Source organism: Bacillus songklensis (genome assembly GCF_042649685.1).
Classification (GTDB): Bacteria; Bacillota; Bacilli; order Bacillales; family Bacillaceae_H; genus Bacillus_BA; species Bacillus_BA songklensis.
The window spans coordinates 115,344-173,014 of sequence record NZ_JBHRZT010000052.1 but is presented as its reverse complement, the minus strand read 5'-3'; the positions used below and the strand labels follow the sequence as shown (position 1 = coordinate 173,014).

Sequence of the window (57,671 nt, the reverse complement as noted above, 5' to 3'; positions counted from 1 at the left end):
AAGCGTCAGCATGCGGTGATGAAAATTCGTAATGAAATTATTCGTGCAACGTATGAGTTCTTTAACGAAAACGGCTTTACAAAAGTAGATCCGCCCATTTTAACAGGAAGTGCTCCTGAAGGAACAACGGAGTTATTTCATACAAAATACTTTGATGAGGATGCATATCTTTCTCAAAGCGGTCAGCTTTACATGGAAGCGGCGGCCATGGCATTAGGGAAAGTATTTTCATTCGGTCCGACATTTCGTGCCGAAAAGTCGAAAACACGCCGCCATTTAATTGAATTTTGGATGATTGAGCCGGAAATGGCATTCTATGAGTTTGAGGATAACTTAAAAGTACAGGAGGAATATGTTTCTCATATTGTCCAATCTGTCGTGAAAAACTGCTCATTAGAATTAAAAACATTAGGACGTGACGTATCGAAGCTTGAAAATATTAAAGCTCCGTTCCCGCGTGTTACGTATGATGAAGCAATCAAATTTTTACATGAAAAAGGCTTTGAGGATATTCAGTGGGGTGACGATTTTGGTGCGCCGCATGAAACAGCTATTGCAGAAAGCTACGATAAGCCGGTCTTCATTACGCACTACCCAACATCACTAAAACCATTCTACATGCAACCACATCCTGAGCGTGCTGATGTTGTATTATGTGCAGACTTAATTGCACCAGAAGGCTATGGTGAAATTATCGGCGGTTCTGAACGTATCCATGATTACAATTTATTAAAACAACGCTTAGAAGATCATGGTTTATCATCAGACGCTTACAAATGGTATTTAGAGCTCCGTCAATACGGTTCTGTACCTCATTCCGGTTTTGGTTTAGGATTGGAGCGTACAGTGGCATGGATCAGCGGTGTTGAACACGTTCGTGAAACCATTCCGTTCCCCCGTCTGTTAAACCGTTTATATCCTTAATAAATAATGTCCCAATAACAATTTTAAAGTTATTGGGACATTGTCGTGAAAAGGAACCGTCGTTGAAATTCTTGATTTTAACAAATTTCATTAGACGGTTCATTTCATTTTAGGTTGGGAGAACATCATACGCCATGATATACTGAATTGTGAGGTGTTCAATTATGGATAAAGAAAGATTTATCGAGTGGATGGAGCAAGGGACGGTTTCCATTCCGAAATTATTAATGACCCATTATGCTAAACTGGGTTTAAATGAAATAGAGCTGATGACACTTCTTCATATTCATATGTCGCTCGAGGGCGGGAACTCTTTTCCGACCCCTGAGGAAATTTCTAGTCATATGAGCATCTCAACAGGGACATGCATGGAAGTATTAAGAAGTCTTCTGCAAAGGGGCTTTCTAGCGATTGAACAACAGCACCAAGCCTCTTTTATTACGGAACGTTATACATTAAAGCCATTATGGGAAAAATTGCTCCACAGTCTGTTTAAAGAGAGTCAGCAAGATAAACAGGAACAACAAGTACAGCTTGAAGTGAATTTGTATACAGTATTTGAAAAGGAATTCGGCCGCCCGCTTTCGCCATTTGAATGTGAAACATTAACGATGTGGCAAGACCAAGACCATCATGATGCCATGATTATTAAGGCTGCTTTGCGTGAAGCTGTCATGTCTGGCAAGCTTAATTTCCGTTACATTGATCGCATTTTATTCGAATGGAAAAAGAACGGGATCAAAACAATTGAACAAGCCAGAAGCTATGGACGCAAATTTCGCCAGCATCAACAAACAAAGAAAAACACGAGTGAAAAGACGGCCGCAAACTCTACCGTTCCATTCTTCAATTGGCTTGAACAGTAAAAATCAGTCTGAAAATAAGAGGGACGAGAGGAAAACAAACCTCTCGTTTTTTAATGTTTATATTTGTTATAATCATGAAGAATTATAAAGAGTAAGGTGAGATGAAGAATGCTAACATTAAAAGAGATTCGCCATTGCTTGGATACAATGGGAGAGATGTTTCCGGATGCTCATTGTGAACTGATTCACGACAATCCATTTGAATTGGTCATTGCTGTTTTGTTATCTGCACAATGTACCGATGCTCTCGTTAATAGGGTAACGAAAAATCTTTTTCAAAAGTATAAAAAACCTGAGGACTATCTGGCGGTAACAGAAGAAGAGCTGCAACAAGACATTCGTTCCATCGGTTTATATCGAAACAAAGCCAAAAACATTCGCAAGCTTTGTCAAATTTTACTGGACCAATATGGCGGTGAAGTACCGGCAAACAGAGATGAACTCACAAAACTCCCGGGGGTAGGGCGCAAAACAGCCAATGTGGTCGTGTCTGTAGCATTTGGCATCCCTGCCATTGCCGTGGATACACATGTAGAAAGGGTAAGTAAACGGTTAGGCTTTTGCCGCTGGAAAGACTCTGTCCTTGAGGTGGAAAAAACATTGATGCGAAAAGTGCCTCAAGATGAGTGGTCCATCACCCATCATCGCATGATTTTCTTTGGACGTTATCACTGTAAAGCGCAGTCCCCGCAGTGCCATGTATGTCCATTGCTGGAATTATGCCGGGAAGGGAAAAAAAGGATGAAGGAGAATCAGAGAAATGAATAAGAAGATTACGATTCCGGCTTCCTTCCAACATCCTCTTTTTTTTGAACAAGGTGAAATAGAGCTTGCGGAAAAACAAAGCTTTGAAGAAGTGTTAGGAGGCATCCCCTTTTTCTATGACTTCATGTTGGAAGCAGGAGAAGGGGAGATCACACAACCGTGGGAGGAGCAAGAAATATATGTCCCGAAACTGTTCAATTACTGGAAGGATAATAAAGACAGCATAGGGGAATATTTTAAAAAGCGCGACCGAATAGGGGCACTGCGGCCTATGATCCTTTCATTGGGACATTTTATCAGTGCTTTATTTTGGACAAACGGGACACGTGTCCAATCTCTTTTTCATTTGAAAGAAGAGATAAAGAAGCTGCAATATAAGCCGATCAATACAGAGGGGCGCGTCACCTTTTTACTTGAGCAGCCGAACCAATATCACTCTTACATCCAGCTGGGGGAGCTGTATCAAGAATTAACAAAGATTTATCATAAAATGTTGATCATGAAAAAAAGAGGGTGATGGAACAGCATGTTCTTCATGCTGTTCCATCACCCTCCTACATGAACCGTCATGAGAAATCCGGTAGAAATCAGGGTTTTTCTGACGGTTCATTTTAATTTGAAAATAGGATGGCTATTTTAGATTTTAGGTCAACCTGGCCCGTTATGATTAATTAACAGGCGCTGGATTTGCTCCTACATTGTCCAGAGGGTTAGGCTGATCGTTTTGTCCCTGGTCCGGTGCAGGAGGCTGCTGTGGTTCTTGTGGAGGCTGCTGTCCATCTGGAGTAGGGGAAGGGGTTATTTCGCCTCCATTATTTTCTTCATTACCTTCACCTGGTTTATTGCCGTTTTCTTTCCCTGTATCTTTTTCCTTGTCTTTCCCTTTATCTTTTTCCGGCTCTGGTTGCTGTCCTGGCGGTAACGTTTCGTTACCTTCATCTTGGTCTTCTCCATGATTTGCTTGATCGTCTTGGTCTATCCCTTGATCATCTTGGTCTGTCCCTTGATCATCTTCCGTTGGCTCTGTTGTCTGTCCTCCCGGAATCGTTACAGAAGTAGAAGAAGAACTGTTCGCACCTTCACCAAGAGCTGTGACGGTAAACGTGTAAGTCGATCCAGGATTTGGATTTGGAATCGTTACGGATGTATCATTCGTTGTGGCAATGACTTGTGAGCCGCCGCCGTCAATAGATAAAGATACCTGGAAGCTGACTTCATTACGTTTATCTTCTGGATAAGACCAATTTACGTAAATATGGTTCGTTGTTGAATCGAAATTGGCGGATAGGCCTCTTGGCTTGGAAATTTCTTTCTTTTTATAGCGTGTAGATACTTGTGTCGGTTTTTTGCCTTTTACAAAGTATTCAGTTGAAACAAGCTCGTCCGGTGTATACTTACTTGCTAATCGAAGCGGGTGTGAGCCCTTTTCAATTCTAGCCGTTACAACACTATCAGGGCGTTCAAAGTCACCGGATCGTTTTCCTTCGGAAACATGGGCCATAACCTTTTTGAAAATTTCCTTGGCCATTCCTTTTTCACGATCACTGTAAATGAAGTTCTTTGAGTTCGTTTGCTCATAACCTGTCCATACGGCTAACGTATATTTTGGCGTAAACCCTGCAAACCAAATATCCGGAACTCCGCCGCTTGGAATATCATATTTTAGTTTCGCTTCTTTTGAGAAGTTCGTTGTTCCAGTTTTACCTGCAATGTTTAATCCCGGAATGTCCGCGGAACGACCGGTGCCGCCAGGTTCAAGAACAGACTCCATCAAAGATGTTACCATGAAGGCTGTATAATCCTTCATTGCCACTTTTGGCTTCGGTGTTAAATCCATTTCTGTTCCGTCGGTAAATTTCACTTTTGTTACTGTATGAGGTTTATTGTAAACGCCATTGTTGCCAAATGCACTGTACGCGCCTGCAAGCTGCATCGGTGTGACACCATTTTCGAAACCACCGATGGAATAGGATTCTGGGATCTCTTTTTCCAACGGGATGCCTAAACCGACTGCAAAGTCACGCGCACGGTCAGCGCCGGCTTCCTGGAACGCTTTTAGCGCCGGAATGTTTCTTGATTCTGCCAATGCCTGGCGAGCGGTGATCCATCCTTTATGACGGTGGTCATAGTTGTTGATTGGTGTTCCGTTTGAATACGTATATGGCTCGTCATTGATTGGCTCAGCTGTAGACCATTTTAAATATTCGACTGCCGGACCGTAGTCTAAAATTGGCTTGATGGTAGAACCAGGTTGTCTCGGAAAGTCAGATGCAAAGCTTAAGCCGCGGGCCACACGATTGCGTCCACCGCCGACCGCTTGTACCTCACCGGTTTTCGTATCCAATAGGACAAATCCTGTTTGGAATTCATCGTTTGGCCAATTGATAATGTCGTCACTGTTTAGCAGCTTGTCGACATATTCCTGTGCGTCCGGATCGAGAGTCGTATGAATCTCTAGGCCCGCAGAGAATACATCCATATCTGTTTTCTTCTTGACTTCTTCAATGACTTCATCAACGAAAGCACTGTACTTTTCACCGTCTTCCTTTACATTTTTACGCAATGTAGATTGAACAGGAACTTGTTTGGCTTTATCGGCTTCTTCTTGTGTAATAAAGCCGTGTTGCGCCATTAAATTCAATACGGTGTTACGGCGTTTTGTCGCCTCTTCAGGGTTTTTATAAGGATTGTACGTACTTGGCGCTTTCGGCATTCCTGCGAGCATGGCTGCTTCATGCAATTCTAATTCATTTACTTTTTTTCCATAAAAATATTCAGCAGCTTTTGCTACACCGTGTGCTTGCTGGGCAAAGAAAATTTTATTCAAGTACATTTCTAAAATCTTCTGTTTTGAATATTTTTGCTCTAGTTGGAATGCCAACCACATTTCCTGAACTTTACGTTTGACCGTTTTATCAGGTGTTAAGAAAGAGTTTTTTACGACTTGCTGTGTAATCGTACTAGCTCCTTCAGATCCGAAGCCTTCCTTAAAGTTGGCAACGACGGCACCACCGATACGGTATAAATCAATGCCATGATGTTTATAAAAGCGGACATCTTCCGTTGCGATAAATGCGTCTTTCACCACTTGCGGAATCTCCTCGTATGTTACAAGGGTTCGTTTTTCGGCACCTAATTCGGCAATCAGATCACCATTTTTATCGTATACTTTTGATGAAACAGGGTCTTTTAATAAAGACTCATCAATTTTGGGGGCATCGCTTACGAAAGCGAAAAACGTGGCTCCCCCTGTCACCATGCCTACAATTCCGAGAAGAAGAACGGCAACGATAATTTTGCGGAACAATCCGCCTTTTCTCTTTTTCTCCTTCGGTTGTCTTTCTCTCCGTTTATTTTGAGGTTGTTGTTGTCTTCGTCGTTCTTCACGAGAAGTATAATTCTCTGGCATAAAACACTCCTACCTTTCAACAAGATGTAAGAGAATGATTCCGTAAACATATATATCATACTCTTAAAAGTACAATTTATCTATAATTTTGATGTAATCAATTCGAGGATGTAAGCCAAATTGGATGAAATGTCCCTGTTTTTCGACATCAGTTTTTGGGATAGACTTACGCCCGCCTGTTGTTATCTGATCCCAATACGGAAATAAAAATTTTGCTTCAAACAAGTATATTTCTTGTAAAGTGGAGAACATTAATATGACGAAGCAGATTCCGTTTTGTTTCACGACTTGTTTCATATGGTCGATTTGATGTTCATGAAAGTTTTGAAGCGGAAATGATGTTTTGTTTTTTGTTTCTTTCGCCTCGAAATCCAAATAACGCCCTTTGTAAACACCGTTATAGTCAGTAGTAGAGGCTTGCTTGAAATAAGCTTCTTTAATGACAGCTGCGCTCCGTTTCGGATAGTCTACATTTACGATTTGAACCGGTGTAGGCTTTTTATGAACGACTGCAATCCCATGTATTCGATAAAATTCATTCGTTTCATTTAAATCTTCTTCAAGCGTCATGCCGCGATTGCTGTAAATGCTCTTTTGGTGTGACATGCCCCCGTTTGTTTGTTTTGACTGGTATGTTTTTCCGTTAGGATAACGAATCACCGGCACCCACCTCCTTTTGTTGGCGGCTCATCAAAAATATATATTATATAATAGCAAAAATCATAAGGAAATAGACGGATAAAATGAAGTCAGAAAAAACTGACTTCGTAAGAAAATGAGTGTACAGACCCATTGTATAGATGGATTTTACCATTTTTACAAGAAAGTGACTGTCACAAGCAAGAGATGAAGAGAATCGTTTTTGAAGTATAGCCGCTTAGCAGCATAAAAATAACCTCAAAGAAAAACGGAGCAAGCTCGTTCATGCTCATAGGGAATTGGAACAGCCGACAAGAAGTCGCTCTTTGACTTCGTCGGAGGTCGTGAAATGACCGTAGAGCATAGCTTGCAAAGCTAGACAATTCCTTTGAAAAAGATTTGATTATGAAAGAAGGAAGTGAGCTAAGGTGGACTCAGTACATTCACATTTAACAACAGGTGAACAGGCTATCCTTCAAGAAATTAAACGTAACACGGAAAGCGCAAACCTTGATAATATTTCCCGCACAGAGGCCTACGCCAACTTTTACAGACGCCATCCGGAAATTAGATGGTCTTTTTTAGCAAGCATGGTATCAAGAAATGCCGGTTGGAATATGTGTGATTTAGAAGGACGGTGGATGCCGCTTACATTGGATGTATACACAAGAACGATGTTATTTTTTACATATGAACGGGCTAACTGGCTTATCTTTGCAGATGCTTATCCACAACTTTTGATTTATGAATACTCGAAGTTGAACGGCAGACCTTACTTTGATTTGCTTTCCCATTTCGGGGTTTCTTCTTTCATAAAAAAGGAATGGGCCCTGTTTTGGCAGGAAAAAAATAAAGAAAGGCTGTTAACGTCCCTTATCATTAATGAACAAAATATCATTCAAAAACCTGTTATCGATCATCCTTTTTACAAAAAGAAAGTGTTCCATTCATTTGTCTTTAAGCTTCAAGATTGGTTGCATTTCAGCTCTGTTATATTCCCAACTCTGCATGGGGAATTATACGGATGCTCTGTCCACGATTTCTGGAATAAGACAAAACGGATTGAACTAGGGAAAAAATTAAGCCAATTGCTTTTCGAACCGTCATTATATCCTCATTTTGTACAATTTTCAAATCAAACTACCCATACGGGATCCCGTCATGATTATGAACAATTTCTAGCCATGGATAAGAGGAGGGACACTCCCTTTTTACGGATGACATTTCCTGTTATCCATCACCATCAATCTGAGTCGAATGAGTGGAAAGCATCGAGCCGTCAGGTTAAGCGGTGGCTTGGGCCTGTTCCTTTTCCAAAAAAAATCAACATCACCAGATGGTATGAAAAAAAAAGAATGCAGTTGCGGTTGTTAATTCAGATGGAACAGTATGTACGTCACTTTTATTGAAGGCAGAAAGAAGAAAAAGGCCTTATCTAAATCCAGAAACGAATTCAAGAAAAAGGCCTTTTTCTTTCCACTGGTTTTATTAAGTTGAAGGACGATTCGGTCCGTTTAGTTTTTTATCCATGTATTCTTTTGTTTCTGTTGGCTGTTGATTTTGTTTGACCTGCGCCTTTTGTGCTGGATTGCTGTTTTTACGCATTTTACCACACCTCCTAGTCATTATTGTTCGCTGACATCCTCTTTTCATTCTTAACAGAAAATGTCGTGCAAAAAATTTTTTATGGCGTATCGTCACTTTCTTTGACGAAATGAAGCTAGTTTTGTCAATGCTGCAGGGAGAAGGAAAGGGGGGAAAGAATGAGTATATAACGAAATAAAAGGTGGAGGGGATTTTCATGAAAGAGCAATGGGTCGGGAAGATGGAAATGCTAAATTTATTGGATGCTGTTTTGGGGGAGCTCACAGCAGTAGAGAAAGAAATTTCCACTAAAGTTGATGAAATTGTCTCTTCATATGAACATAGCCAGAAAGAAGCCCTTCAGTCGATCGAACATGCCATCTTGGAAATTGAAAAAGTCGCGATGGAGCTGCAACAGGAGACGAACGGAAATGATTGGAAAAATCCTGCAGGAGAAGTGTTTCTTCGTACCGTTTAATCTTTTTCATGTTAAAATAGCTCCTTAGAGGTGACAAAAATGGGTGAATATAAGCAAGAATTGCGTTCGTTAACGAAAAAAATGAGGCAATACAATGAAGAAGCATTGTATCGATTAACAAATGACCATGAACAGGATGGCCATTATTTTTATGAGGAAGTCAAACCATATATGGATGCTTTCGATCAGGACGTGGCTGAATGGAGCAGGGTATGCGAACACTGGATCAAGGAAGCTAAGCCAAAATATATTCATAAGAAGCAAATTGAAACCGCAACAGAAAATCTTCACCAAGTGGTTTTGCAGTCTTTTTACGAGAGTTCACGGCGAGTAAGAGTAAAAGAAATGATTTCTGCCAATCGATATATCCTTGATTCTATTCTAGAGTTGTTACAATAAATGGATCAGAAGTTGTCACATAAGTTTTGAAATGACAGCAACGGTGTTTTTAAACAGAAATGAACCGTCTGGAAAATTCTCGATTTTACTCCATTTTTCATTCAGGTTCATTTCTAGGGGCTGACTTACAAACATGTTCTTTATGTTTGTAAGTCAGCCCCTTTTGGCTATTCCTTCACTACTTGAATGGTTACAGGGCGGCTGCCTTCGCTCGCAACCTGCTCAATATCGTACACGGCCTGCTCATGACGTTTTGCTTGAACTTGATGACCATGCTTTGGAATTTCCGGTTCATGGCCTTTTTTCATATGATTGAAATTTTTTCCGCGTCCCATTGAAATCAACCTCCATAAAATAATGTACCTACCTTTTTAATATGATGCATTTTTGCCATATTATCGCTGAGGGTTAATGGAAAACAAAATAAAAAAAAGGCGGTCCAATGGGAGAGAACTTCCTCATTGACCGCCTGCATTCTCATATAAAACTTATGCTTTTTCTTCAAGGATTGAAAAATAAGGTTTTTGAGCACCACTTAGCTCCAATTCGCGAACTAACTGCTTGTACTCCATAATTGAAATTTCACCTTTTAAATATTTCTGTTGTGCAAAGTCTAGTAGTTCATTTCCATTTTCTGGCTCATATTGCTTAATAGTAATAAAGTTATTATGAAGTTCGTTTATATTCATGGAAATCCCCCCTAATCCCCCAATTACTTTCATCTTAACATGGATTTAAGAATAAACATTTATTTGAAAAATTTAGACTTCCGACAAAATGTGACAAAATTGTGACGAATATTTGAAGGAGAGCCTCCATTCCCCAGCAGATGAGAAAGAGGATGGTCACGTTCCGATATTCCCTATGTACCGTCATCAAAAAATGACTTTTTCCGCATACACCTATTTTTTCATTCATCATACACTATAGGAGAAATGTAAGAGCAGGGAGGTAAATGATGATGCAGGCACCATATTACGGCCCTCATCGTATGAATTATCCGTATGCTTACCCATTTGCTTCATATCAACAGGCAGCTCCCATGCAGCCTTATTGGCCAATGCATACAAACAATCAACCAAGCATGGGGAATATGATGAACTTTCCACCTAATATGCAATTTATGCCGCCAATGCCGCCAATGCCGCCATCCATGTACCCGACACCATATCCAACCTCTTCATCAAAAACTCCTCAAGCACAGATGCCATCGATTATGTCACAATTCAAAGCATCTGATGGAAGTATCGACATAAACAAAATGATGAATACTGCCGGGCAAATGATGGGTGCTGTTAACCAATTGACCGGGATGGTGAAGGGACTCTCGGGGATCTTTAAAGCATGAGGATTTGAAGGGGGTAAGCCCCTTCTTTTTTAGTCATTGACCACATTCATTTCACGAAGTTATTATCTTTATAAGTTCCTTTTCCTGTAGTGATATTTATCACTACAGGAAAAGGAGTTATTGTGAACACTCGATGGCTTTGAAGACAGATCCAACGTTATTTGTTAGTCGGTTCTTCAGAATCCGTTTCCCCACCTGCAGGCTCTTCCGTACTCGTATCACCATTTGCAGGCTTTTCTGGATCCACTTTCCCATCAGCAGGTTCTTCTGTATTTATCTCTCCGCTTGTAGGTTCCTCCGTATTCGTATCACCATTTGCAGGCTTTTCTGGATCCACTTCCCCACCAGCGGGTTCTTCTGTATTTATCTCTCCGCTTGTAGGTTCCTCCGTATTCGTATCACCATTTGCAGGCTTTTCTGGATCCACTTCCCCACCAGCGGGTTCTTCTGTATTTATCTCTCCGTTAGTTGGCTCTTCTTGAGGATCCATGTTTTCCCTTGTGTCTTGACCATTGTTGCAGGCCGCAGCAAGCATGAGGGCAAGTACAGGAGTCGACAGTTTCAAAAGGGTTTTAAATACCATTTCTATTCCTCCTCATTATTTTTTAGTAATCCTTCCAGACATTTGATTACAGGGGATTTTCAACTCCCTTCCTTCAAAGATACAGTCATTATAAACAAGCTATCCTTAAAAATTTGTCGATAAGTCCAATATTTACCTATTTTTAAATGAACTGTTAACTTCCTTTAATAAAAGAAAAAATTTTTTCATTTATTACCTTATGTCTAAAGAAAACATCCCTTGTAGAGTCGTAGTATCGGTATAAGCCACCATCTATGCTTTTGGTGATAAATGGGGAACAGAGGATGAGGATCATAATGGTCATGGGACCCATGTGTGCGGAACTATTGCTGCGCTCGAAAATGATCAAGGAGTTGTCGGGGTAGCCCCTAAGGTGAAGCTATTATGAGTATTATAGCCAAGTGTTACCGTTGTATTACGATGAACTTTTAGAGTATGTATCCAATGTGATAAAAAAGGTGGAAGGATGAGATAAAAGGAGAAAATGCTTCCTTTGGACCATTGGACAAGTAAATGCTTGCCCTGTCACGGTTTGACGTGACATTTTTCAGGACGATCAATGCTTCTGTGACAAATTCATTTGCCCTTGCGCGTCTTTCGTTCTGAAAAAAATGGTCCGGTAACAACAAGGTTTGTGAAAACAGCCTTAAATTTAAAGGAGGGATTTATTCTCACTTTTATATTTTTCAGCCAATAGTTTGAATACCTGGTTATAGGTTAATCCCGATTGAGCGTTTAAACGCTTTACTTCTTCTATGTCTGTGTTGCTTTTTGGGATTTGAAAGGATGAATACTTCACAATCAGCACCTCGTGTAAGTTATTTAAAATATTGCTCGAACTTTTCATCACGCTTATGAGTATAATACGGATTCTCTTCTGTCGCATTTTCCGGGTCCAAATTGGTTTTGATTACAAGCGAAGGAGAAGAAGAAGGTTCAACATATAATCGTTTTCCCTTATCATGTTTATCGGTCATGTTATCACCTCCATACCTTTAAAATAAGTAGATTTGAAATAATTTATGTAATGCTTCATTTGATTCTAGCCGCTTCCTTTACTGGGAGTAATTATTAAGAAGGGAGGAAACATATTTTCTCTCAGATGACAAAAGATAATGATGCCAGCAAGTAAAAAGAAGCGTTTTCTGATTTCACAAAAAACGAACATGGAATTCGGAAAAGAGTTTACGGGTAAACCAACGAAAAAAGAAACAGGAAATAAACAAAAAATAAGCAGGTGACAACGATGACAAACCGTAATGACAACCGTGAACGGAAAAATAAATATCCAAATAACAAATCTCAATCGGAGTTTTCAAAAGAGTTTTCTATTCAAAATGATCCAACACCGGAAGAAAATCCAAAATACGGAAGCAAGTATCACAAAAACTAATCGTAAAGGGGTATGCCAAGAGAGGCATATCCCTTTTTATATGGACAAAATGGAAATCGAGTCTTCTTTTTCTATCCGCAACCCGAATGAAAACATATTAATAGCAAGTTGGACATAAGATGAGGGGATATATGTTTTAAACGATAAAAATAAGAGAATGAATCGTTGTTATGGATAAAGGAGTGTGATAAAAGATGATAAGATGCGGGAAATGAATTATAAAGCGAAGGTAGAAGGGCAGCCTGCAAATGGCGTGGCAAAACAATAAATGAAAAAACAGAGGCTGATTCAGTAAAGAGACAAAAAAGCAGCGTTAAATCAACGCTGCTTTTTTAGTGCGTGGGGAAATCTTACAATTAGAAGCGCAGTTCCTCTTGGTTACCATCACGAAAAATTTTTATGCAACGAGATCGTGGACTGATGCAACGGCGAGTGCCGCGAGTGGTGCGTCGGCGAGTAGTACGGCGGGTAGTGCGTCGGCGAGTAGTACGGCGGGTAGTGCGTCGGCGAGTAGTACGGCGGGTAGTGCGTCGGCGAGTAGTACGGCGGGTAGTACGTCGGCGAGTAGTACGGCGGGTAGTGCGTCGGCGAGTGCCGCGGGTAGTGCGTCGGCGAGTGCCGCGGGTAGTACGACGGCGAGTGCCGCGAGTACGGCAGCTAGATGTTGGTTCCTGGAACATGAAATCTGCTAATTCGCCGGAAAGTACATCTTCTGCAGCTCTTTTAATTTCATCCGCTTGAATATGCAATTAAAAAACCTCCTTCGTAATAGGGTGATATATCTTCTTTTACTTTAAGATACGTAAAGCATGTTCCCTTTGATATAAGACAAGTGTGTATTTTTTGAAAAAATAGGAAATTGACTATAGTGACAAATATACAGGGCTCTTCATAATCTTTAGTAAGATTGAAAGGTGGTTATGGAGAGTGGAAGAAAAAAGTCAAATCCCTATTTATCAACTCATAGTGCATCCCAAAAATTTGCATGAATTAAAAAGCGATATATGGACAGAAGAACCCATACCGGCCGTATTAAAGATCGGAAAAAAACGATATGATATCGATTTTTCATTTCGGGGTTCTCATACACGAAAAATGAAGAAAAAATCATATAATATTCAATTTATTTCTCCGCAAAAATTTTATGGAGCAAAAGAAATTCACTTGAATGCCGAATATAAAGATCCTTCGCTGCTTCGGAATAAATTATCACTTGATTTTTTTTCTATGCTTGGCGCGCTATCCCCCGTGTCCAGGTTTGTATTCATAACTATTAATGCTAAAAATCAAGGTGTTTATTTACAACTGGAATCTGTGGATGAGCAGTTTTTACAAAAGCGGCAACTGCCGAAAGGGTCTATCTTTTACGCTGTAGACGGAGATGCAAATTTTTCATTAATGAGCGACTTGGACAAGAAGGTAAAAAACTCTTTGCTGGCGGGGTACGAAGCAAAAGTATTACAAGAGGGGGACGATGCAAAGCTTGAAGAACTAATTTATAAAATCAACACGTTATCCAATCATGAATTCTCTTCAGAAATAAAAAAATATTTGGATGTGGAAAAATATCTCTGTTGGCTAATTGGTATCATATGTACACAAAATTACGATGGATTTGTGCATAATTATGCCCTTTATCGAAATAGCGAATCAGGACAATTTGAAATCATTCCATGGGATTATGATGCAACATGGGGAAGAGATGTGAACGGGCGAGTGATGGAGCACGATTATGTAAGAGTGGAGGGATTCAATACATTAACAGCACGTTTGTTAAATGTTCCTGATATCAGAAAAGGTTATGTACAAAAGTTTGAGAAAGTACTGCAGGAAGCTTTCGCAACAGAAATATTGCAGCCAATTGTGTATAAACATTATGAACAGATCAGACCGCATGTACTAAAAGATCCTTATATGACCGAAAAGGTTAAACAATTCGATGCAGAACCGGAATTTATATTGAAGTTTGTACAAAAAAGAGGTGACTACATTAAGGAATTCATAAGCAGCCTAGAATAGTTTAAGTTTATCGTCTAATAGGCAGTTGTTGATTTTGAAAGAATTAGGCATTTGTAGCGAGTCAATATGTTTCTATGATACGTATATATACAGTATAAATAGCCACTATGGATAAAAGACAAGGAGGAAACAATTTATGTCAACTTATGATGTGAACAAGCAGACACGCTCATCTGCCTATCATTCATTTTTTACGCCCCTAGTCGGGAAAGTAGTAACAGTTTATCGCGGGGGGCCAGAATCAAAAACAGGTATTTTACTTGATGTGAATTCAGACTATCTTACACTTGCGGCACAAGATAACAACAACAATAACAACAATAAGAACAACAACAATAACAACAATAAGAACAACAACAATAACAATAATCAAGATAACCAGCAGCAGCAATACACAATCGTGTATTACAATCTCAGACATGTGAAGAGCGTTACAGAGGATTCTATGTCAAATTCTACACAAAACTATGTGCAAAACTCCATGAATTCAGGAATTATTCCCTTATTTGTGAAAGATAAAAGTTTTGCAGGAGTGATGTCAAAATTAAAGAACAAAGCCGTCCAAATCAATCAGGGTGGTCCTGAAAAGAAACAAGGAACGCTGTTAGATGTATTAGGCTCCCAGTATATTGTACTTATGACAGAAGACGATGGTGTTGTTTATTTTAACATTCAACACATAAAGAGTATATGTGAGAGCAACCAAGGATCCAATAATGGCAACCAAGCATTTAATAATGGCAACCAAGCATTTAATAATGGCTATCAAGCATTTAATAATGACATGAATGATAATATGATGTTGAATCAAACTCCTGAATATATGAAAGCGAAAAGCTTCAGTCAATTGTTCAGAAATTTATCCCATAAGTGGGTATCTGTAAATACAGGAGGTCCAGAAGCAGTAGAGGGAATTCTGGTAGAAACTAAACCAGATAGCTTCACACTTGTTCAAAACCAGGAAGTGTTGCGCTTGCAACCGTTTCACGTAAAAAGCATATGCTTAGGGCCTAAAGGTGCTTTAAAGCAAAATCAGCAAAACGATCAGCAAGATGATCAGCAAGATGATCAGCAGCAAGATCAACAGCAAGATCAACAGGAAGCGATGGTAGGTATGCAAGCAACGGATGGGATGGACTCAAGGGGTTCAGGCGGCTCAAACGACTCAAGAAGATCAAGAAGATCAAGACACTCTAATAGAGACTATAGAGAAATTCCGCGTGAGCAAGTCTTAAAAACAAAGGATTATCGCTGGAAAGGGTAAGTCAAATCAGCTCCATATTTTCCTTAATTGGGGTGCTCTTTGCACCCTTTTTGTTAGCACGAAAGGAAGGAGGAAAATGTAATGTTACAAAGATATATTGGAAAATATGTAGAGATGGAGATTACGGGGAAAACCTTCTTTACAGGCAAATTAATAGATGTGGGATTAGACATTCTTGTTTTATATGATGGAACACAGTTCATGTATATACCATTGCTGCATGTGCATAGTGTTAAGGAGGCATATACAGACGAATTAGATTTAGAGAATCATGATCCACCACCTTTAGTGCATGAGTCAGAAAGCATTTCTTATCGAAAAACGCTGCAATATGCTAAGGGACGCTTTGTAGAAATTTACGTTACAGGAAATAAGTCTCTACACGGCTATGTGACAAGCGTCTTAAATGATTATTTTGTTTTTTACTCACCTGTATATAAAACGATTTTTATTTCTTTACACCATTTAAAATGGTTAACCCCATACAGCCATAACTCAACTCCTTACACACTAAGCAATGAAGATCTTCCTGTCAATCCTTCAAATATTCCATTATCGCGTACATTTGAAGAGCAATTGAAGAAAAATGAAGGACGGCTTGTTGTATTCGATTTAGGGGATCAGCCAAACAAAATTGGTCTGATCAAAAATATTTCAAATAATATTGTAGAGCTGGCAAATGCAAACGGGGAGACTGTGTTTTGGAAGCTAATGCATTTAAAATCCATTCACTTGCCATAATAAAAGGTCGATGAGTTTACACTCATTGACCTTTTTTGGCTACAGATGAAAAAATCGGTTCCAGTTTATTGCTATAGTTCGTAAGAGCCGCAATTATTAAATGTATACGAGCAATACCCAGTAATATAATACAATGAGGGTAAATATAACAGTGATTGGTATAATAGTCAGGGTCGTTTTTAAATAGTGACTCCATTTTACATGAACTTTTGCCTGGTGTAACATGTGCATCCAAATGAGTGTGGCTAATGTGCCAATTGGGAGTAGAAGAGCTCCTATATCGCTTCCGATAATCATAGCTAAGTAGATTGTTTTCATTACTGGTGCGTCAAGGTTCATTTCTGTTAACGTAATTGTTCCGATCATTAGGGCAGGATGATTATTGAATAAATTGGATAAAAAGGTTAACAGCCATCCCATAATCATTGTGGCACTAAATAAATCTTCGGCTAACAAAGGATTGAGCTGCTCAACTAGGAAAACTGTCAAGCCAATATTATTCAATCCATAAATGACAATATACATACAAACAGCAAAAACGAAAATGTGCCAAGGTGTCTTCTTTAAGATATCGAGCGGAGACACCTTTAAATAAATCCATCTCCAAAAAAGAAGAGATAAGGAACACGTTACGGCTACCAATGAGACAGAGATATGGAGAAAGGAAGCGACAAACAAGCTTAACCGGACCGCCATTACAAAGAGCAAGACGTTTCTCATCAATTTTGTTTGATGAGCACGATTACTGGCTTTTAATGGATGGTAATAAGGGTCATTTATTTTCTCATAAGAATCTTTTGATGCCGAAAGGGTTTTAGGAAGAGTCTTTCGATAATAAAGAAATAACAGGTAGGACATAAACGAAAGACCCGCCATTCCCGGAACAATCATGAGGGCTGTATGCTCATACAAGTCCATATCAATAATTTTCAGCGCGATTAAATTTACGATGTTGCTGACACCAATTGGGGCGCTCGAAGCGGTTGCGACCAGTGCACCGCTTAACAAGTAAGGGATTTGATGATGGGGTTTTAGTTTAAGGTTTTTTAATAATATAAGCAGGATGGGGGTTGTGATAAGAATACTTCCATCATTGTTAAAAAAAAGTGTCATGAAAAAACATAATAAATTTGTCAGCCAAAATAAACGAATTCCTGACCCTTTTGAAAAAAGAAAAAGTTTAGCCGACATCCATCTGAAAAATCCAATGCTTTCCAACACGATAGCCATGATAATAGTAGAAATAATCGTGATGGCAGCTCCACTTACTTTCAATCCGATTTCTATTAAATTGTCTATTGTAACCGTGCCGGAAATGAGAACAATCATTGCCCCCATAAAAGCGGCTGTCGCTTCATTCATGCCTTTTGGACGGATAAAGATAAGAGACATAGTGAAAAGAAAAGCAGTAATGGTTAATAAAACTGAGGGCTCCATATTTACGTTATCACCTCTTTAGTTGCTATTCATTCGCTGCCCCCTCGATTGTCTCTATTATGCTTTTATACTTTATGTATACGAGCCTCCAGGTAAAAACGTACTAAACGGGTTTACTATTTTATAGTAATTCCGCAATCATCTCTATCATACAAACGACTATAAAACATAATTTCGATTTTTGAGAAAATTCTTATTGACAAATAAAGGTTTCTTGATTAAAGTTTATAACAAGAAGCAAATGACCGATAATGAATTTAATATTTATATTGCTCTTATCCAGAGAGGCAGAGGGACTGGCCCTATGACGCCCGGCAACCATCAAATCAAATCATTTGATTTGAACGGTGCTAATTCCTGTAGAACGGTGATGTTCTAGCAGATGAGAGTTTCCGTTAGTGACATAACCGAAACGAACACTCTTCCATCTGCAGAAGGGTGTTTTTTTCATGAGTTGACGATTCATTCCGCATTGGAAATAAAAGACATTTGCTTTTTAACTTGAGGATCACCTTCAAAATATCTCTTTTCGAAAAATTCAAAACTTTTGGTGCAGAGAAAGAGCTGTTTCGTGGGTGGATGAAAAATGTTTTTGCGAGAGAAATTCTTACGACAAGGAGAGAACGAGAAATGCATATTGAGACATTGTTAGTTCGATCCGGGGTAGGGAAAGATCCTTCAACCGGATCCATTACCACCCCGATCTATCAATCATCAACTTTCCAGCATCCGCGTTTAGGAGAGAGCACCGGGTATGACTATTCACGAACAGCCAACCCGACAAGAACGGCTCTTGAAGATGCTATTGCGGTACTGGAAAGCGGAGCGGCAGGGTTTGCTTTTTCTTCAGGAATGGCAGCCATTGCAGCTGTTTTCAATTTATTTAAAAATGGCGATCATTTAATAGTGTCAGAAGATTTATATGGAGGAACCTATCGACTGTTAAGCGATATTTTACAAGACATAGGTGTAAGTGTCAGTTATGTAAATACAGCGAACATTGATGCAGTGAAGGAAGGAGTTCAATCAAATACAAAGGCAATCTTCATTGAAACGCCGACAAATCCGTTAATGCAAGTGACAGACATAGCGGCGATGGTGGAAATTTCTCAACAGCATCAATTACTTACCATTGTGGATAACACGTTTTTGTCTCCTTATTGTCAGCGGCCAATCGAGCTGGGAGCAGATATTGTGGTACATAGCGCCAGCAAATATATTGGAGGGCATAATGATGTGATTGCAGGTTTGGTTGTCACTCGATGTAGCGAGCTAGGAGAGAAAGTCAAATTTTATCAAAATGCAATCGGAGCCATTTTAGGACCGCAGGATAGCTGGTTGTTGCTGCGGGGAGTGAAGACCCTGGGCCTTCGAATGGAAAAACACCAGGAAAATGCCTTGAAAATTGCCCATTGGCTAGTGGAACAGCCTGATGTGGAACACGTATATTACCCAGGACTGGAAACGCATCCGGGTTATGAAATTATGAAAAAGCAATCAAGCGGATTTGGCGGCATGCTCTCCTTTTCCGTTCGGGATGAAAATCTTGTTCCATATTTATTGGAGAATTTGAAACTAATCACGTTTGCAGAAAGTTTAGGGGGAGTAGAGAGTTTAATTACGTTCCCGGCAAGACAAACACATGCGGATATTCCGGAAGAGATTCGCAATGCCATTGGGGTAACAAATCGCTTGCTGCGTTTTTCCGTTGGAATTGAACATGCAGATGATATCATTCAAGATTTAAAGGAGGTATTCGATGCTTACCGAAAATGAACGCAGTCTCCAATTTGGTACAAAGCTGATCCATGCTAAAACAGATATCGGCGAACATTACGGAGCGGTTTCAGTTCCGATTTATCAAGTGTCTACCTTTCATCAAGATGTAGAAGAAACCAACCGTTACGATTATTCTCGTTCCGGAAACCCAACCAGGGAAGCACTTGAACAAACAGTGGCACAGTTGGAAGGAGGAAACGCCGGGTTTGCCTTCTCTACCGGAATGGCTGCTATTTCCTCTGTGCTTTGTCTATTCCAAAGCGGTGATGAAATTATTGTTTCTCATGATATTTACGGAGGAACATACCGCGTATTAACGCAACTTTTCTCAAAGTTTGGCATCAAAACGGTGTTCGTTGATACAACAAAGGTCGAGGAAATTGAAAAAGCAGTAACATCCCAAACAAAGGCATTGTATATTGAAAGCCCGTCTAATCCGTTTTTAAATGTCACAGATATTCGAAAGGCTTCCGAGGCCGCAAAAAAACATGGTCTTATAACGATTGTTGATAATACATTTATGACACCGTACTTGCAGCAGCCATTGGCATTAGGAGCGGATATTGTCATTCACAGTGCGACAAAGTATATTGGAGGGCACAGCGATGTAGTGGCAGGAGTAGTCATCACTTCATCGGAGGCATTGGCAAAAGAAGTGAAATTCGTGCAAAATGCCTTTGGAGCCGTTTTAGGGCCCCAGGACAGCTGGTTATTGCTCCGTGGCCTTAAAACATTAAAGGTTCGGCTGGCACAGCAGCAACAAACAGCAGAAAAGCTGGCTTATTGGCTGAAAAATCACCCATTAGTAGAAAAAGTATATTATCCGGGGTTAACCGAACATCCTCACCATGAGCTGTCAAAGCGGCAAGCTTCGGGATTCGGAGCCATTATTTCCTTTAAAGTAAAGGACGAGCAGTTAGCTCATCACTTTTTAAAAACTGTTACTTTACCAGCTGTCGGTGTAAGCCTTGGAGGAGTAGAATCGATTTTGACACATCCGGCTACAATGTCCCATGCCAGTATACCGAAAGAAGCGAGAGAAGAAATAGGCATTACCGGTTCGCTTTTGCGTTTATCTGTTGGTTTAGAAGAAGCAGAGGATTTACAAGAAGACTTTGCACACGCTCTTGAAAGCGGCTTGTTGTCCAATACAGTGTTGAAATAAAGAAAAGATATGCGTAAATAAATTAGCATGGATGGTTTTTTATCCATGCTAATTTATTTACGTGGATTTAACTTCATCATAAATAAAATCGTATAAAGAAATAAGCTCTCTTTTCATATGATCCTCTATATTTGATTCTTCAATTCTCCTCTTGGCCAATTGAAGCTTTCTGTCAGCAGGCTGGCGTACACGAGGATGAGTCATTTCATCAAGCAAATCTTTTTTTATTGCTTCATATAAAATCTCTTTTTCGTGATAATTTTTCCCCTCATCGGTTTTAAGTTTTAATGAACGGTTTACCCATAGTTCACGGTAGGCATTTAAAAGTTGAAGATAATCCGTTTCCCGGTAAGTCATCGTAAAGCCTCCTTTTCCTTCACTATATCAATTGAAGGAAAAGGAGGCAACCATCATCCATATGAGAAAACAACTTTGAGTTGTGCCTGCAGCCGCTGTTCCCCCGGCTGGATAGGAGGAACGGATTGGGCAGCCAGAACGGTTGCTTTTGGACTGACAGCACTTTCGTAAACCGGATAGAGGGTTTCCTCAATTATCTCAACAGGGGGTTCGTGTAAGGTAGCTTTCAAAGAACGGGCAATCGTATAGGCTTTTTCTTTTGCGTTTTGGACGGCGAGCTTTAATGCTTCCTGATAATAAAGATCTGCATTTTGAAGTTGAAACTGTAGATTCCTGGCAATGTTCGCTCCGCTGTCGACAGCTGTTTTGTACACTTCTCCTGCCTGCTTGACATCTTTCACCGTAAGTGTAAACAAATGTTGAACTTCATAACCGATCAACGTTGCTTTACCATCGCTATAATCATATTTTGGATTGATGGTAAATGAAGCGGTCTCAATTTGTTCATCACGTATACCCATTTGATTCAGTGCCTGAATTAATTGAGTTGACTTTGCAGAATTTTCCTTTAACGCTTCCTGCACATTAAGGTTTTCCGTCATTACGCCGATCGTCATCGAAATCGTATCGGGTATCGCTTTGACAGTGCCTTGTCCGTGAACGGTAATGGTGTTAGGTGCATGGGACAGGGATGGAGGCGAATGCGGATAATAAGTGTGGGGGTAAAAGGATGGGTTCATCATTCTTTCTCCTTTCTTTTAATTCAAAAATAGGAAAAATACACATCATTTTTTAACAAATGATTACTAAAAGATATGTAGGAGAAAAGGGTTTATTCTTGAACACATTTTATATGAAGAAAAGAGGTTGTCCCAAAAGTACAAAGAACATACTTTAGGGACAACCTCCTGCAATGGACCGTCACTGAAAATCCAGGAAAATCAAGCATGGCGGTGGCGGCCCACCACAGAAAAAAACGATGATTACCGTCATCAGGAGGCTTTTGAATCAGCCCCTTTTTTTGTCAATTATTTGGTTTCTTCAATCATGGTTTCTTCAATCATGGTTTCTTCCATCTCTTCAAATGTATCTTGTACTTTTTCGGACGGTTCCTTCGTTAATAAGCTGACAATAATAACAGCAAGTAAGCTTAAGAAGAACCCTGGAATCATTTCATACATAAGATCTTTTAAAGCCGGAACATTGACCCATGTAAGAACGGTTACTGCACCTACAACCATACCGGCGAGGGCCCCCCATTTCGTCATGCGTTTCCAGTATAAGCTTAGCAAAATTGCTGGTCCAAACGCTGAACCAAAACCTGCCCATGCATAACCAACAAGGTTTAAAATGGTGCCACTTGGTGTAATAGAAAGGAAAATACCAATAACAGCCACTAGCAATACGGCTAGGCACCCAATCAATACCAATTCTTTGTCAGTTGCCTTACGACGGAAGAATGCCTTATAAAAGTCTTCTGTCATAGCACTTGATGTAACAAGCAATTGTGAAGAAATCGTACTCATGATCGCTGCTAAGATAGCCGCCAATAAAAATCCTGTAATATATGGGTGGAACAAGATATTTGAAAATACAATGAATACAGTTTCGGGATCAGCAAGCTTTTCGTTGTGAATAGAATAATAAGCAATACCGACTAAGCCTGTTAACATGGCACCGATAATGGAAATCCCCATCCAGCCGATACCAATGCGGCGGGCTGTTTTTAAATCCTTAATCGATGAAATGGCCATAACTTGAAATGAACCGAATCGTACAACCAGCAAATAGAAATTGTAAAAATAGAGCCAAATTCTTGCAGAATGAAACTCTGCCCTATTGAATAAACCAAGCCATTAGAATAACACTAACACTGAAACGGACTCATCAATGAATAAAAAGTATTTTGCTTTGAATTCATCCGAAGTAATTTTTATTGTGTATTTTCGTTTTATGGAGAAGGAGGATAGAAAGTGACGATCGACAAAATTTGTACAATTGGGCCGGCAAGCCAGGAAAGGGAAGTACTAAAAGAACTCATTGATCACGGAATGACAATCGTTCGTTTAAACTTATCACATGGTACTCACGATCAACATAAAAAGGTCATTCAAACGGTATATGAATTAAATAGCAACATCAAAATCTTAGGAGATATTCAGGGACCGAAAATTCGTCTTGGAGAGATAGGAGCAAAGGAGATTCAATTAAAAGAAAATGAAACTTTTACTCTCCATACGACACCCATAGTCGGAAATGAGACTGAGGCAAGCGTCGATTACGAAGGAATAACAAAGGACATAAAAGAGGGAGCCCGCCTTTTAATTAATGACGGCCAAGTGGAGTTGTTTGTAGAAAAGGCGGAAGAGGACAAGTTGGTGACAAAAGTAGTAAGAGGAGGCGCCATCAGCAGCCATAAAGGGGTCAACCTTCCCGGCACCTCTGTAAGTCTGCCTGCTATGACTGAAAAAGATAAGGAGGATTTACTGTTTTTACAGAAAGAAAAAGTCGATTATATTGCATGCTCTTTCATTCGGAAATCTGCCCATCTCCAAGAAATACGCTCATTTTTAGGAGTGAAGAAAGGAGAAGGGCCATCTCTGATTGCCAAGATTGAAACGATGGAGGGAGTCCGACATTTTTCTGCCATTCGCGAGGAGGCAGATGGCGTGATGATCGCTAGAGGCGATCTGGGAGTTGAACTGCCTTTTGAGTGGGTTCCGCTGCTGCAAAAAGCAATGATGTATGAATGCAGGGAACATGGTACATATGTCATTACAGCTACCCAGATGCTGCAATCAATGGTCAATCACTCCGTTGCGACAAGAGCAGAAGTAACCGATGTCTTTCAGGCAGTTCTAGATGGAACGAACGCCGTCATGTTGTCGCAAGAGAGTGCCACTGGAGAATATCCAGTTGAGAGTGTAAATACATTGAAAGTCGTTTCCAGCTTTGCTGAATATGTTGCCAATGATGCCCCGTTTACACTATCAGATATGATGGATCTGTTAAAAAGCGGGCTTCATTAAAAAATATGAGAAATCCAAAACATAAAAAGACGCCTGTCTTGTTCGAGGGACAGGTGGCTTTTTATGCTGCTTTAATCATCGGATACTTCTTCGGCGAAAATGTCCTGCAGTACGGGAGAATTGAGGAAGTTAACAACGGCAAACTTTTTCTGCTGCAAAATAGAATGACGAAATGACGCCAGCTTTTTTAGGTTGGCTGGCAATGTCCGATGAGGAACTAGGACATGATTATGATTCCATATCAGTGTCCGATTGGATGCGATATGAAATCCCCAATCTCCAAAAGAGGGGATGTTTGTATGATAACTAATGGTATGAAACCCAGCGCTTTCAATTGTTTTGGCAATGCTCCAAAAAACGACAGGAGTATCTCTTGGAGAGGTAGCTTGACAAACAAAAATCCCGTCTTTAGTGAGAAAGTCTTTTAAAAAAAGATATAATTCATTTGTATAAAGAGAACTGATGGACTTGTCGGTTGGATCGGGAAAATCGATGATAACAACATCATATCGAGATTGATCTTCTTTTAAGAAAACTAATGCGTCTTTACAATGGATAGTGACACGGGAATCACAAAAAGAATCATGATTCAACTCCGTTAAAGCAGGGATGTTTTGGGCGGCATACAATACGACAGGGTCCAAATCAACGAGATTCACGTGCTTCACGTCTTTATATTTTAATACTTCCCGAAGAGCAAGACCGTCTCCTCCTCCTAAAATAAGAACATGATCATGTTTGGGCGTAAAAGTAAAAGCGGGATGCACGAGTGCTTCATGATAAAAACGTTCGTCCAAAGAGCTGAATTGTAATTGATGATTTAAATACAATCTTACATCTGTGGCTTCGATAAGATGGATATCCTGATAGTCGCTTTTTTCATGAAACAATGTGTGGTGTTTGAGATTCAGCAGTTCCTGCAGCCCTTCCTGATCCCACTTATTGCTGTCAACCGTTTTAACTGTTTCTTTTTGTTTTGGAGTGTCGAGAGAAGATGAACACTGAAATGCACTTGCTGACCAAGAGTTTATTTTCTTATTATTCTTCTTCATTCCTCATTTTCTCCTTTTAAATAATGATAGGTTTTTAAAAAAATGGTCTGGGTCTTCTCGATTCCCCTTTCAATCGGATACACCGTCGCTTTCTTGGACTCAAGTTTCTCTAATAAATATTCGACTTGAAAGATGGGGTCTGTCGTTCCGCACGTGTAAAAATCCAGTGAAGCATAAGCTCGTTCCGGCCATGTATGAATAGACAGATGGGAAGTAGAAAGGATAAGCATACCCGTCACTCCATATGGTTGAAACTGATGAAAGTAGGAATACAAAATTTCCATATTGGCCGCTGCAGCTGCTTTGATGAGCAATCGTTCTAGAAAAAAACGATCGTTTAAAAGGGAAGGATTACAATAAAAAGCATCAATAATGATGTGCCTTCCTTCAATATCCACTAATTATTCACTCCCTATATAGTATGCATAACATATCCTATGAAAGTATTAAATAACAATTTGTATATATGTCTTGTGTTGACAGGAAATGGGCAAAGTGACTAAACATGGACATGTATATGAATCCACATAAATGATTTGACATGAGCAAAAAACGCCCATGTCAAATCATTTACGCCTAATCGGCTGACAAGCGACATTAAGGGTTCTTGTCAGCCAATTATACGGGAACCTTTGTCCAGCTCATTCAAGATGAAAAAGCATTTATTCTTCTTGTATGGAATGGACATCATAAAATAGAAATGAATGTGAAAGGAGAAACGAAAATGGAATTCTCAAAAAGAGAAGAACTGATGGCCGCTATGACCCAATCATTGGAACCAATGCTGAATGAACATAACTTGGATGAGATTGAAGTTTACGAAGAAGAGGGGGCTAACGAACTTTATTATATGGGTTACACGATTAAAAAGGGAGAAAATGTATACATGATTCATCAGCCGTATGTAAAAAACGAAACGGGTAAACTTGCTTTAAAAGAACACGGCTGGACCATTCAGTCTAAACAGGGGGAAACAAAAGGTTATCAATCGTTAGAAGAAGTATTCAATCAAATACAGTAAACCTCCGTCAGCCGGCAGAGTTTTATTTATAAGGCCTTGTTAAAGAACAATACTGATTTACTACTTCTAATAAAAAACTGTGAGAACATTATTTGCCAAAATAAAGGAGGAGTTTCTCTTTGACAAGTTGTAGTAGAAAAAGAAAATATAACGGCTTTTCGGAAAAATATTGACACCGCTTACAATATGACCTATAGTTAGGTCAACAAGTTAATAAGTTGTGATGGAGAAAACGGAGACTCACACAAAAGTTCCTATATTCATATAGGTCACTTTGTGTTGAGTCTTTGTTTTTTTTGCATCGCTTATCTAATTCCCAAAAAATGAGTGCTTATAAAAAGAAGAGGGGGGAAACGAAATGACACCGTTTTTAGGAGAAGTATTAGGAACTGCCATTTTAATTATTTTAGGCGGAGGTGTATGTGCAGGAGTTTCGTTAAAAAACTCTTTTGCCGCTAATTCTGGTTGGATTGTCATTACATGGGGATGGGGATTGGCGGTAGCGATTGCTGTATATGCGGTGGGGCAGTTTAGCGGTGCTCACTTAAACCCGGCTGTTACATTAGCATTGGCGTTTAAAGGAGATTTTCCTTGGAACGATGTGCCGCCTTACATTTTAGCTCAATTCATCGGAGCGATTATTGGGGCTAGTATTGTTTATTTACACTATTTACCGCATTGGAAAGAAACAGAAGACCCTGGTACAAAGCTTAGTGTATTTTCAACAGGACCGGCTATTAGTCATGCATTTTCTAATTTACTGAGTGAGATTATCGGAACGTTTATTTTAGTTGTGGGGATTCTTTCAATTGGAGCGAATAAATTTACCGACGGTTTAAATCCCTTGATTGTCGGGTTCTTAATCTTAAGCTTAGGTCTTTCGTTAGGCGGAACAACTGGTTATGCGTTAAATCCGGCCCGTGATTTGGGGCCAAGAATTGCCCATTTCTTTCTTCCGATTCCGGGCAAGGGAAGCTCTAACTGGGGGTATGCCTGGATTCCGGTATTAGGTCCAATTCTTGGCGGGTCTTTTGGCGGGTTGTTTTATAAAGCAGTCTTTTTAGGAAAAGTGACATTACACTTTTGGATTGTATTAGGCATTATGGTTTTCATTTTACTCATATTATATTTCTTAAGCAAAAAATCTCCATTGAGTTCATCAAATCAAAATTTGGCCGCGTAACCCCAAAAATATGGTTGAGGGGTTAATATGGAAAAAATATATTTTATCTTTGGATGAAAGAACGACCAGCTCCCGTACCATCATTTCAATAAAAAGGAGAAATCGTTCATGCAGCTCAACGAGAGTTTACTCAATATTTTCCCAAGATCGGCCATCACACGCGTAGATTCAAGAGTAACGGTCGTCCCGGAGCATGTTTTTTATGTCTTCCGGGACAGCGTCGTTTAGATTTTTCCCTGCTTTTTCAAAATGCGTTCCATTTCCATGACAAGTGAATGGAAGTATTCTAAAACATGATCGACCGGCTCAGGGGAAATCATGTCGACACCTGCATTTTTCAACAGTTCAATCGGGTAGTCAGATGTCCCTGCGGCTAAAAAGTTAAGATAGCGTTCCGTTGCCGCTCCGCTTGGGTCTTCTTTCATTTGTTTAACAAGTTCAAAAGCTGCTGACATAGAGGTAGCGTACTTATAAACATAATATTGGGAGTAAAAATGGGAGATACGTGACCACCCCACGCTGGATAGCTCATCTACTTGATAAGATGGACCATGATATTTTTGAAGTACTTTTGCCCACAACTCATTTAATGTTTGAGCGGTTAAGTTTTCTTTGTTACGAACTTTTTCATGGATGGCTTTTTCAAATTCGGAATACATCGTTTGAAAATAAACGGTTCCACGAATAGCATCAATTTGTTTATTGATTAAATACAGCTTTTCGTCATCTGTTGCAGCTTTATTGATTAAATAATCCATCATGATCAATTCATTGGCGGTTGAGGCGACCTCAGCTGTAAAAATGGATTGACCTGCGTTATGGTAAGGTTGATTATCATTTGTATACACTGAATTCATCGCATGTCCCATTTCATGAGCAATTGTAAGCATGTCATTTAACGTTTCATCGTAATTCAGTAAAACAAATGGGTGGGTATCATATGTGTCCCAATTATAGGCACCGGTCGCTTTTTTCTTCTTCGGATAAACATCAAGCCAGCGGCTGTTAAAACCTTGCTCTACTTTTTTGACATAGTCCTTTCCGAGTGGCTGCAAACCCTGTAAAATAGTTGCTTTCGCCTTTTCGACCGGGAACTTCATTTTATGAACAACAGCCTGATCGACAAGAGGGGCGTACATGTCATATCCATGCACTTTATCAAGCTTCATTACTTTTTTCCTCAAGTCGATGTATTCATGTAAATATTGCAGCTTGGAATCGACCGACGAAAGAAGGTTATTAAATACACTTTCAGGTATATAATCCTTTGAAAGACTTGCATCAAGACCGGAATTGTAATTCCTTGCGTCTGCGAGCAGTTCATCTGTTTTGACCGATCCGAATAAAGCGGCAGCAGTTGTATGTTTAATTCGGTCATAGCTCGTAAAAAAAGATTGAAACACTTTTTTGCGATATTCACGATTTGGGTTTTCCAGCTCTGTCAAATAGGTACTTTCTGAAACCTCCACTTTTTTCCCATTCCACTTTTTGATTGTTTCATACTGGATATCTCCTACAGATGCATTGTCATAAACGCTTTCGGGTACACCTGTAAGTGGAGAAAGCTGGGCCAGTAGAGCTTCTTCTTTTTTGGAAAGTGTATGTTCTTTTTGTTTGTACAATGCCCTTAAAGTGTGAGCATAGTCTTTTAGAAGAGGGTCCTTTATAATGGATTGCGCTTTTTTGTCAGGAAGAGAAAGCAACTCGGGTTCCATAAACGAAACGGCAGATCCATAGTCGGCATAAAGCTGTTCAGTGGTGGAGCATAGATTTGCTGCATGTTCATCTTCAATATTTAAATCTTTCATGAGATGGGCGTACAGATAAAGCTTTTCGACCTTCCGTGCCGTTTCTTCGCTTAACTTAAAGAGTTGCAAAATCGTTTTGGAGCTGTTCAGTTTCCCCTCGTATTTCTGGAGCTTTGGCAGCAGCGTCTGTTTAACTGTTTCTATATCGTCATTGAAGGCTTCCCTTGAGGGGTAAATATCTCCCAAGTTCCACGTATAATGCCCTGCCGCCTGCTCGGCAAATGCAGGTGTTTCTGTAGATTGGACAGATAAGGGAGAGAATACGAACAGAGATGTCAGCGATATAGAAACAACAGATGTTTTGATTAGGCCAGAATATTTGCCCATATAAAAATCCCCTTTCAAACGAGGCTTCCGCTGATGGAAGCTTCCCTTTATTATTACATCTTTCCTCTATTGTCAATTTTTTATCCCGATCTAACGGGCAGTAAAAACCCAGCTTCTGTGCTAAGCAGGGAGGCCAACTTGCCCATTCTAATCGGCTCGACGAATGCAACGGCATAAGATGTTTTCGAATGCAACATTTAGGGTAAACGTTTATACGAGTATCCTGGAGGCAGGCTTTATGGATTTAGAATAGACGATCATTCCGGTTTTTAATGGTATATGTCTGTGAGGAATTATCGAAAAAACACTTGCATTTGTTATCGGAAATATATATAATAGAAAAGTTGCTCCCAAAAAAACATCTTCTTTATATTCCTCGGAACAAGTTAGTCCACCGCTTTCTTAAACCCAATGATGGAAATGTGGATTTTTGTGAACTTGATTCACACTGGCGCGGTCTCGGAGCCGTGAGGACGAAAGAGAGGTAGGGCTTTCGTTGTTTTAAGTTACAAAAATCATAAATGAATGCTGATTATGTTTTATATATAAAGATATTGAGGGGATGATTCTAAAAGGTAAGAAACCATACCTTTCGAATCACCCCTTAAAAGAACCCGGTATGAGAAATCCGATAAAATGAAGGATTTTTCTGCCGGGTTTTTTCAGTAAAAATGTTTCCAGCCGTCTATCGTAAACTTATAGCGGGCTCCTTTTTTGAGGGCGAGGCTGGTTAAGATATTTTACATTCATTCGTTCGGATGAACCAAAATCAACATTAAATTTCAAAATGTTTTTTTAAAAGTTATTGACATATGATTGAAAATCAATCTATAATACAAAGCATAAAGTTACAAAATATTAACAAAAATTGGTTTGCATATATGGTTCGGCGACGAAAGGAAACAAGTAGTGTCTTATCTCCCTGTTATAGAGAGCTGATGGTTGGTGGGAATCAGTACAAAGATAAACATGAATTACAGTCCTGGAGCTTCTTTTTCGTAGTAAAGAGAAATCTTTATGAAGGGAAAGACGGTCATTTGATCGTTAACAATGTCAAGTGGTGAACAATATGGTTCACAACTAGGGTGGTACCGCGATTATAATCGTCCCTACTGGTAAAACAGTAGGGACTTTTTTATTGTCTGGTATAATTGAATAAATCATAAGCAACGAAAGGAAACGAGTAGTGTCTTATCTCCCTGTTATAGAGAGCTGATGGTTGGTGGGAATCAGTACAAAGATAAACATGAATTACAGTCCTGGAGCTTCTTTTTCGTAGTGAAGAGAAATCTTTATGAAGGGAAAGACGGTCATTTGATCGTTAACAATGCCAAGTGGTGAACAGGTGTTCACAATAAGGGTGGTACCGCGGTGAGAATCGTCCCTGTCGTTTAACAAGATACGACAGGGACGATTTTTTATTATTTGAAGGAGGTGATGCCTTTTATATTGGTTTAGAACGGCATTGACACCAGCTTATCTCCCTTTATGTCAGAAACTTGGAAATATTAAAATTAAAATGTTTAATGCAGAAATCTGTATTTAACTATAAAAACTATAACAAATACAATCCCAGGAGGAATAAAACATGGCTACAAACGAATTAACACAATTACGCAACAAAATAGATGAGATTAACTTGCAAATTTTAAAGTTATTAAACGAACGGGGGGAAATCGTTCAGGAAATCGGAAAGCAAAAGAAAAAGCAAGGAGTTAACCGATTTGACCCGGTTCGTGAGCGCCAAGCACTTGATTTAATTATCGAGCATCATGACGGACCTTTTGAAACATCAACGATTCAGCACATTTTCAAAGAAATCTTTAAAGCAAGCCTCGAGCTGCAGGAAGACGATCATCGCAAGGCATTGCTCGTTTCACGTAAAGCACGCCCGGAAAATACGATTGTTGATATAAACGGAGAAACGATCGGGGATGGCACGCAGCGATTCATTATGGGACCATGTGCGGTTGAAAGTTACGAGCAAGTAAAAGCTGTGGCTTTAGCCATGAAAGAGCAAGGTCTTACATTAATGCGGGGCGGTGCATTCAAGCCTCGAACTTCTCCATATGATTTTCAGGGATTGGGCGTAGAAGGATTGCAGATCTTAAGAGAAGTGGCAAACGAAGTCGGCATGTCAATCATCAGTGAAATTGTTACACCACATGATGTGGAAATAGCGGTAGATTATGTTGATGTTATTCAGGTGGGCGCCCGTAACATGCAAAATTTCGAATTACTTAAAACAGTCGGAAAAGTGAAGAAGCCTGTATTATTAAAACGTGGTCTTGCTGCAACGATTGAAGAATTCATCAATGCGGCGGAATACATTATTTCACAAGGAAACGACCAAATCATTTTATGTGAGCGAGGCATTCGCACATATGAAAAAGCGACAAGAAACACATTGGATATTTCAGCTGTTCCAATTTTGAAGAAAGAAACACACTTGCCGGTTATAGTCGACGTAACCCACTCTACGGGAAGAAGAGATTTGCTTCTTCCAACGGCTAAAGCTGCACTAGCGATCGGAGCGGATGCCGTCATGGCGGAGGTTCATCCAGATCCTGCGGTTGCATTATCTGATGCAGCCCAGCAAATGAACATCCCTCAATTCAATGAGTTCATGAACGAATTAAAAGCATTTAAAGAAAAATTGGCGTAAAACCGAATAATAACAAGCTTTGAAAGGAACAAAGTAATGCTTATTTCCCTGTTACAGAGAGCTGATGGATGGTGCAAGTCAGTACAAAAATTAGCATGAATTACAGTCCTGGAGCTTCTTTTTCGTAGTAACATCCGTTATGAAGGAAAAGACGGTTATCAACCGTTATTAAAATGAAGAGATGGACCATGTTGTCCATAAATAGGGTGGTACCGCGGTGTAAATCGTCCCTGCTGAACAATCAGCAGGGATTTTTTCGCTCTAACGGGCAGTTCAACTAACACTCGGTGGAGGAAAATCTCCACTAAGTGAAGTTTCACTTTATGGTGAAAAGATAAGGAGGAGACAAAGGATGAGATATTTAACAGCAGGAGAATCACACGGACCACAGCTTACAGTTATTATAGAAGGAGTACCGGCAGGCCTTCACTTAACTGTTGAAGATATCAATGAGGAGCTTACAAGGAGACAAAAAGGGCATGGACGCGGCAGGCGAATGCAAATTGAAAAAGATGAAGTCCAAATTTTAAGCGGTGTCCGGCATGGTTACACGCTGGGTTCACCGATTACCCTTGTTGTTGTCAATGATGATTTCAAGCATTGGACGAAAATTATGGGAGCCGCTCCGCCGGAAGAAGATTCCAATGAAATCAAACGAAAAATCACGAGACCCCGCCCCGGTCATGCGGATTTAAATGGAGCCATCAAATATGGACATCGCGATATGAGAAATGTTTTGGAACGTTCCTCGGCAAGGGAAACGACAGTAAGGGTGGCTGTCGGGGCCGTAGCGAAAAAAATTCTTTCCATGCTTGGTGTTCAGATGGCTGGACACGTGTTGGAAATTGGCGGGATTCGGGCAAAAATTCAATCTCATCCATCCGTAAAAGAAATGAGAGAAAGAGCAGAAGGATCTCCGGTGCGCTGTTTAGATCCTGAAGCGGAACCTTTTATGATGAAAGTGATCGATGAAGCGAAGGAAAACGGGGATTCTGTTGGAGGCATAGTAGAAGTTATTGCAGAAGGGATGCCAATCGGTGTAGGGAGCTATGTGCATTACGATTGCAAATTGGATGCCAAAATAGCGGCAGGCATGATGAGCATCAATGCCTTTAAAGGTGTAGAAATAGGGGTTGGATTCGAAGCGGCCAGAAACCCGGGAAGCGTGGTACATGACGAAATAATGTGGACCGAAGAGAAAGGATATACAAGAAAAACAAACCGAGCAGGCGGCATCGAAGGCGGGATGACAACAGGGATGCCGATTGTTGTAAGAGGCGTGATGAAGCCCATTCCGACACTTTACAAGCCGCTTGAAAGCGTCGATATTGACACGAAACAGCCGTTTCAAGCGAGTATTGAACGATCCGATAGCTGTGCAGTTCCGGCAGCAAGTGTTGTCGCAGAATCGGTAGTAGCTTGGGAACTGGCCAATTCATTAGTAGAGCAGTTTGGCCAAGATCGAATGGAATTGATCCAGCAAAATATCCTCAAACATAACGAATATGCAAGAGGGTTTTAATAGAATGAATGCTGATTGTTTCGGGAACTAAACAAATTAATAAAAGTGAGGGATATTAAGAGTGAAAGCGCAGATTTTAATGCTTCAACCATACAAACCAGGAAAATCTCCTGAACAAATAAAAAAGGAATACAACGTCGATAAAGTAATCAAACTGGCCTCAAATGAAAATCCGTTTGGTTGTTCTCCTAAAGTGGAGAGCGCTTTACAAAATTCGTTACAGCTTTGTGCAACATATCCGGATGGTGCCGCAACGGAATTGCGTAAAAAGCTTTCCGAACATCTACAGGTAAAAGAAAACCAGCTTTTGTTTGGAAGCGGACTTGATGAGGTCATACAAACGATTAGCCGAGTCATGCTGTGTGAAGGAGATAACATTGTTACCGCTTTAGAGACATTTCCTCAGTATAAACATCATGCGATCATAGAAGGATGCGAGGTTCGGGAAATCCCATTAATAAACGGGAGGTACGATTTAGATACAATGTCCAAAGCCATCGATCTTCGAACAAGAGTGGTGTGGATTTGTAATCCTAATAATCCGACGGGCACATACGTGAAAGAAGAAGCTCTCATCCGCTTTTTACGAACGATCCCGAGACAGACAATCGTCGTGTTGGATGAAGCTTACTATGAATATGTGAACGCGAAAGATTTCCCGCAAACTATTCCTTTATTAAATGAATTTGAAAATCTATTAGTTTTACGAACATTTTCAAAGGCATACGGCCTGGCAGCATTTCGTATCGGCTATGCCATCGGAAATGAACAGTTGATTGAAAAAATCAATATTGCAAGGCTTCCGTTCAATACATCAACATTTGCCCAAGCCGCTGCCATTGCAGCCCTGGAAGATCATCCATTTCTGGACTTTTGTGTAGAACAAAATAAACAGGGACTGCAACAATACGAAGAATGTTTGGAAGAGTTGGGAATTGAATATTGTCCTTCCCAGACAAACTTTATCTTCATTCGTACTGATGATTCAAATGCCTGGTTTGAACATCTCATTGAAAAGGGATACATTGTTCGTCCGTTTCCGACTGGAATTCGCATTACCATTGGAACGAAAGAACAAAATGAAGGGGTTCTTTCTATTATAAGAAATCATGTAACGGATCAAACACTTGTAAAGATAGGTGATCGATGATGAAAAAGCGGGTGCTGTTAATTGGCACAGGTCTTATCGGCGGTTCTATTGCTTTAGCCATCAAAAAAGAAGCAGATGCCATTGTCGTCGGATATGACATTAATAAAGAACAAGTAAACAAAGCAAAACAGCGTAAAGTGATTGATGAAGTCGCTTCAAGTTTGCAGGAAGAGGCGGAATTGGCTCACCTGATCATTTTGGCATCTCCTGTAGAGGCGACAACAAAGCTGATGAGACGGCTGGCTGCTTTCCATTTACGTGAAGATGTCATCATTACAGATGCAGGAAGCACAAAGGGAGATATCATGGCGCTTGCTAATGATTTATGGCAAGGGGAGGTAACGTTTATTGGCGGGCATCCGATGGCAGGGTCGCATAAAGCGGGGGTTGAAAGTGCAAAGGCCCACTTATTTGAAAATGCCTTTTATGTGTTAACTCCTCATTCGTCCACCTCTTTTGAAAAAATAGAAGAGTTAAAGCAATGGTTGAAAGGAACAAACTCTCATTTTCTTGTATTGGATACGGAAGAACATGACTACATTACAGGCGTGATTAGTCACTTTCCGCATATCATAGCGGCGGGTTTGGTCAAACAAGCGAAAAAGCATGCTGATAAAAATCCCCTCATCAGCCTGTTGGCGGCAGGAGGTTTCCGGGACATTACCCGGATTGCATCCAGCAGCCCAAACATGTGGAAAGATATCGTGAAGCAAAACCGGCATAATATTTTGCATCTTTTGGAGGATTGGATGATGGAAATGCAGAATATTCAACACATTTTAATGTCAGAAGACGATCAGGCGCTTACTCGTTTCTTTGAGGATTCGAAAGATTATCGGGACGCTTTGCCTGTCCATTCCAAAGGGGCCATTCCTTCCTACTATGATTTGTATGTCGATGTGATGGATGTGCCTGGAGCTATAGCCCGTATTACTTCCTTATTAGCGGAACAAGAAATTAGTATTACAAATCTTCATATTATCGAATCCAGAGAAGGATTATTGGGAGTGCTGCGAATTAGCTTTCAAACGGACGAGGATCGGTCGCAAGCACAAATCTTGCTTCAAAATAATGAATATAAAACATATGAAGCCGCTTAAGGAGGAGGAAATTTGACGTTAAAAAGGCAGATAACTAATTTTTCTTATGTAAAGAAATTTGATTAATCAGTTTAAAACATTTTAATGGAATATTGAATATTATGAAATTGCTATCTGTGAATGGTGCTTTTGCAAGAAGTGGGTTCTGGTGTAAAGAAAATCAGACAGCTAACCCAACATGAATATTATCTGCTCCACGAGCGATTATCTTATCCGCCTTTGCCTTTTCCCCTATAACTATATGAATCCACGTAAATCATTTGACGTGGATAAAAAACATCCACGCAAATGATTTACGCATAAGCGGCCGCCAATCTCCCTTACGGGTTCTTGTCAGCCGCTCATACGAAGACCTTTGTAAGCCTGCTCAAGGTGAGAGAACAGAAAGGCGCAAATAAAAGAAGGCCCGGTGACAAAGTTTAAAAATTAAGTAGGACTTATATATTTAAGAACAGAGTTATAGAAAGGTTACTTAATCCAACTTTTGGAGGGAAGATGATGAAAAGAGTGTTATATTTAGGTTGGATTGGTCATAATAACCTTGGTGATGAGTTATTATGGAATTTATTTAATAGACTTAGTAATCTTTACTTTGGTCAAGAAGAAATAGAAATAATTCCCTCTTTAAAAAGAAAAGATCTGGACTTGAATAAATATGATTCAATTGTTTTAGGCGGAGGTTCAGTACTGTTACCCAAATATATACATCTACTCCACAAGGGAATTCAACAAGAGAAAAAAGTTTTAATTTGGGGCAGTGGCTTAGACTGGATTAAAAAAAACGACTTGGATCTTATGATTTCTAACGGAAAGCCTTTACTACATGAACCTATCAACAAGGAGTATGCGGATATCTTAAAAGAAATTTTTGCCCGTGCTTCATTTGCAGGGGTACGAGGCCCATTGACTAAAAAAGCCTTGGAGTTTCTTGGAGTAAGTGGTGATCACATACGTATAATTGGCGATCCAGGGATGTTGTTAAAGCAAAACAATGCCTCGAAAACAAAAGAATCAGAAAAACGAATTGGGTTAAATTGGGGAACATCACACAACAAAATTTATGGAAACAATGAAACAAAAGTAGAAGATGGTTTAGTGGAAGTTTCCAAGAATCTAATAAAACGTGGATACAAGATATTAATTTATGGAGTTTGGACTAACGATTTGGAACCTTGCCAAAGATTATTCGATAAAATTAATGATTCAAGTAATGTTATTTTAGATAAAACCCTCTATGAAGAACAACAACTTATTACGGTTTTGTCTTCTTGTACTTTAACAATTAACTTTAAACTTCATGCTAATTTATTATCCTTAGCCGCTAATGTTCCTAGTGTATTACTGGGATACCGCTTTAAAATTTTCGATCTGGCTTATTTACTCGGATTAGAAAAGTATATTGTATCAACAAATTCTTCTGATTTAGAAACAGAGATATTAAAAAGAGTCCATTTAATTGAGCAAAATCACTCAGACATTATTAAGGATTATAAAGAGAGACAAAAAGCTTTTAATCCTTTAATGATTGAACCATTTAATAGAGGTCTTATAACATAAGTTCTTTATATACTTTACACATTTTTGAAGAGCTGAGAAGGTGACTCCGGCAAATACAAAATATGCAATATTTAAGCTGAATAACACTTATTAACTATTTCTAAAATGGTAATAGCATAGTAATTATGGGTGCCTGCTAATATAGAAAATAAATGTTAAATAAAAGCCGAAATTTTAGTTTATGTTACTATTTTTTTACTAAAACAGGCAAATGTACGAAATGCTCTGTGTCCTTTCTATCAACTATTACATATTCTATATTATATTTTTTTCTCAACAAACGGTAAACCAAAAACGGAAATGAACCATTTTGTATTTTCTGAATATGGTGATGGGAGATACGGCGTTATGATCATTATATATGAGCCTGAAATTAAAAAAAACGATAAAGAAGTAAGATTGCAAGCAGTATTTGAAGTTGATGGACAGAAAGATGTTCTTTGGTTTGAGGTGGAGGAGAAGTATAGTGTATACCTGACTAATGAAAGAGCAGATGCCTTTTTAGTTGGATTATTATGGTATGCATTGAAAAATGGACACGATATAAAAGTGTTATCACCAATGTCTGAAAGACTTTACTATACGGTAAATAAATATCTCATCCCCTTAATCGCTGAGATCCATGGATACAAGATGATAAAGGTTATGTGTAATCAGCTTGCGGCAAAACCGATATCAAATGCTGGTGCAGTGGGAACTGGATTGTCATGTGGAATAGACTCTTTCAGCACTATTTGTGATCATATGGGAGGTGGTGTCCCTGAAAAATATAAAATTACCCATTTTACTTTTTTTAATGTCGGGTCAAACGGGGATTCTGCTGACAAACGGACGTTAACACTTTTTAAAGAAAGGGCAAAAATCGCAAAAGCTTGTGCCGATGAACTTGGTAAAGAATTAATAATGGTTAACAGCAACTTAAGCGAGATATTGCATATGGATTTCGAACAAACACATACGCTCAGGAGTATGTCTGCGGTTTTGGCTCTTCAAAAATTATTTAAAGTTTATTATTATTCCTCATCTGTTCATATAAAATATTCCTCCTCTGTTTATATAAAAAATTTCGGACTAAGCAGAAAACATCCAGATGATTATGATATTTTTAGTTTGAGCATGTTATCTACTGAAAATACCAGTTTGTTTTCATCTTGCGCTAATTACACCAGGGTCGATAAAATTCGTATGGTGGCAAAATTTGAGCCATCATATAAATACCTTAATGTTTGTGTAAAGGATAAATTTAATTGCGGTAAATGTTCTAAATGTTTAAGAACTTTATTAACGTTAGAAATAATAGGAGCACTTGATAAGTATGCATCCATTTTTAATCTTAATGCTTATTATAAGAAAAGATCTAACTATATAACTAAAGTTCTGGATTCTCCAGATAATGATATTTATATGAGGGAGATTTATAATGAGATGGTGCGTACTAATTTATTTAAAAGCTAAATTTTAAAGTCAAAGTATGAGAATCTAAAAATTTATTTAAGTTAAAAAAGGATCCCTCAACAAGTGGCAGGATGAATTTAGTAAAGACATTTGCAAGGATATTGAAGAAATTGTCGGATATAGTCCTGATTATTATATCATGTAATGAATTATACAAGGGGTCTCGCCACATGCCCATCAAGCTAAAACAAAATTGTATCCTTAAACCCCAAAAACGCTATTCTTTCTGTAGAGCTATGAGAAAGGATGGCGTTTCTTTCTGACACTATATAACATTTATATAACTATATGTTTAAAAAGTGCGTACTTTTAAAATGAAGGCCTTAGAGCGGTAAAGGAAATCAAAGAAGAATTTCCGAATTTAAAAGTATTGGCGGACTTAAAGATCATGGATGCGGCAGGATATGAAGTCATGAAAGCATCCGAGGCCGGCGCTGATATCATCACTATTCTGGGTGCCGCGGAAGATATGTCCATAAAGGGTGCCGTTGAAGAAGCAAAAAAACAAGGCAAAAAAATTCTGGTTGATATGATCGCTGTGAAGGATCTTGAAGGACGAGCCAAAGAAGTGGATGAGTTTGGCGTAGACTACATCTGTGTGCACACAGGCTACGATCTTCAAGCAGTTGGAAAAAATTCTTTTGAAGATCTTCAAACCATTAAACGTGTCGTGAAAAATGCGAAAACTGCAGTCGCGGGAGGCATTAAATTAGACACGCTGCCGGAAGTTGTTAAAGCACAACTGGATCTTGTCATTGTTGGCGGCGGTATTACCGGACAAGAAGATAAAAAAGCTGTAGCTGCCCAAATGCAAAAAATGGTCAAACAAGGGTAATGGCCGTTATGCAGACGACTCAATACTTAGCTGAAATCATAAAAGAGTTAAACCGAACAGTAGACTTGATCGCCGATGAAGAAGCTGAAAAACTGGTAAACGGGATTCTTGAATCAAAGAAAATTTTTGTGGCTGGCGCAGGTCGATCTGGATTTATGGCCAAGTCCTTTGCAATGCGAATGATGCAAATGGGTTTCGAAGTCTATGTAGTAGGTGAAACCGTCACCCCCCCCAATCTGGAAAAAGATGACATATTGATCGTCGGATCTGGTTCAGGAGAGACAAAAGGTTTAGTTTCCATGGCTGAGAAAGCGAAAAGTTTAGATGGAACTGTCGCGGCTGTCACGATTTTCCCTGAATCGACGATTGGACAATTAGCGGATTTTGCTGTTAAATTACCTGGCTCACCTAAAGACCAATCGGACAGTGGCTACAAAACGATACAGCCAATGGGGGCACTATTTGAGCAAACCCTCTTATTGTTCTTCGATGCTGTCATATTGAGATTGATGGAGAAAAAAGGAATGAACGGCACTACAATGTTTGGCAGACATGCCAATCTTGAGTAGAGCAAAGAGTTCGATTTAGAATCTTAAACTGACAACAAGTAATCGATGAGACTAGGGCATACTGAATGTTCACCTAAGAAAATAAGGGACAAGAAGACCGCAAAGCGTTTCTTAAGGGAAGCTTTGCGGTTTTTTATATTTCCTACTCTTCGCAATGTGCAAGAGTGAGATCCATTGGTTGATCATCAAAAAAGGGGGGAAGGGCGTGTATGATATGATCATCATCGGCGTAGGATCAGCTGGAGGTAGTGCGGCCATTCTTGCTGCACGAGCAAAAAAGAAAACGATATTTTCGTTATACAAACAGAAAGGAGAAGAAATCACCATTCGTAGTTCTGTCATTGTTGGTACGGATGGGAGCCAACGATACGACCGACCATGATTAACGATAATCAGCTTGCTTTATTTACCCAGGCCGGCGATTTTATTCAAATTGGCTGGAACATTGAAGAAGGTTCTTATCCTATCTTAAGGAAACAGTCATTGGTAAATAATTAACCCGGTCCATCGTTTACTTATTAAGTGCATACCTTTTCAAATTTTGGACAAAGTGATGATTGTTCCATATAAACACCTCACTATACGGCCAAAACTGCTTTTAAATGTATTTTTTACTTTTTTAATATAAGTACTTGACGTATATTATTTATTATAATAAACTTAGTTACAAAAAGTAAGCATTGATGTTTATCAATTAGGAGGTCGATAAAAAATGGTGCCATCTTTGTTTTTAGCGCATGGTTCGCCGATGCTGGCTATTGAAGATAATGAATATACCCAATTTCTTGCAAGTATTGGTCAAAATATAAAGCCAAAGGCCATTGTCATTTTTACAGCTCATTGGGAAAGCGATATAACGACTATTTCTTTTACGGATGAGGTTTATGAAACGATTTATGATTTTTATGGTTTTCCGGATGAACTGTATGCCATCAAGTATCCGGCCAAAGGGTCAAAGGAAATAGCCACTATGATCAAAGACCGGTTCCCAAAACAAGGAATAAAAGTAAGGATGAATATGACAAGGGGATTAGATCATGGCTCCTGGACACTTTTATCTCGTATTTATCCAAAAGCTGATATACCTGTGATTCAACTCTCGGTCAATCCATATCTTCCCGCAGAAGAACAGTTTAAAATTGGTCAGTCTCTTCGCGGGCTTGGAGAGGAAGAGATTTTAGTGATTGGCAGCGGCGTGACAGTCCATAACTTGAGAGCTGTCAAATGGGAGCAAACTACTCCGGAACCTTGGGCAGTCGAATTTGACAATTGGCTGATTGATAAGGTTCAACAAATGGATTTGGATTCACTTTTTAAATGGGAACATTTAGCCCCTCATGCTCGCCTGGCTGTTCCAAGAGCTGAACACTTTGTGCCGCTCTTTATTGCGATGGGAAGTGGAGATTCGCAAACAAAAGCACAAGTTATTTATCGAGGTTATGAGTTTGGGACATTAAGCTATCTTTGCCTTCAATTTTAATAGATAAAACAACCTACAATATCTTTCAAAAGGAGAGGGTAAAATATGAATAAGAAATATGAAGTAACTTCACTCATTTTACGATTGATTTTAGGTATTACCTTTTTCGTTCACGGACTTTCTAAGTTCCAGGATGGAATTAGCAATATTGCTGCATGGTTTGATAGCATCGGCCTTATGGGTTCTCTAGCCTATGTAATAGCTATTATTGAGGTGGCAGGAGGTATAGCTATGATCTTGGGGATTGGGACACGCCTTGTATCCATTTTATTTGCATTAGTGATGATTGGGGCAATCTTCACCGTTAAAATTTCTGTTGGGTTTATGGGGAATGGACAAATGGCTGGATATGAATTCGACTTGGCTTTGTTGGTCATGGCCATTCATCTTGCCGTTAATGGAAGCCGATTGTGGTCTTTTGATTCAATGCTGCGTAAAAATGAAAACAACGAAACGTTTATAAGTGGATAAAGGGAACTTTCATCAGTGGGGGTCTTACTGCTCGTTAATGCGGGATAAATAGTATTTTGTCAAATGATAAAATATCAATATCGCTCATCGATATATGGAGGGGGGGCGAAAGTTTTCTAGATTGACGATAAGATAGAGGAGGAGAAGGCATGTATCGAAAGGAGTTTTACGTGTTTGATCAAGATCGGCCTGTGCCGGCGGTGATCCGAAATTATGAGGAAAAGGATTTTCCTGGTTTGATTTGCGTTCAACAGGAAAGTTTTCCTCCCCCATTTCCATCTGAATTATGGTGGAATGCGGAACAATTGCATAACCATGTTACCTTGTTTCCGGAGGGAGCCTTATGTATTGAGGTGAATGGGGAAATTGCGGGATCCATGACGGGTTTGCTTGTTGATGCTGATCCCAACCATCCCGATCATACATGGGAGGATATTACAGATAATGGCTATATTCGCAATCATAACCCGAACGGAAATACACTCTATGTCGTCGATATTAGCGTGCGTCCCACCTATCGAAAATTAGGATTGGGAAAATGGCTGATGTTATCCATGTATGACGTCGTTGTGCATAAGGGATTGGAACGACTGCTAGGCGGCGGAAGAATGCCTGGCTATCATAAAAAAGCGAATGAGATGACGCCGGAACAATACCTTGAAGCTGTTGTAAAAGGTGAACTGAAAGATCCTGTCATCACCTTCCTGCTTCGTTGTGGCCGTACCCCTGTTCAAGTAGTGCCCAATTATTTAGAGGATGAAGAATCCTGCAATTACGGGACGCTTATGGAGTGGAAAAATCCTTTCTGCCTATCAATAACTGAACAAGGAGAATGCTAAAAATGGAATATCGCAGAATTTCGAGTATACAAGATTCTTTGTTTAAACAAATGCATCATTAATGCAAGACGCATTCCCGCCCGAAGAAGTATTAGAATTCGATCTTTGGAAAGAACCTTTGGAAGACCCGGGAACTCGTGTCTTTGTCGCCGTTCACAATGGGAAGGTAGTTGGTGCGACGGAATACCGCTATTATGAAGATTTTGATGTCGCCATGACAGATTTTACCATCATTGGCCAAGCCGGGCTTGGTATCGGTCCGTTTTTAGCTCAGAAGAGAGCGGAAGATTTACATTCCTTAGCTTTAGCAAATAGAAGATAATCTAACCGATTTATTTATATATTAGGAGGTTAATAAACGTGTGTCTCATATTGGTTGCTTATCATGTTCACCCTGTTTATCCCCTTATCATAGCCGCCAACCGCGATGAGTTTTACGAACGGGCTACCGCTCCTGCGGCATTCTGGGAAGATGCACCTGCTGTGCTGGCTGGGCGCGATTTGGAGAAAGGGGGGACGTGGATGGGAGTTACCCGCACCGGACGCTTCGCTGCCATTACAAATTACCGCGCTCCTGGACAAGCCCGTTCGGACGTCAAATCCCGCGGTTTTCTTGTTAGTGACTACTTAACCGGAACAGATAAACCGAAGGAATATCTCGAAAAAGTACAGCAAGTTCATGAGCTTTACAACGGTTTCAACTTGCTGGCGGGGGATACTGAATCACTCTATTATTATACTCCAGTCTGTAATGAAATTAAAAAAGTTAGCCCTGGTGTCCACGGGCTCAGCAACCACGTGATGGACACGCCATGGCCCAAAGTAAGAAGAGGTACAGAAAAACTAAAACAAGCCCTTTGGAATAAAACAATAGACGAAACACTTTTGTTATCGATTTTGTCCGACTCGGAGGAAGCATCTGAGGAAGAGCTGCCAGACACGGGGATAGGAAAAGAATGGGAGAAATTGTTATCTCCGCTATTTATCCGAAGCGACAAATACGGAACAAGATCTTCTACCATTTTTACCTTAGATAATGATAATAATATCGCATTTACTGAAAAATTTCTTCTAACTGATTTACAGCAATGGAAAAAATCCCGTTATACGTTTTTCGTTGAATAACAAAGAAAGGATAAGAGATAGTAAGTGAAAGTAAGATGGCAACACAATATTAATTATAGGAGGAGTCAATGATTGTCTATGAAGGAGTACCGCTTTTAAGACTCCTCTCTCATTCTTTTCCCGCATTTAGTTCCTTTAAAAATATGTCTGATATCATTTCGAAATCTTGACAAGTCTAACTGTAATATTTATTATTGCAATTAGAAGGTAGGTTTTCTTATGAATAGTGATTTTTCCATCGCAGTACACTGTATTGCTTTTTTAGCTACAAAGCCGGATCAAAGAGCTACAAGTGAAGAAATTGCGCATAGTGTTACAATACACCCTGCCCGTTTAAGAAAAATCTTAAGTCTTTTAAGAAAAGAAGGACTCCTTTCTTCGAAAGAAGGAATAGGTGGAGGATTTTTGCTTAAAGAGGAACCTGGAAATATTACACTTGATAAAATATTTTTCTTGACGAGTGAAGGTGTATTAAAACCAAAATGTCCAGAGGCAAATGAAAACTGTATGGTAGGGAAGAACTTGTCTGTAGTACTTTATCACATATTTGATGGTGCAGAGGCATATTTAATGAATTATTTAAAGACCATCTCTATTTTAGATATAATAAATGAGATTAAGCGTAAGTAATTTTTTTTTAAAACTGTAATAAATTTTATTACAGAAAGAAAGGTTTCAATGTCCAATTCGAAAAGAGTGGTTGCTGGAATGTCAGGTGGAGTCGATTCGTCTGTAGGAGCGTACCTTTTAAAGAAAGAGGGATATGACGTTAATGGACAGGAAACAAAGGGGTTTATGGGCCAATGCAGATATTGACCATTATTTTTTATTGCTCTCATTTTGGTATTTTGATAAATTTCGCTGCGAATCATTTGTCCATTGTTCTTCCCATTTGTTTAAATAAGGCAAAATCGTTTATGATAGGAAGGAAAACTAACGAGGAGTGAGCGTATGAAATCATTTACTGTCAATTTTCATCAAGAAGATGCAGTACAAGTTATGAATGTCCACAAATTAAGTGAAGAGGACTTTAACAAAGTGACAGAAGGCGGAACAAGACAACTGTTTGAACTCGATACAAATGTAGGATTTTTCATCTTTTTTGATGGGCACGATGCGGAGGGAGCGGAATCCTATTTGGTTCTCCATTTTGAAGGTGAGAACGAAGAACCGAGTGCTTGCTATGAATTTGAGTTAAAAGACTTTTATCAATTCATGGCATTGTATTTAAATGATATCCAGCTGGATGTCGAAGCGGATGAAGAAGAGTATGGACCGATTCACCATCTTGCTCACCTAATGTTCCACATCATTGAAGAAGGAAGCAAAATCGAGGTATAAGTATGAGAAACAGAGAGTTCAATCTCTGCTTCTTTAGTCAACCGTACAGCTGTAAAAAAGCATTGCCCCCCTCTGTCATTCTTATATCTTTTTCAAATATGTGTTAAAAAATAGGAAGTTCATCATGAGCAACGAGAATATACAATATGTAAAAAGTGTGACAGTAGATCCTTCAGTATATTATTCCCTCTAGGTAGACAGTGTAGAAAGGAGGTTGTCCCAAGTACAAAAAACATACTTTTGGGACAACCTCCCGCGATGGACCGTCATTAAAAATCCAGGAAAATCAAGCATGGCGGTGACGGCCCATCACAGCAAAAATGGATGATTACCGTCATCTGGAGGCTTTTGAGTCAGCCCCTGCACTATACGTGTAGGGGATTTTCTTTGGCTAAAAAAGGGCAAACATTTCAACATTGTCCAGAAGATTTTAAATGGCGGAACACCCAGAAAGCTCGAATGGAACGGCAACAACACAAATCAGGTCTTAAAGAAGCATAAGTAAACGTACGATATAAATAATTTTCCTACATGACAAATCCTTACTTGGTTATTTTAAAAATTGTAAGCTTCTTGAGGAGGGATATGAATGAAAAAAATGAAAATTCTTATCGTAGCTTATCTGGTCGTTTTTTCGTTGTTGGGATGTACTGCTAATCAAGACGATGAAGCAATGAACGGTCGTGACAATAACAATGAAGTACGAAATGTTGGATATCAGCGTGACAATGGGGACGTACGAGAAATTAGAGATAATCGGAATGATGGCAATCAAGCACGAGTACAAGGCACTAATGAGGCCCGGTCTCGAATTGCTGAAGCACCAGACACTCAAGCCCAAATCAAAAACGTGATTTTTCTAATTGGTGACGGGATGGGTGTTACTTACACGTCTGCTTATCGTTACTGGAAAGATAATCCTGACACTGCAACTGTAGAACGAACAGAATTTGATAAGAATCTTGTCGGTAATCAGATGACTTATCCGGAAGATCCAGAGCAAAACGTAACAGACTCAGCCGCTTCGGGAACTGCTATGTCAACAGGTCATAAAACATACAATGCGGCAATTGCGGTCGAAAACGATCGAACAGAAATAAAAACGGTGCTTGAAGCTGCAAAAGGAAAAGGAAAAGCAACTGGTCTTGTTGTCACATCTGAGCTTACTCACGCAACTCCAGCTTCATTTGGTGCTCATGATGTAGATAGAAAGAATATGGATTCTATGGCAAATGACTACTATGATGAAATGATTAACGGACAACATAAGATCGATGTTATGCTAGGTGGAGGAAGGAACAACTTTGTTCGTAGTGACCGCAATTTACCAGAAGAATTTAAGAAAGCCGGATACAGCTATGTCACAAACCGCCAAGAATTATTAAATAATAAAAACAATCGAATTCTTGGTATATTCGCCCCTGCAGGGCTTCCTAAAATGATTGATCGCACGGAAGAGATTCCTTCACTAGAAGAGATGACAAATGCAGCTATTTCACGCCTAAGCAAAGATAAAGACGGCTTCTTCTTGATGATTGAAGGAAGTCAGATTGACTGGGCAGGGCATGACAATGATGTTGTAAGTGCAATGAGCGAAATGCAAGACTTCGAAAAATCTTATAAAGCAGCCATTGAGTTTGCGAAAAAGGACAAGCATACATTGGTTGTAGCGACTGCTGACCACTCTACGGGCGGATTTTCTATTGGTGCTAATGGAATCTATAACTGGTTTCCTGCACCGATTAAAGCAGCAAAACGTACGCCGGACTTTATGGCAAATGAAATCGTTAATAAAGGTGCGGATATAGAAGCAACATTAAAACAGTATATCGGCTTAGAATTAACGGCTGAGGAAGTGAAGTCTGTTAAAGATGCGGCTGAGCAAGGAAAAGCAGATAAAGATAAAGGACTTGTAAAAGTCGATAATGCAATTGAGAGCATTTTTAACAAACGTTCCAATACAGGTTGGACAACAGGCGGACATACGGGTGAAGACGTTGCGGTATTCGCATTTGGGCCAGGTAAAGAAAGATTTGCAGGACAAAAAGATAACACTGACCACCCGAAAGTTATTTTTGACATTCTCAAATAAGGCGAAAATTGATTAAAAAATAATAAAAACTTCCACTACTTAAAAGATGGGCAGTGGAAGTTTTTATTCTGTTTACCTATTGTGAAGATAGAGTAAATACCTTGTAGATAAGCATGATTCCAAAAGCAGATACATTTGCGTTTGGGGCATACTTCTTTATCATGATCATAAACAGAGAAGAAAGGATGTCATGGTTATGAAAATCATCGTCGTATCGGATACTCATATGCCAAAAAGGGCGAAAAAACTCCCCGCGCGGTTTGTAAAGGATTTGGAATTGGCAGATTTAATCATTCATGCAGGTGATTGGCAAACGATGGGCGTGTACGAAGAACTTTCACGCTATGCGAGAGTGGAAGGGGTTATTGGAAATGTAGATGGCCCTGACATGCAGCAGCGCTTTGGGGAAAAGCTTATCCTTGATGTAAATGGATTCAAGATCGGTGTAGTTCATGGTCACGGCCAAAAACTGACTACAGAGAGAAGGGCGTTGGCCGCATTTGAAAATGAAGAGATTGATTGTCTTATTTTTGGGCACTCCCATATTCCGGTTTTAAAAGAAACAGACGGGGTTTTGCTTTTTAACCCCGGTTCGCCTACAGATAAACGGAGGCAGCCTCATTTTTCCTATGGCATTTTAACGATTGAAGAAACGATTCATGCAGAGCATGTTTTCTATGAAAACAAAGAGTAGGACAAGAAAGCATCTTCTTATTAGCAGGAAAAGGAATTAAGGGATGTTGGATAGAAATAATAAACGAACATAGAAATCATAATAACTGCTCATCTTAGACCTTGCTTAAAAGAATAATCTAAGCAAAGGGAAGGTGCTGGAAATGCTGCTGGCAAGCAAACCGAAAAAATGTCACCTTTGTGGGGCAAAAGAAAATTTGAGGATATTTCCAAGCTTGTATGTGAAGGGAGCCTATATTTGCAAAAACGGCTGCAACGATATTCGGGAGAAGGTAAGGAAAAGCTAAAAGGGCACTTTTATTAACTATCCGAATCATTGGGTAGTTTTTTTTGCTGCATTAAAGTCTAGTGTTGATGTTCGAAGGATAAATAATTCAAATGTGCCAGTGGACTAAACAGGAGACATGAATTAAAAGACGGATTTTATAAAAGGGATAGCCAGTAAGAGGCTATCCCTTTTTGTTTGGATTCTGAAACAATCCCATTTCCTCATTTCCCTAGTAAATACTCAGAATTCAAAACATATTTACGAATGATTATGTTTAGCAACAATGTTAAAAATAAGGCTGCGAGACATTTGATTGTAAGGTAAAAGAACAGGGAGGTTTCATTCATAAACGGATCGAATACTCCTAGACCAATTAAAACAAAAGGATGAATGAGAAATATCCCAAACGAATGTATTCCAAAGATATGCAAAATTCGAACAAACAAGTTCTGTTTCAAATCAAGAAGTTGGGGAAAAAAAGAATAACGAGATTGTCCCGAACGAAGCATACAAAATGTTTATAAAATGGAATAGCAAAGGGTGGATATGCCATTGTCCAATAATCTTGTAATAATAAAATTGTTGGACATATATTGTTCCTAAGTACATAAAAGCGATAAATAGCAACCATTTAGTAACTGAAGATTTAAAATGTACAAATTCTTTTGCATAGATGGCGAGTGTTGCTCCTAAAGCCAAGTAAAATAAATAAAAGATAAAGATTGTTCCCTGTCAAACAATATAAGGGATTATGATATATTTTAATCTCTTCTTATAAAAAAGTACCCAGTCGCTTATCTCCATTTTTCGTCCGTAATAGTTATAAAACAACACGAAAGCGCTTAAAAAGATAAATGCCAGTACAGCAAATCTAGAAAACCGGTTGATAAATAAATAAAAGTAAAAAGAATGAGAATTCTGAGGAACAATGGTTAATGCTGCCCCAAAAGTATGGATAATCACAATAAAAAAAACACAAACTCCTCTGTATATATTGAGGTAATTTAAATAACGCCTATCTTTCATTTTTAACCCCTTACTAAAATCTAAGATTGTAGATTCATATATTATAGCAAACCGAACTTTATCCTGCATTATGCTCGTTCATTTTGTAACATTCTTTTCAAGTGAAACCGGTTTATCAAAGAATAATCACTCTCTTTAGAGTTTTTTATTTTAAAAGGGAAGCTGTTCTTTTGGGGAATCTTCTTTATTTTATTGATCATGAATGAATGCAACTTTATTCTAAGCAAAATTAGTTTGTTTATCTTTTCTTGTATCCACTAACCAGTTATTAATTTTATCCTCATTTTTTCCTTTTTACGTTTCTGATTTTGATAATGTAAAACCTAGAATGAGTTATCCGATCAAACCTTATGTTAAAATAAAGCGATACTTCAAAGGGTGGAAAGTAATCAAATGGAGCCAAAGATTTACTCTCCACTTTCTAATGCCAGCATTTTATAACTCTGTGACTTTCAAAAGTATAATAGCAGATCGAAACAGCTTAGGAGTGGGAATAGATATGAACCAAAAAGACATAGCAAGCATTCGAAAACAATTTAAAGTAGATAATGAATTACTCAAAATCACCGAAATCTTTAATGTTTATATCATGAAGGAAACAAGTGAAATCTATCATCATCAAAGTCAACCATTTGAAATGTTGGACCAAGATCAGCAAGAGTTGTTTATGAATAACTTTAAAAAATTACTTACAGGACAATTGGATGAAAAGTTATTTGAATTAAAATTTCAGCGTAATGCTAAAAATAACAGTCAGCTTATTTTGCATCAAGGATTATTAAGCAGTGATGTGGAAGGATGGAAAGAACAAATGCTTCTCATCGTTGAAAAAATGCTTAAAGACCGGCAATATGAAATGGATATTGTCGTAACATTCATTCGAGGAGAATATTTGAAGCCAATGAAACGCCCAAGCAAAGAGGCTGGGGAGAGTGAACGAGATGCCGTTTATTCCCATTCATTTATTCTATGCAGTATAAATAAAACACAGGAACCAAAAAAAGAATTGCTTTTTGACTATGTCGAGAAGGAATTCAAGTACAATGTTATGATAGATCCTGTCATCAACCTCAACGCTCCAGTAGCAGGGTTTCTTTTTCCTTGTTTCACAGATAATGCTGCGGATGTCAACCACATTTTATATTCAGCAGGCAAAGCACATGAGCCTGATCATCAGTTCGTAGAGGAAGTATTAAATGGTGAAGAGACGATGACTGCAAAAGACGATAAAATGGCTTTTGAGGAAATTGTAAAAGACGTAACAGGAGATCAACTAAACACGTCAACACTCTCCAATGTATATGAAGAAATTAACCGTGTGATCGAAGAAAATGAAGATGAAGAAACACCAAAACTAGACTACAAAGACGTAGAACGTATTTTAAAGATGAGCGGACTAGAAGATGTAAATACAGAAAAGGTAGAAACAGCTTTCCAAAGAGTCCTCGATGACGAAAAATATGAGCTAAAAGCAAGTAGCATCGTACCAAAGTATAATTCAAAATCTATCAAAATCAACACGAAAGTAGCTAACATTTCTATTAGTCCACAAGATTTAAGATACGTGAGACAGGTCAATTTTAACGGTAAACGTTACATTATGATCGAAGTGGAAGAAGATACCGTGATTGAAGGGTTCACTATGATTCCAGAAGCTTTTAACGGTAATATAGTCAATAGTTAAATATCAAGCGAATGAAAAGCTTTTAAATGGCTTTCTTTTACAAAACCTTAATTGAACTGTTTAAATAAATAATCCTTCTGCGTTACTATAAACGTAATGCAGAAGGATTTTAAAGTATATAACGGGGCAGGTTACTTAAATAAAAACTCCATAGTAAATCAAAAGAAATAAATATAATTTATCAATGCAAAAGGTAATTTCCCTCTATATAAAATTTACCTTTTGAGAAAAATTAAGATAACATTATAAACACTGAATGAAATAATTTTCCTCTTGAAAGGCTTCCTTTGTTTCAGCAAAGCGGATCCGGTGAAACAGATTGTAGTTTGGGTTGGAATCAAGGGAATGCCCCGGTTCTACGATAAAGCGGCCGATTTTCGTGGGTACTTGATCTGTTTTTGGATGACGATTGACTTTTCGTTTAACGATTTTTGTCAGCTCTCCATCCAAGAATTCTTTTAGAGCACTATTTTCATAGGTATCTTCGTCCAACGTTTGGAAGTGTTTATAGTGACTGTTTATCTGTTCTCCTTTTCCTTCTACTTGTACCACGTAAAAAGATAAAAACTTTATTGGAAGTCCATTATATATAAATCCAATTTAATTTTTTAACCTTTGTCACCGGGTTTTCTTCTATTCGCGCCTTTCTGTTTTTTCATCTTGAATGAGCTTACAAAGGTCTTCGTATAAGCGGCTGGCAAGAACCCGTAAGGGAGATTGGCAGCCGCTTATGCATAAATCATTTGACATAAATGCTTTTTATTTATGTCAAATGATTTATGTGGATTTATATATTACCTTGTTCTCTTTTTTTAACTTTTCGCAGTATAAGAAACGGCAAGGCATCCGTCAATTGAAAGTGGCCGGGAAGGCGGCGGAAATGCAGCTGCTCTCAAAAGGAAAACATCCATAAAAAGGAGAAAAAAGAAGAAGGAGACAGTAGTGGAAGAGTCTAATAAAAGAGTTATAGAAGCAAAGCTGAATTTTTGGAGCGGCTCCATGAACAAGTTGAAGAGGAGGATGGGGGAATGGAGAAAGAAAAGAAAAAGCTAGATAAAAAGCTTGTTGGAATGATTGCAGGGCTATGTATAATTGGGGTATTCACTGCAGGATATATCATGATATCCCTGTTTTCAGGAGCTGAGGAAACGGCAAAGCAATCCACCAAAGCACTCGCTGCAACTGAAGAAATCAAAGAGTTTACGAACGTTGGCGACTTCATTTCTTATTTCCACGACTTTTATAATGAGACGGCCTGTTATGGAAGATTGGATTCGCTGAATTGGGAAGAACAAAAAGCGGCAGCGGAAAATATGCTTTATTCCCTCGGAAGTCTAAAAGTGGACAATAAAGATCTATCAAAAGACTTTAAGGAAATAGCCAAGATGGCAAGTGAAATAAAAAATGACGGAAAGAAGAAAGCCACAATCAAGAAGCTTCACCGCTATTTTCATGATTTAGATATTCATTATAACGATTATCAAGGCTCCACAGAGGTGTTTAAGATAACGGAATTTAAATAAAGAGGTTGTCCTAAAAGTACAAAGAACATACTTTAGGGACAACCTCCTGCGATGGATCGTCATGAAAAATCCAGGAAAATCAAGCATGGGGGTGACGGCCCATCACAGAAAAAATGGATGATTACCGTCATCCGGAGGCTTTTGAGTCATCCTTTTTACAGGTAGAGTCCCGTTGTGTAAATAGCCGTAATGGTTTTGGCAATGTCTTCGACGGATGCCTGGTGTTCATTTCGAACGATTTCCCAGAGGTACATTTCATTGGCGAAAAACCAGCCGCGGGCAACAAGTTCATGATTTAACGCCGCTCTGGCCAATCCATTTTGCTGTGAATAGGCGATATCCTTTGAAATTCGTTGAATGAACCTTTCTCTGATTTCTTTCCATTTATCGGAGACAACCGGTGAAATCCCAATTGCCTGTTCAAACACTTGCATCATGCCTCGTTCTGCTTCAGCCATCTTTAAAAATGCGTACGCCTGCTTTTCGATGACTTGTTCCGCTTCTTCTTTTGACGTTGGAAAGAAGGGAGTTTCTGCAATATGATAAAATTGATCCATCACACCTTCCATTAACACAATTAAGATATCGTCTTTTCCTTCAAAATGGACGTATGCTGTACCGTATCCCACATTTGCCTTCTTGATAATTTGAGAAATAGTTGCTCTTTGAAATCCTTCCTCAAGAAACACTTCTTTTGCCGCTTCTAATAGTTTTTGACGTGTCATGATTGAGCGCATGTGACGTTTATCCGCCACTTTACTAGTTTCCACCACTATTTCTCCTCCATTCGTTGCCTTTTTTACTAGCATATATGGAAAGTAATGAAAACTAAAGGGTTATTTGTGAAGAATTTTCAACGATTTTCAAGATTTTTAGAATGTTTTGATTTGTTATTGACGCCATGTCATATTCTTTGATACGATTTCCCTAGCATAATCGCAAAAACGAAGTTAAGGAGGATTATGATGGTTTCTTATTCTTTTGAGCCAACTCTAGAATTTGCCAGGAAACTTGATCAGGAAGATGGACTATCGCATTTCCGCCATGAATTTTATTTAAAGGCAGACTCCATTTATATGGACGGAAATTCATTGGGCCTCCTTTCTAAAAGAGCCGAAAAAACACTATTAGAGTCTGTAGATGATTGGAAAGAACTGGGGATTGACGGATGGACACAAGGAAACCATCCATGGTTTTACATGTCAGAGAGACTAGGTGAAATGATGGCGCCATTAGTGGGAGCTTCTTCTGAGGAAGTTATTGTAACCGGGTCCACGACAGTGAACTTACATCAGCTTGTTGCTACTTTTTACAAACCTGAAGGAACACGTACAAAGATTTTAGCCGATGAATTGACATTCCCATCTGATATTTATGCTCTTCAAAGCCAGCTCCGCATCCGCGACTATGATCCGGACACCCATCTTATCCGTGTAAAAAGCCGTGATGGGCGCTTTTTGGAAGAGGACGACATTATCGCTGCCATGACAGACGACATCGCGTTAATTATTTTACCAACCGTTCTTTATCGCAGCGGTCAAGTATTGGATATGAAACGTTTAACAGAGGAAGCAAACAAGCGTGGTATTTTAATCGGGTTTGATGGATGTCATTCTGTGGGTTCCATTCCTCATTCATTCAGCGGGTGGGGGGTTGATTTTGCGTATTGGTGCAACTACAAGCATTTAAATGGGGGGCCTGGATGTGTCGGCGGCCTATATGTGAATCGTAAACACTTCGGGGCGCATCCTGGTCTGGCTGGATGGTTTGGTTCCAAAAAAGATAAACAATTCGACATGGAACATACATTAACACCGTCTGAAACGGCAGGGGCTTATCAAATTGGAACGCCTCACGTGTTGAGCCTTGCGCCTTTAATTGGCTCTTTAGAAATTTTTGCAGAAGCCGGAATTGAAAACATTCGCCAAAAGTCACTTCACATCAATCAATATTTAATGGACTTAATTGAACACGAGCTGGCAGATATGGATTTTACAATTGGCAATCCTAGAGATGATGTACGTCGAGGGGGACATGTAAGTCTCGAACATGATGAAGCTGCTCGTATTTGTAAATCATTAAAAGAAAACGGAGTGATTCCAGACTTCCGTGCACCAAACATCATTCGTTTAGCACCGGTCGCACTGTATTCTTCTTATGAAGAGGTATGGAAGGTCGTACAAAATCTAAAAAAAATTATGACGGAAAAACAATATGAGAAATTGCGATCGCCGTCTATATGAAATACTGGTTTCCGGACGTTCCGGGAATGGTATGGATCTTGTTGTTTGCCGCTGTGTTGATTTATGTAAATGCGACTGGTGTCAATACATTTGCCACATTTGAGTATTGGTTCTCCATGATTAAGGTAAGCGCGATTGTGCTTTTCATTCTCCTTGGTGCATATGTTCTATTTGGAGCGTCTGAACAGCCGGGAATAGGAAGCGAAAATCTTGTAAACCATGGCGGGTTTCTGCCGTTTGGCCGGTGGGGAATGTGGGTAGCAATCTTTATCTCTCTATTCAGCTTTTTAGGGACAGAAATGATAGCGGTTACATCTGGTGAAGCGAAAGATCCGGATGTAGCTGTGCCAAAAGCGCTGAAAGCAACCGTCTTCCGTTTGGCCACTTTCTATGTTTTGACAATGGCCATCATGTTAATGATCGTTCCCTGGAAATCTGCCGGTGTCGATAAAAGCCCTTTTGTCAAAGTAATGGAAATTTTGAACATCCCGGCTGCTTCGGGTGTTGTAAACTTTATTGTCTTAACGGCTGCTTTATCGGCCATGAATAGCCAGTTATATGCATCAACGCGGATGATATTTTCCTTATCTCGCGGAAAATATGCGCCTGCTTTCTTTGGAAAAGTAAGTAAAAAAGGTGTTCCGGCAAACGCTCTTATGGTCTCTACACTTGGTATTATCGTTGCTGCAGTCGTTTCGGCCCTGGTTCCTGATTCATCTTACGCGGTCATGATGGGGATTTCCATGTTCGGTGCCATGTTCACATGGTTGATGGTCTTCGTTTCTCATTTATTTTTCCGTCGCAAGTGGGAGCAAGTGGGGGGACGCAAATTACCAGTAAGAATGATCGGTTTTCCTTATTTGACGATTTTAGGGGCCGTTTTGCTGTTCTGCTTGATGATTACGACATGGTTTACGAACTTTAAAATCATGCTTCAACTTGGAATTCCGTGGTTAATCTTTCTTTCGATTGCTTATGTTATTTGGAAAAAAACAAATGGAGTCCATCATACAACAAAAGACGCCCCTGGCTTTCTGGAAGAGAAGTCAAGATAGATTAATAGCGTGATAGCCAATTTAATGTCTCCTTGATATATGAATCCACATAAAGAATGTAACACGAGCAAAAAACGCCCATGTTACATTCTTTACGCATAAGCCTCCGCCAATTTCCCTTGCAGGCCCTTGACGAAGGCTTATACGGGAACCTTTTTGAGCGGATTCAAGATGTAAGAACAGAAGAGTCGTGAATAGTATAAAAAGCGAAAGCTAATGTTGGAAAATTTAGTGGGCCTTATATAGAAAGCAGCAATATGTATAAATAAAAAAAGGAGGGTGACGGTATGGTAAACGTCAATAATAATGAAACAAACGCCAAGTCGGGATTGGAGAAAGAGATTCATACAGATTTCCAAAAAGAAATGTCGTATGGAAGTTATCTTCATCTCGATAAGATTTTATCCAGCCAACATCGATTATCCGATCATCATGATGAAATGCTTTTCATCATCATTCATCAGGCAAGTGAGCTATGGATGAAGCTCATATTACACGAGATAAACGCAGCCATTCAATGTATTCGGCGCAACGATTTGGAACCGTCTTTTAAAATGCTCTCACGTGTATCGAGAATTCAGCAGCAATTGATCCAATCATGGAGTGTCCTGTCCACGTTGACTCCTGCCGAATACATGGAGTTTCGGGACAAATTGGGTCATTCATCCGGGTTTCAATCTTATCAGAACCGTTTAATCGAATTTGCGTTGGGAAACAAAAATGCTCATACTTTATTAGTCTATCAACATCAGTCCGACCTTTACAAAATGCTGACGGACGCGCTTCATGAACCAAGCATCTATGACGCAGCGATTCAAGCTCTCGCAGTCCGTGGATTGCCGATTGACCAGGATGCTCTTGACAGGGACTGGTCCCAAAACTATCAGCCGAATGCGAGTGTAGAGGAAGCATGGCTGACGGTTTATCGCGATGTTGATCAATATTGGAATTTATACGAGCTGGCAGAAAAATTGGTGGACATCGGCAGCCAACAGCAGTTATGGCGCTTTAACCATATGAGCACTGTCGAACGGATCATTGGCCATAAGCAGGGAACAGGAGGTTCATCAGGTGTAACTTATTTAAAGAGAGCGCTTGATCAGCATTTCTTCCCTGAATTATGGTCCTTAAGAACGAAGCTTTAACGGGATAGCATGAAGCAAATTTTGTATGTAAGGGGCTGGATAATAGGCCCTTTTCCTTTCTTAGAAACAAGATACGGAGGAAAGCATCATGAACGCATGGATTGATATATCACAAAGGCTGGATGAAAAAGTTGCTGTATGGCCCGGGGATACTCCTTTCTCTTACCATATAAATTGGAGTAAAGAGGACAGCGGGTCAGTCAATGTAGGTCAAATCACAATGAGCATCCACACAGGTACACATATTGATGCCCCTTTTCATT

General features: G+C 39.3%; 54 protein-coding genes, 9 pseudogenes, 1 riboswitch and 3 other annotated features (2 of these 67 cut by a window edge). Of the genes and pseudogenes, 45 read left to right on the top strand and 18 right to left on the bottom strand.

What is annotated here, in order from left to right; all coding sequences use genetic code 11:
- The 4 genes from asnS to ACFOU2_RS12120 form a co-directional block, all read left to right on the top strand.
- On the top strand, window positions 1-924 hold the 3' portion of the coding sequence (gene asnS / locus ACFOU2_RS12135; protein ID WP_377915444.1) for an asparagine--tRNA ligase. It extends 375 nt beyond the left edge of the window; 924 of the gene's 1,299 nt are visible here — the last part of the coding sequence; its start codon lies beyond the left edge, outside the window; the stop codon is at window positions 922-924.
- 164 nt (window positions 925-1,088) lie between these two features.
- Window positions 1,089-1,790 carry a DnaD domain protein gene (locus ACFOU2_RS12130; protein ID WP_377915442.1) on the top strand — a complete coding sequence of 234 codons (702 nt, stop codon included), beginning with the start codon at window positions 1,089-1,091 and terminating at the stop codon, window positions 1,788-1,790.
- Between the two features lie 108 nt (window positions 1,791-1,898).
- Window positions 1,899-2,558, top strand: coding sequence for an endonuclease III (gene nth, locus ACFOU2_RS12125; RefSeq protein ID WP_377915440.1), 660 nt, complete (start codon window positions 1,899-1,901; stop codon window positions 2,556-2,558).
- On the top strand, window positions 2,551-3,072 hold the full coding sequence (locus ACFOU2_RS12120; protein ID WP_377915438.1) for a YpoC family protein: 522 nt from the start codon (window positions 2,551-2,553) through the stop codon (window positions 3,070-3,072). Before nth ends, ACFOU2_RS12120 begins: the two co-directional genes overlap by 8 nt.
- Before the next feature lie 150 nt (window positions 3,073-3,222).
- Here ACFOU2_RS12120 and ACFOU2_RS12115 read toward each other — a convergent pair whose 3' ends face one another.
- On the bottom strand, window positions 3,223-5,964 hold the full coding sequence (locus ACFOU2_RS12115; RefSeq protein WP_377915436.1) for a PBP1A family penicillin-binding protein: 2,742 nt from the start codon (window positions 5,962-5,964) through the stop codon (window positions 3,223-3,225).
- A gap of 63 nt (window positions 5,965-6,027) precedes the next feature.
- Complete coding sequence (gene recU / locus ACFOU2_RS12110) at window positions 6,028-6,624, bottom strand: Holliday junction resolvase RecU (RefSeq protein WP_377915434.1); 597 nt, start codon at window positions 6,622-6,624, stop codon at window positions 6,028-6,030.
- A 407-nt stretch (window positions 6,625-7,031) separates the two neighbouring features.
- On the opposite strand from recU, the gene ACFOU2_RS12105 reads away from it, so the two are divergent.
- Window positions 7,032-8,012 carry a DUF2515 domain-containing protein gene (locus tag ACFOU2_RS12105; protein ID WP_377915432.1) on the top strand — a complete coding sequence of 327 codons (981 nt, stop codon included), beginning with the start codon at window positions 7,032-7,034 and terminating at the stop codon, window positions 8,010-8,012.
- Between the two features lie 79 nt (window positions 8,013-8,091).
- Here ACFOU2_RS12105 and ACFOU2_RS12100 read toward each other — a convergent pair whose 3' ends face one another.
- Window positions 8,092-8,208 carry a hypothetical protein gene (locus ACFOU2_RS12100; protein ID WP_377915431.1) on the bottom strand — a complete coding sequence of 39 codons (117 nt, stop codon included), beginning with the start codon at window positions 8,206-8,208 and terminating at the stop codon, window positions 8,092-8,094.
- Between the two features lie 196 nt (window positions 8,209-8,404).
- Here ACFOU2_RS12100 and ACFOU2_RS12095 point away from each other — a divergent pair, with 196 nt between their 5' ends.
- Window positions 8,405-8,665 carry a hypothetical protein gene (locus ACFOU2_RS12095; RefSeq protein WP_377915429.1) on the top strand — a complete coding sequence of 87 codons (261 nt, stop codon included), beginning with the start codon at window positions 8,405-8,407 and terminating at the stop codon, window positions 8,663-8,665.
- A 39-nt stretch (window positions 8,666-8,704) separates the two neighbouring features.
- The gene (locus ACFOU2_RS12090; RefSeq protein WP_377915427.1) at window positions 8,705-9,064 is read left to right on the top strand and encodes a DUF1798 family protein; all 360 of its coding nucleotides are present in this window, start codon (window positions 8,705-8,707) and stop codon (window positions 9,062-9,064) included.
- Window positions 9,065-9,231: 167 nt separating this feature from the next.
- Here ACFOU2_RS12090 and ACFOU2_RS12085 read toward each other — a convergent pair whose 3' ends face one another.
- A complete protein-coding gene (locus ACFOU2_RS12085) occupies window positions 9,232-9,399 on the bottom strand; it encodes a hypothetical protein (protein WP_377915425.1) in 168 nt (55 codons plus the stop codon).
- A 153-nt stretch (window positions 9,400-9,552) separates the two neighbouring features.
- A complete protein-coding gene (locus tag ACFOU2_RS12080; protein WP_377915423.1) occupies window positions 9,553-9,753 on the bottom strand; it encodes a YppF family protein in 201 nt (66 codons plus the stop codon).
- Between the two features lie 269 nt (window positions 9,754-10,022).
- Here ACFOU2_RS12080 and ACFOU2_RS12075 point away from each other — a divergent pair, with 269 nt between their 5' ends.
- Window positions 10,023-10,412, top strand: a complete 390-nt coding sequence (locus tag ACFOU2_RS12075; RefSeq protein WP_377915421.1) for a YppG family protein — start codon at window positions 10,023-10,025, stop codon at window positions 10,410-10,412.
- Window positions 10,413-10,569: 157 nt separating this feature from the next.
- Here ACFOU2_RS12075 and ACFOU2_RS12070 read toward each other — a convergent pair whose 3' ends face one another.
- A complete protein-coding gene (locus ACFOU2_RS12070) occupies window positions 10,570-10,995 on the bottom strand; it encodes a hypothetical protein (protein WP_377915419.1) in 426 nt (141 codons plus the stop codon).
- A gap of 262 nt (window positions 10,996-11,257) precedes the next feature.
- Between ACFOU2_RS12070 and ACFOU2_RS12065 the strand changes: the two are divergent.
- Window positions 11,258-11,380, top strand: a pseudogene (locus ACFOU2_RS12065) (S8 family serine peptidase); the annotation flags it as partial.
- A gap of 433 nt (window positions 11,381-11,813) precedes the next feature.
- Here the strand turns inward: ACFOU2_RS12065 and ACFOU2_RS12060 are convergent.
- A complete protein-coding gene (locus ACFOU2_RS12060; protein ID WP_377915417.1) occupies window positions 11,814-11,972 on the bottom strand; it encodes a hypothetical protein in 159 nt (52 codons plus the stop codon).
- Window positions 11,973-12,241: 269 nt separating this feature from the next.
- Here ACFOU2_RS12060 and ACFOU2_RS12055 point away from each other — a divergent pair, with 269 nt between their 5' ends.
- Window positions 12,242-12,388, top strand: a complete 147-nt coding sequence (locus ACFOU2_RS12055; protein ID WP_377915415.1) for a hypothetical protein — start codon at window positions 12,242-12,244, stop codon at window positions 12,386-12,388.
- A 356-nt stretch (window positions 12,389-12,744) separates the two neighbouring features.
- Here ACFOU2_RS12055 and ACFOU2_RS12050 read toward each other — a convergent pair whose 3' ends face one another.
- Complete coding sequence (locus ACFOU2_RS12050) at window positions 12,745-13,137, bottom strand: CotG/ExsB N-terminal domain-containing protein (protein WP_377915413.1); 393 nt, start codon at window positions 13,135-13,137, stop codon at window positions 12,745-12,747.
- A 178-nt stretch (window positions 13,138-13,315) separates the two neighbouring features.
- Between ACFOU2_RS12050 and ACFOU2_RS12045 the strand changes: the two genes are divergently transcribed.
- From ACFOU2_RS12045 to ACFOU2_RS12035, 3 genes are all read left to right on the top strand, one after another.
- Window positions 13,316-14,407 (top strand): CotH kinase family protein, encoded by a 1,092-nt coding sequence (locus tag ACFOU2_RS12045; RefSeq protein WP_377915411.1) that lies wholly within the window; start codon window positions 13,316-13,318, stop codon window positions 14,405-14,407.
- A gap of 136 nt (window positions 14,408-14,543) precedes the next feature.
- Window positions 14,544-15,671, top strand: a complete 1,128-nt coding sequence (locus ACFOU2_RS12040; protein WP_377915409.1) for a spore coat protein — start codon at window positions 14,544-14,546, stop codon at window positions 15,669-15,671.
- Window positions 15,672-15,752: 81 nt separating this feature from the next.
- Complete coding sequence (locus ACFOU2_RS12035) at window positions 15,753-16,412, top strand: DUF2642 domain-containing protein (RefSeq protein ID WP_377915407.1); 660 nt, start codon at window positions 15,753-15,755, stop codon at window positions 16,410-16,412.
- Window positions 16,413-16,508: 96 nt separating this feature from the next.
- On the opposite strand, the gene ACFOU2_RS12030 is transcribed toward ACFOU2_RS12035, so the two are convergent.
- On the bottom strand, window positions 16,509-17,849 hold the full coding sequence (locus ACFOU2_RS12030; RefSeq protein ID WP_377915405.1) for an arsenic transporter: 1,341 nt from the start codon (window positions 17,847-17,849) through the stop codon (window positions 16,509-16,511).
- 272 nt (window positions 17,850-18,121) lie between these two features.
- A riboswitch (SAM riboswitch) is annotated at window positions 18,122-18,238 on the top strand.
- A 241-nt stretch (window positions 18,239-18,479) separates the two neighbouring features.
- On the opposite strand from ACFOU2_RS12030, the gene ACFOU2_RS12025 reads away from it, so the two are divergent.
- Both ACFOU2_RS12025 and ACFOU2_RS12020 read left to right on the top strand, forming a co-directional pair.
- Window positions 18,480-19,625, top strand: coding sequence for a trans-sulfuration enzyme family protein (locus ACFOU2_RS12025; RefSeq protein WP_377915403.1), 1,146 nt, complete (start codon window positions 18,480-18,482; stop codon window positions 19,623-19,625).
- Window positions 19,609-20,793, top strand: coding sequence for a trans-sulfuration enzyme family protein (locus tag ACFOU2_RS12020; protein ID WP_377915401.1), 1,185 nt, complete (start codon window positions 19,609-19,611; stop codon window positions 20,791-20,793). The genes ACFOU2_RS12025 and ACFOU2_RS12020 overlap by 17 nt, the downstream gene beginning before the upstream one ends.
- Window positions 20,794-20,850: 57 nt before the next feature.
- Here the strand turns inward: ACFOU2_RS12020 and ACFOU2_RS12015 are convergent, their stop codons facing one another.
- The 3 genes and pseudogenes from ACFOU2_RS12015 to ACFOU2_RS12005 all read right to left on the bottom strand — a co-directional run.
- Window positions 20,851-21,150 (bottom strand): hypothetical protein, encoded by a 300-nt coding sequence (locus ACFOU2_RS12015; protein ID WP_377915399.1) that lies wholly within the window; start codon window positions 21,148-21,150, stop codon window positions 20,851-20,853.
- Between the two features lie 53 nt (window positions 21,151-21,203).
- The gene (locus ACFOU2_RS12010) at window positions 21,204-21,890 is read right to left on the bottom strand and encodes an SIMPL domain-containing protein (RefSeq protein WP_377915397.1); all 687 of its coding nucleotides are present in this window, start codon (window positions 21,888-21,890) and stop codon (window positions 21,204-21,206) included.
- Between the two features lie 288 nt (window positions 21,891-22,178).
- A pseudogene (locus ACFOU2_RS12005) lies at window positions 22,179-22,934 on the bottom strand (sodium:solute symporter family transporter); the annotation flags it as partial.
- Window positions 22,935-23,123: 189 nt separating this feature from the next.
- Between ACFOU2_RS12005 and ACFOU2_RS12000 the strand changes: the two are divergent.
- Entirely contained in the window at window positions 23,124-24,179 is a 1,056-nt protein-coding gene (locus ACFOU2_RS12000) for a pyruvate kinase (RefSeq protein WP_377915395.1), read from the top strand.
- A 71-nt stretch (window positions 24,180-24,250) separates the two neighbouring features.
- On the opposite strand, the gene ACFOU2_RS11995 is transcribed toward ACFOU2_RS12000, so the two are convergent.
- Together ACFOU2_RS11995 and speD are read right to left on the bottom strand one after the other, a co-directional pair.
- The gene (locus ACFOU2_RS11995) at window positions 24,251-25,231 is read right to left on the bottom strand and encodes a spermine/spermidine synthase domain-containing protein (protein WP_377915393.1); all 981 of its coding nucleotides are present in this window, start codon (window positions 25,229-25,231) and stop codon (window positions 24,251-24,253) included.
- Window positions 25,228-25,629: an adenosylmethionine decarboxylase gene (gene speD, locus ACFOU2_RS11990; protein WP_377915391.1), complete on the bottom strand. Its 402-nt coding sequence runs from the start codon at window positions 25,627-25,629 to the stop codon at window positions 25,228-25,230. The genes ACFOU2_RS11995 and speD overlap by 4 nt, the downstream gene beginning before the upstream one ends.
- Window positions 25,630-25,955: 326 nt before the next feature.
- On the opposite strand from speD, the gene ACFOU2_RS11985 reads away from it, so the two are divergent.
- The 3 genes and pseudogenes from ACFOU2_RS11985 to ACFOU2_RS11975 all read left to right on the top strand — a co-directional run.
- On the top strand, window positions 25,956-26,252 hold the full coding sequence (locus ACFOU2_RS11985) for a DUF5634 family protein (RefSeq protein WP_377915389.1): 297 nt from the start codon (window positions 25,956-25,958) through the stop codon (window positions 26,250-26,252).
- Between the two features lie 358 nt (window positions 26,253-26,610).
- Complete coding sequence (locus ACFOU2_RS11980) at window positions 26,611-27,435, top strand: MIP/aquaporin family protein (RefSeq protein WP_377915387.1); 825 nt, start codon at window positions 26,611-26,613, stop codon at window positions 27,433-27,435.
- Between the two features lie 10 nt (window positions 27,436-27,445).
- A pseudogene (locus tag ACFOU2_RS11975) lies at window positions 27,446-27,587 on the top strand (hypothetical protein); the annotation flags it as partial.
- Between the two features lie 72 nt (window positions 27,588-27,659).
- Here the strand turns inward: ACFOU2_RS11975 and pepF are convergent.
- Window positions 27,660-29,570, bottom strand: coding sequence for an oligoendopeptidase F (gene pepF / locus ACFOU2_RS11970; protein ID WP_377915385.1), 1,911 nt, complete (start codon window positions 29,568-29,570; stop codon window positions 27,660-27,662).
- 883 nt (window positions 29,571-30,453) lie between these two features.
- Window positions 30,454-30,684 (top strand) — a binding site (T-box leader).
- A 46-nt stretch (window positions 30,685-30,730) separates the two neighbouring features.
- Window positions 30,731-30,959: a binding site (T-box leader), on the top strand.
- A gap of 199 nt (window positions 30,960-31,158) precedes the next feature.
- Here pepF and ACFOU2_RS11965 point away from each other — a divergent pair.
- The 20 genes and pseudogenes from ACFOU2_RS11965 (at window position 31,159) to ACFOU2_RS11870 (ending at window position 48,465) form a co-directional block, all read left to right on the top strand.
- Entirely contained in the window at window positions 31,159-32,235 is a 1,077-nt protein-coding gene (locus ACFOU2_RS11965) for a bifunctional 3-deoxy-7-phosphoheptulonate synthase/chorismate mutase (protein ID WP_377915383.1), read from the top strand.
- 10 nt (window positions 32,236-32,245) lie between these two features.
- Window positions 32,246-32,470, top strand: a binding site (T-box leader).
- 117 nt (window positions 32,471-32,587) lie between these two features.
- Window positions 32,588-33,757, top strand: coding sequence for a chorismate synthase (aroC, locus tag ACFOU2_RS11960; protein WP_377915381.1), 1,170 nt, complete (start codon window positions 32,588-32,590; stop codon window positions 33,755-33,757).
- Between the two features lie 79 nt (window positions 33,758-33,836).
- A complete protein-coding gene (hisC, locus tag ACFOU2_RS11955; protein WP_377916378.1) occupies window positions 33,837-34,907 on the top strand; it encodes a histidinol-phosphate transaminase in 1,071 nt (356 codons plus the stop codon).
- Window positions 34,907-36,007, top strand: a complete 1,101-nt coding sequence (locus tag ACFOU2_RS11950) for a prephenate dehydrogenase (protein WP_377915379.1) — start codon at window positions 34,907-34,909, stop codon at window positions 36,005-36,007. The genes hisC and ACFOU2_RS11950 overlap by 1 nt, the downstream gene beginning before the upstream one ends.
- Before the next feature lie 498 nt (window positions 36,008-36,505).
- Window positions 36,506-37,564, top strand: coding sequence for a polysaccharide pyruvyl transferase family protein (locus ACFOU2_RS11945; protein WP_377915377.1), 1,059 nt, complete (start codon window positions 36,506-36,508; stop codon window positions 37,562-37,564).
- A 348-nt stretch (window positions 37,565-37,912) separates the two neighbouring features.
- The gene (locus ACFOU2_RS11940) at window positions 37,913-39,019 is read left to right on the top strand and encodes a hypothetical protein (RefSeq protein ID WP_377915375.1); all 1,107 of its coding nucleotides are present in this window, start codon (window positions 37,913-37,915) and stop codon (window positions 39,017-39,019) included.
- Between the two features lie 313 nt (window positions 39,020-39,332).
- Window positions 39,333-39,854 (top strand): annotated as a pseudogene (gene hxlA / locus ACFOU2_RS11935) (3-hexulose-6-phosphate synthase); the annotation flags it as partial.
- An 8-nt stretch (window positions 39,855-39,862) separates the two neighbouring features.
- A complete protein-coding gene (gene hxlB / locus ACFOU2_RS11930) occupies window positions 39,863-40,423 on the top strand; it encodes a 6-phospho-3-hexuloisomerase (RefSeq protein WP_377915373.1) in 561 nt (186 codons plus the stop codon).
- Window positions 40,424-40,628: 205 nt separating this feature from the next.
- Window positions 40,629-40,805, top strand: coding sequence for a hypothetical protein (locus tag ACFOU2_RS11925; RefSeq protein ID WP_377915371.1), 177 nt, complete (start codon window positions 40,629-40,631; stop codon window positions 40,803-40,805).
- A pseudogene (locus ACFOU2_RS11920) lies at window positions 40,778-40,906 on the top strand (FAD-dependent monooxygenase); the annotation flags it as partial. The gene ACFOU2_RS11925 and the pseudogene ACFOU2_RS11920, both read left to right, overlap by 28 nt.
- 229 nt (window positions 40,907-41,135) lie before the next feature.
- Window positions 41,136-41,903: a DODA-type extradiol aromatic ring-opening family dioxygenase gene (locus tag ACFOU2_RS11915; RefSeq protein ID WP_377915369.1), complete on the top strand. Its 768-nt coding sequence runs from the start codon at window positions 41,136-41,138 to the stop codon at window positions 41,901-41,903.
- Window positions 41,904-41,948: 45 nt separating this feature from the next.
- Entirely contained in the window at window positions 41,949-42,374 is a 426-nt protein-coding gene (locus ACFOU2_RS11910; RefSeq protein ID WP_377915367.1) for a DoxX family protein, read from the top strand.
- Between the two features lie 149 nt (window positions 42,375-42,523).
- Window positions 42,524-43,213 (top strand): GNAT family N-acetyltransferase, encoded by a 690-nt coding sequence (locus ACFOU2_RS11905; protein WP_377915365.1) that lies wholly within the window; start codon window positions 42,524-42,526, stop codon window positions 43,211-43,213.
- A 2-nt stretch (window positions 43,214-43,215) separates the two neighbouring features.
- Window positions 43,216-43,526, top strand: a pseudogene (locus tag ACFOU2_RS11900) (GNAT family N-acetyltransferase); the annotation flags it as partial.
- A gap of 47 nt (window positions 43,527-43,573) precedes the next feature.
- Window positions 43,574-44,338 carry an NRDE family protein gene (locus ACFOU2_RS11895; protein ID WP_377915363.1) on the top strand — a complete coding sequence of 255 codons (765 nt, stop codon included), beginning with the start codon at window positions 43,574-43,576 and terminating at the stop codon, window positions 44,336-44,338.
- Window positions 44,339-44,557: 219 nt separating this feature from the next.
- Entirely contained in the window at window positions 44,558-44,968 is a 411-nt protein-coding gene (locus tag ACFOU2_RS11890) for an RrF2 family transcriptional regulator (protein WP_377915361.1), read from the top strand.
- Between the two features lie 27 nt (window positions 44,969-44,995).
- A pseudogene (locus tag ACFOU2_RS11885) lies at window positions 44,996-45,115 on the top strand (hypothetical protein); the annotation flags it as partial.
- A 174-nt stretch (window positions 45,116-45,289) separates the two neighbouring features.
- Window positions 45,290-45,679: a cytosolic protein gene (locus ACFOU2_RS11880; RefSeq protein ID WP_377915359.1), complete on the top strand. Its 390-nt coding sequence runs from the start codon at window positions 45,290-45,292 to the stop codon at window positions 45,677-45,679.
- A 589-nt stretch (window positions 45,680-46,268) separates the two neighbouring features.
- Window positions 46,269-47,771: an alkaline phosphatase gene (locus ACFOU2_RS11875; RefSeq protein WP_377915357.1), complete on the top strand. Its 1,503-nt coding sequence runs from the start codon at window positions 46,269-46,271 to the stop codon at window positions 47,769-47,771.
- Window positions 47,772-47,967: 196 nt separating this feature from the next.
- Window positions 47,968-48,465: a metallophosphoesterase family protein gene (locus tag ACFOU2_RS11870; protein ID WP_377915355.1), complete on the top strand. Its 498-nt coding sequence runs from the start codon at window positions 47,968-47,970 to the stop codon at window positions 48,463-48,465.
- 999 nt (window positions 48,466-49,464) lie between these two features.
- Here the strand turns inward: ACFOU2_RS11870 and ACFOU2_RS11865 are convergent.
- Complete coding sequence (locus ACFOU2_RS11865; RefSeq protein WP_377915353.1) at window positions 49,465-49,758, bottom strand: acyltransferase family protein; 294 nt, start codon at window positions 49,756-49,758, stop codon at window positions 49,465-49,467.
- A 499-nt stretch (window positions 49,759-50,257) separates the two neighbouring features.
- Here ACFOU2_RS11865 and ACFOU2_RS11860 point away from each other — a divergent pair, with 499 nt between their 5' ends.
- On the top strand, window positions 50,258-51,442 hold the full coding sequence (locus ACFOU2_RS11860; RefSeq protein WP_377916376.1) for a DUF4317 domain-containing protein: 1,185 nt from the start codon (window positions 50,258-50,260) through the stop codon (window positions 51,440-51,442).
- Between the two features lie 270 nt (window positions 51,443-51,712).
- Here ACFOU2_RS11860 and ACFOU2_RS11855 read toward each other — a convergent pair.
- Window positions 51,713-52,015, bottom strand: a pseudogene (locus ACFOU2_RS11855) (DUF3900 domain-containing protein); the annotation flags it as partial.
- 455 nt (window positions 52,016-52,470) lie between these two features.
- Between ACFOU2_RS11855 and ACFOU2_RS11850 the strand changes: the two are divergent.
- The gene (locus ACFOU2_RS11850; RefSeq protein WP_377915351.1) at window positions 52,471-52,965 is read left to right on the top strand and encodes a hypothetical protein; all 495 of its coding nucleotides are present in this window, start codon (window positions 52,471-52,473) and stop codon (window positions 52,963-52,965) included.
- 155 nt (window positions 52,966-53,120) lie between these two features.
- Here ACFOU2_RS11850 and ACFOU2_RS11845 read toward each other — a convergent pair whose 3' ends face one another.
- Window positions 53,121-53,702: a TetR/AcrR family transcriptional regulator gene (locus tag ACFOU2_RS11845; RefSeq protein WP_377916374.1), complete on the bottom strand. Its 582-nt coding sequence runs from the start codon at window positions 53,700-53,702 to the stop codon at window positions 53,121-53,123.
- 228 nt (window positions 53,703-53,930) lie between these two features.
- Here ACFOU2_RS11845 and kynU point away from each other — a divergent pair, with 228 nt between their 5' ends.
- The 4 genes and pseudogenes from kynU to kynB form a co-directional block, all read left to right on the top strand.
- The gene (kynU, locus tag ACFOU2_RS11840) at window positions 53,931-55,208 is read left to right on the top strand and encodes a kynureninase (protein ID WP_377915349.1); all 1,278 of its coding nucleotides are present in this window, start codon (window positions 53,931-53,933) and stop codon (window positions 55,206-55,208) included.
- Window positions 55,190-56,263 (top strand): annotated as a pseudogene (locus ACFOU2_RS11835) (amino acid permease); the annotation flags it as partial. The gene kynU and the pseudogene ACFOU2_RS11835, both read left to right, overlap by 19 nt.
- Before the next feature lie 287 nt (window positions 56,264-56,550).
- Window positions 56,551-57,408, top strand: coding sequence for a tryptophan 2,3-dioxygenase (gene kynA / locus ACFOU2_RS11830; RefSeq protein WP_377915347.1), 858 nt, complete (start codon window positions 56,551-56,553; stop codon window positions 57,406-57,408).
- An 88-nt stretch (window positions 57,409-57,496) separates the two neighbouring features.
- Window positions 57,497-57,671, top strand: the start of a protein-coding gene (gene kynB / locus ACFOU2_RS11825; RefSeq protein ID WP_377915345.1) for an arylformamidase. 452 nt of this gene lie beyond the right edge of the window; 175 of the gene's 627 nt are visible here — the first part of the coding sequence; its start codon is at window positions 57,497-57,499; its stop codon lies beyond the right edge, outside the window.

Excerpts from the sequence above, each read along its gene's own strand:
- ACFOU2_RS12130 (WP_377915442.1), top strand. The coding sequence starts at position 1,089 with ATGGATAAAGAAAGATTTATCGAGTGGATGGAGCAAGGGACGGTTTCC.
- nth (WP_377915440.1), top strand. The coding sequence starts at position 1,899 with ATGCTAACATTAAAAGAGATTCGCCATTGCTTGGATACAATGGGAGAG.
- ACFOU2_RS12120 (WP_377915438.1), top strand. The coding sequence starts at position 2,551 with ATGAATAAGAAGATTACGATTCCGGCTTCCTTCCAACATCCTCTTTTT.
- ACFOU2_RS12115 (WP_377915436.1), bottom strand. The coding sequence starts at position 5,964 with ATGCCAGAGAATTATACTTCTCGTGAAGAACGACGAAGACAACAACAA.
- ACFOU2_RS12100 (WP_377915431.1), bottom strand. The coding sequence starts at position 8,208 with ATGCGTAAAAACAGCAATCCAGCACAAAAGGCGCAGGTCAAACAAAAT.
- ACFOU2_RS12095 (WP_377915429.1), top strand. The coding sequence starts at position 8,405 with ATGAAAGAGCAATGGGTCGGGAAGATGGAAATGCTAAATTTATTGGAT.
- ACFOU2_RS12090 (WP_377915427.1), top strand. The coding sequence starts at position 8,705 with ATGGGTGAATATAAGCAAGAATTGCGTTCGTTAACGAAAAAAATGAGG.
- ACFOU2_RS12085 (WP_377915425.1), bottom strand. The coding sequence starts at position 9,399 with ATGGGACGCGGAAAAAATTTCAATCATATGAAAAAAGGCCATGAACCG.
- ACFOU2_RS12080 (WP_377915423.1), bottom strand. The coding sequence starts at position 9,753 with ATGAATATAAACGAACTTCATAATAACTTTATTACTATTAAGCAATAT.
- ACFOU2_RS12075 (WP_377915421.1), top strand. The coding sequence starts at position 10,023 with ATGATGCAGGCACCATATTACGGCCCTCATCGTATGAATTATCCGTAT.
- ACFOU2_RS12070 (WP_377915419.1), bottom strand. The coding sequence starts at position 10,995 with ATGGTATTTAAAACCCTTTTGAAACTGTCGACTCCTGTACTTGCCCTC.
- ACFOU2_RS12060 (WP_377915417.1), bottom strand. The coding sequence starts at position 11,972 with ATGACCGATAAACATGATAAGGGAAAACGATTATATGTTGAACCTTCT.
- ACFOU2_RS12055 (WP_377915415.1), top strand. The coding sequence starts at position 12,242 with ATGACAAACCGTAATGACAACCGTGAACGGAAAAATAAATATCCAAAT.
- ACFOU2_RS12040 (WP_377915409.1), top strand. The coding sequence starts at position 14,544 with ATGTCAACTTATGATGTGAACAAGCAGACACGCTCATCTGCCTATCAT.
- ACFOU2_RS12035 (WP_377915407.1), top strand. The coding sequence starts at position 15,753 with ATGTTACAAAGATATATTGGAAAATATGTAGAGATGGAGATTACGGGG.
- ACFOU2_RS12030 (WP_377915405.1), bottom strand. The coding sequence starts at position 17,849 with ATGGAGCCCTCAGTTTTATTAACCATTACTGCTTTTCTTTTCACTATG.
- ACFOU2_RS12025 (WP_377915403.1), top strand. The coding sequence starts at position 18,480 with ATGCATATTGAGACATTGTTAGTTCGATCCGGGGTAGGGAAAGATCCT.
- ACFOU2_RS12020 (WP_377915401.1), top strand. The coding sequence starts at position 19,609 with ATGCTTACCGAAAATGAACGCAGTCTCCAATTTGGTACAAAGCTGATC.
- ACFOU2_RS12015 (WP_377915399.1), bottom strand. The coding sequence starts at position 21,150 with ATGACTTACCGGGAAACGGATTATCTTCAACTTTTAAATGCCTACCGT.
- ACFOU2_RS12010 (WP_377915397.1), bottom strand. The coding sequence starts at position 21,890 with ATGAACCCATCCTTTTACCCCCACACTTATTATCCGCATTCGCCTCCA.
- ACFOU2_RS11995 (WP_377915393.1), bottom strand. The coding sequence starts at position 25,231 with ATGAAGAAGAATAATAAGAAAATAAACTCTTGGTCAGCAAGTGCATTT.
- ACFOU2_RS11985 (WP_377915389.1), top strand. The coding sequence starts at position 25,956 with ATGGAATTCTCAAAAAGAGAAGAACTGATGGCCGCTATGACCCAATCA.
- ACFOU2_RS11980 (WP_377915387.1), top strand. The coding sequence starts at position 26,611 with ATGACACCGTTTTTAGGAGAAGTATTAGGAACTGCCATTTTAATTATT.
- pepF (WP_377915385.1), bottom strand. The coding sequence starts at position 29,570 with ATGGGCAAATATTCTGGCCTAATCAAAACATCTGTTGTTTCTATATCG.
- ACFOU2_RS11965 (WP_377915383.1), top strand. The coding sequence starts at position 31,159 with ATGGCTACAAACGAATTAACACAATTACGCAACAAAATAGATGAGATT.
- aroC (WP_377915381.1), top strand. The coding sequence starts at position 32,588 with ATGAGATATTTAACAGCAGGAGAATCACACGGACCACAGCTTACAGTT.
- hisC (WP_377916378.1), top strand. The coding sequence starts at position 33,837 with ATGCTTCAACCATACAAACCAGGAAAATCTCCTGAACAAATAAAAAAG.
- ACFOU2_RS11950 (WP_377915379.1), top strand. The coding sequence starts at position 34,907 with ATGAAAAAGCGGGTGCTGTTAATTGGCACAGGTCTTATCGGCGGTTCT.
- ACFOU2_RS11945 (WP_377915377.1), top strand. The coding sequence starts at position 36,506 with ATGAAAAGAGTGTTATATTTAGGTTGGATTGGTCATAATAACCTTGGT.
- ACFOU2_RS11940 (WP_377915375.1), top strand. The coding sequence starts at position 37,913 with ATGATCATTATATATGAGCCTGAAATTAAAAAAAACGATAAAGAAGTA.
- hxlB (WP_377915373.1), top strand. The coding sequence starts at position 39,863 with ATGCAGACGACTCAATACTTAGCTGAAATCATAAAAGAGTTAAACCGA.
- ACFOU2_RS11915 (WP_377915369.1), top strand. The coding sequence starts at position 41,136 with ATGGTGCCATCTTTGTTTTTAGCGCATGGTTCGCCGATGCTGGCTATT.
- ACFOU2_RS11910 (WP_377915367.1), top strand. The coding sequence starts at position 41,949 with ATGAATAAGAAATATGAAGTAACTTCACTCATTTTACGATTGATTTTA.
- ACFOU2_RS11905 (WP_377915365.1), top strand. The coding sequence starts at position 42,524 with ATGTATCGAAAGGAGTTTTACGTGTTTGATCAAGATCGGCCTGTGCCG.
- ACFOU2_RS11890 (WP_377915361.1), top strand. The coding sequence starts at position 44,558 with ATGAATAGTGATTTTTCCATCGCAGTACACTGTATTGCTTTTTTAGCT.
- ACFOU2_RS11880 (WP_377915359.1), top strand. The coding sequence starts at position 45,290 with ATGAAATCATTTACTGTCAATTTTCATCAAGAAGATGCAGTACAAGTT.
- ACFOU2_RS11875 (WP_377915357.1), top strand. The coding sequence starts at position 46,269 with ATGAAAAAAATGAAAATTCTTATCGTAGCTTATCTGGTCGTTTTTTCG.
- ACFOU2_RS11870 (WP_377915355.1), top strand. The coding sequence starts at position 47,968 with ATGAAAATCATCGTCGTATCGGATACTCATATGCCAAAAAGGGCGAAA.
- ACFOU2_RS11865 (WP_377915353.1), bottom strand. The coding sequence starts at position 49,758 with ATGAAAGATAGGCGTTATTTAAATTACCTCAATATATACAGAGGAGTT.
- ACFOU2_RS11860 (WP_377916376.1), top strand. The coding sequence starts at position 50,258 with ATGAACCAAAAAGACATAGCAAGCATTCGAAAACAATTTAAAGTAGAT.
- ACFOU2_RS11850 (WP_377915351.1), top strand. The coding sequence starts at position 52,471 with ATGGAGAAAGAAAAGAAAAAGCTAGATAAAAAGCTTGTTGGAATGATT.
- ACFOU2_RS11845 (WP_377916374.1), bottom strand. The coding sequence starts at position 53,702 with ATGCGCTCAATCATGACACGTCAAAAACTATTAGAAGCGGCAAAAGAA.
- kynU (WP_377915349.1), top strand. The coding sequence starts at position 53,931 with ATGGTTTCTTATTCTTTTGAGCCAACTCTAGAATTTGCCAGGAAACTT.
- kynA (WP_377915347.1), top strand. The coding sequence starts at position 56,551 with ATGGTAAACGTCAATAATAATGAAACAAACGCCAAGTCGGGATTGGAG.